This is a genomic window from Burkholderia sp. MSMB1835 (assembly GCF_001526365.1).
Classification (GTDB): domain Bacteria; phylum Pseudomonadota; class Gammaproteobacteria; order Burkholderiales; family Burkholderiaceae; genus Burkholderia.
Genome location: NZ_LOYP01000034.1, coordinates 113,230 through 169,025, shown reverse-complemented (window position 1 = coordinate 169,025; position 55,796 = coordinate 113,230). Strand labels below are relative to the sequence as shown.

The window sequence follows — 55,796 nt, the reverse complement described above, 5'->3', positions numbered from 1 at the left end:
CGTGACGGCGTGTCCCGAACGGGCGATCACGCTTGCCAGAAGGGCATAGCGTCGTCCGGGCTCGCCGATGACGGCGCGGTATCGCTCGCAGTCCGACGGATGGCAGCCGCTGGATCCGCCGTTCACCTGATCAATCTCGTCAAGGAATGCACTTGGCTTCAACCATCGACGTTCTTTTGCAACGGCTTCATGAAGAAAGTCGGAGCGAAATCATCACCCGGGCCCGCGCGCAGTTCCAGGGGCCGAATGAGGCGTTTCCGACGCTCGTCGACGAATACGAAACGCTCGCGCCCCGGCTGCGAGGGCGCTTTCTCGAAACGTTCGGCCTGTTCAGCGACGATTTCGAATCGTCGGAAAGCGGTGCGCTGTCGTTGGCCGTGTCGGCGGAGACGGGGCGATTCCTGCGCAACCTCGTGCTGTCGCAACGATCGGCGAGAATTCTCGAGTTCGGGAGTTCCTGCGGCGTGTCGACCCTGTATTTTGCCGACGCGCTGCGTACGTTGAGCCGTGGCGTGGTCATCGCGACCGAACGTGATGCGCTCAAATGCGCGCGCCTGCGGGCTCACGTCGAAACAGCGGGGCTGGATGCCTATGTCGACGTGCGGGAGGGCGATGTATTCGAGACGGTTGCCGAACTGGCCGGGACTGTCGACATGGTGTTTATCGACGTATGGGCTGACGCCTATCTGAAGCTGTTCAGGCAGATCGAGCGCCTGCTGCGGCCGGGGGCGATCGTGCTTGCCGACAATATGTACACGGCCGAGGACGCCGTTCGACCGTACAAGACTTACCTCGACGAGGATCCGCGTTTTTCGACCACGACGCTGGATTTCGAGTCGGGGGTCGAGTTTACGGTGGTCGTCGCTTGAGCGGGAGGCTGTGGATCTTGGGGGAGTTAGAGCTTGGCTGGTCCCCCGACAGAATTCATATTGGCTTACACATGCGAGGTTACAGGCGGTCTATTCGAATAGATACCAACAAAAGTACCAACATACGATGTCGGCTTGCCGGATTGCAAGAGGAAGGCGGCTGATAGCCGCCTCGAAGTGCGAGCAGATCTATTCGCCCGTAGCCGAGAAGCAACCCTTGAGTAAGTCTGCAATGGGCGTCAGCTGATCAGGCGCGTTGGCCAGCAGCCAATCGGTTAAGGCGACGGAGTGCGTCGTTTTTCGGTATTCCTCTGGTTGTTCGGGGATAGAAGCGAATATATCTCGCAGGAGTTTTGGGGCGTTCACGCGTTGAAGCCAATCGAGTGATTGCCAAGGGTGCTCTTGTTTGCCGATGGACGCCGCTGGGTCGATGTATTTTTGCGTGTTTCCATTTTCGATTATCCATTTTTTTACATTGTCGGTATCAATGGGGATGCCGATGCTGGATGACAAGGTGCTGGATATTGCGTCGGGGTGTAATAGGTAATTCTCATAGCAGCGGCGATCAAGGAAGATAACTGATCCGCCAGATTCCTTAATTAAATCGTCAATGTCTCTTTGGTTGCGTTCTTCTTTGTCGAAAATAAACCCAATTGCCGGAGGGATTAGTGATCCGGCATTCGACAAATTTTTATAGGTATCAAAGACCATCCGAGGTCGCACGCGCCGACCGCCATCAAAATCGCCGGTAGCGTTAACTTTCAAAACCGCAACGCCAACCATTTCTAAGTTTGCTACGTGAAGTGCGATCTTTGGAAATGTTAGTTCCTCAGTTTCTCCCTCTACCCAGAGTATCTCGTCTGCACCATATACGTCAGACAGTCGGGCGCCGATGCTTGCTAGTCCTTCTTTAATATGCTCAATATTGGATGGATCAAGTTTTTGCACCAATGAAGTTCCGCCGTTGTTAAGCACGACAGCAATGGATTCTGGGGCGGACGAGCGAATTACTTCCGGTGAGTGTGTGGTGATAATGTATTGATGACGTATTGTCAGTGTATTAAGTATTTGCAGTAGTGATCGCACTGCTTTCGGATGCAAGAAACTATTCGGCTCGTCGATGCCAATGACTATCGGTTCCAGTGAAATCATAGCCACGTACAGGATCGCCAAAACCTGACTGACGCCTGTACCTGCTTGCGACAAGGGTATAGAGAGATCGAATCGGCGGCTGGTTGCTGGAGTTAGCCACGTTCTAATCTCAAGCATCTGATTGTTTGGAACTGCGACCGACTGTATACGGTGGACGGTTGGGAAAATCTTATTGACGTACCGGACGTACTCCTCAAAAAGATCCGGCTGTTGAGATTGCATGGAGTTAAGACATTCGGCGAGGTTGCTCGCATCTGGATTAAGAATTGTCGATGCTCCAAATGGGCATCTGTAAACATTTAACCGTTCTGCGCGAAACTTATAAAGCTTTGTTTTGAATGAATTCCATTGGGTGTCAATTAATGTTGATATCGCTGAAGTGCCGTAGTTTGATATCGCTCCCCCTTGGAGGTTTTCCCCGGGTGGGCAGCGGTAAGCCATGATCATTTGATTGGCAGCACGGCCGGCACTAAATTTTTGTCCCTGTATTGCGAGAAAAAAATCGATCTGAACGTTGGATTCTTTGCGAAGTAATTCAAATCCAATGTCCAGGGAGTCTGTTTCTCTCAGGAAGTTAGGGAAGTCGAGTGACGGAATCATGTCGGATGATGGAATCGGGAGGAGTGCCTGCTCGCCGAGATATTTCCAAACTTCCGATTTCTCGATTGAGATTTCGATTCCGATTCGCTGCTCTGTTCTTATTGCGCTTGAAGGTGATGGTTTTGTTTTTAGGGAAAGGTGGGGTTCGTATGCTATTGAGTCAAATGATAGCGCCTGTAATACCGTGCTTTTTCCGGAATTATTTTCGCCAAGTAGAAGATTCATTCCGGGTTGCAAGGGAATTTCGGTGGCATCAGCGAAGCTTCTATAGTTTGATATGTCTATTTTCGTTATGTACATGGCGAAATATCCGTGTCGGTAGTCCAGTCGGAGCCAAGTTCGCAATCGCCATCCCAAAAGCCGGTGCTTTCGTCGATCCTGAACCCCGGAGTTGGCCGAAGCCCGGAGACAGGTCCGGGTATCCGCATCCGAAGTGCATAGTTCCGGAGCGACAGAAAGCGAACATCGTTGGAGATTTGGAGACAATCACATGTTTCGGTCTGTCTGCCTTGTCTGGCAAGGCTTCAGTTATCTCCAAGTGTATCTCCAGAACTCCAATTTTTTGAAGACAAAGTTGGAGCTACATCTCGGAAGCATCGCGTGCGCTCACCATTCGTGTGTCGCACCTCGATCTGGGACGCCGCGCGCAAAGAATCTCCCGTGCCGCCGCTCTTCCGGCGTGCGTGCACTCGACGACGTTATAAGTCAGCCGAGGAAAACGCACTCGTCATCGGCCCAAATCATGCTCTATGCTTTGCGCTTCTTCGATTGGAACATGCATATGGATCTTGATGAGCGGACAAAGCAGCATCTGAGGATGAAGCGGCAGGAGTTGCGGTCGGGAGAACCGATTCGGATGCCCGGACCGATGGGGACGGAGACCTTTCAGCCGGCTAGGCCACATCCACATTTCGAGCTTGACGATGCAACGTTGCTCGCGATCTACCCACTACCGCGATAACGTGATCACGGGTTTAGATGGCAGGCCGTGAGGCCTGTCACAAGTTACTTTGGCCGACAGGGCTTTACGCTACATCGCGTATCCGCATAATCGTCTGCCGACTTGTGTCATACCGCTTCGCGAGACTTGCGACGCTCGCGCCGTTGGCAAGTTGTTGACGCACTTCGATTTGCTGGCGTTTGCTCAGTGCAGGCGGACGGCCCATCGCTTTCCCTTCGGCCTTTGCGCGTGTTATGCCGGCTTGCGTCCGCTCGATCAGCAGGTCGCGCTCGAACTCGGCCACTGCGTTCAATACTTGCATTGTCATACGTCCGGCCGCGCTCGTCAGATCAACACCGCCGAGTGCTAGGCAATGAATTCGGATGCCGCGTTTGGCCAAAGCCTCGACGGTCGCGCGTACGTCCATTGCGTTTCGACCAAGGCGGTCGAGTTTCGTCACGATCAACACGTCGCCTTCCTCCATTCTCAGGAGCAACTCTGCAAATCCCGGCCGCTGAGCTGCGCTGATGCTACCCGAAATGCTTTCTGCGACTATTCGGCGGTTGTCGACGGAGAACCCGGCCATCTCAATTTCTCGGAGTTGGTTGGCTGCTGTCTGATCGGTCGTGCTAACGCGGGCGTACGCGAAGGTTCGTGACATGTTGCGCACTCGTTGCGTACGAAAAGGATGTCCGAATAATATCCTATGTCCGAAACGTCGTGAGCCATATTTTCGGACATATGTGATCGCCTATGTCCGAAAGGGTTCGGTTTCGGACATGCAGGCTATGTTGGAGTTTGGGAGCTTTGCGCCTGACTGCTTAGGTACCTTGCGCGATGGGGGGCCAATGAATGCGCCTGATACCATGTCGGCAAAGGTCCCGGAGATAGAGCCAATGCCAAACCTTTGCTATTGGTCGGTGTGTTTTGCTCACCTTCAAAGAGACGATCCGAAATTCTTCGGATTCTCTGAGTATCTTGCCGCCGTTGCTCTCATGGCCTTGGCTTGGACTATTGCCGACGCACGATACAAGTTCCGCATTGCCACGGCACCCATACCGCTTGAGACGGTCACGTTTTCAGTGGTCGGCGGTGTCGGCCTGCTAACGCTGCTTACCGACTGGTGGCGTGCTGAACAATGGGTCGTTCCGGTCGGAAGAGTAATCAGCCCAGCCGGCTGGCAGGCGTTACTCGGGCTTGTTTTTCTTGCGAATTTTGTTGTCTGGGTGTACTTCGCATTCATCAAGCCGCCAATCTATGGTCGACTGAACGCTTTCCGTTTTACCCGGGAACTGTACCGCGTCGTCCTTCAAGGTTCGCAGGAGCAACTGCCAGTAATCGCAGACGAACTCGCGCGCTCTGCAGGCGCGCTAGTCCGGCATTCCTGGCAAATGGAGGAACTCGGCCTCGCAAAGGCGATGTCTCCGGTCGAGGGTAAGAAGCCAAATCGCCGCTTTCTAGTCCGCCAGTGTGCATACGAGGCGCTCCTGCTAATCGCGGATAAGAAATTTTGCCGTCAGGCTGTCATGGCGTCTCCTGTCATTGTCCTTGCATTGTTCTCGGAACTTCGCGATCAGAAGCGCTATCGGGTGCCTCTCGGCACGTTTGCAAGAAATTTTACGGCCGCTGCCATCGCAAACAAGGACTCGTTCGCATATCACGAAGTTGAGGGGTATGAGACTGGTATCGTTGGCTATGCAAAGCCCATCACAACTGCGTTGTATGGGGAGTATGTCGCAATTCAGTCGTTGGGCGAGGTATTCGATGTCCACTATGAGGAGCAATGGCAATGGGACGCAACGCAATGGAAAGCGTATTGCCGCCTGCTGCTGGTTACCGCACGTGATTACTTTGCGAGCGGCAACCTGTGGGAGTACCCGCCGGTTTTTGGTCGCGCGTTCGACGACATCGAGAATTCCGTGATGAATCTCCGTAAGCTCAATGGCGCTGCAACGGACGCATGGAAGCACGACGAAGTCAGAAAGCTTAATGTTGCGGTCAAGTTTGTACTCGAATTCATCAAGCTCATGGACGGGCACGTTGACGCGCGCCATGTGACCCTGAGGCGTCGTGAGGAGGATTATGGGAAGGATGTATGTGACTTAGTCGCGGATCTGATGTTCGAATTGATAGTCCACGCGTCGCTTATCCAGAAGCCGCGCGATCTATGCTGGTCCGTGCAGCACAACGACGTGTGGAGCAACTTTTTCGAAGGCCGATATCCGAAAGGTACCGCGGCAGAAATCGTCAGCTTCAAACTGAAGCGCCAACTGCTCAATGAAGTGACGCGAATGGATAAATTCGTGAACTACAAGAGCACCCGCGTGCTCGGAATGCTGCTCAACGTTATGGGTTTGAAGCAGCATCGCACCGAACGTAATACGGGCATGCAAGGTTTGCATCGAGCTGTCCTCAGTTGGACGGTCAGAAATTACGCTCGTCTTGCGGAGGAATCACCGCACGTAATGGAAACGGTGTTGTTCGCTGGATTGACCTATGACCCGGATGGGCCAAGTCTTATCTATACCCGCGAACGGATTTTGGACCGTGAAGTTGTGCCGGTCGTTCTTAAGTTGAAGCGGGTAGTGGAAGATGCCGAACCGGCGAAGTAAGTCGTGAGAAAATGTGGCTCGTCGAGCCTAGGGCGGCCACCTGAAAACCGGATACCTTCACCGGCTGGCTCGGCGTTCTTCGTGAAGGCCGCACAGAAGGGTGCGCTATTGCTACGTATAAAGACACCTAGTCCAGTTCTCAAACACAAGCCACGCGCCGGTTTTCGTTCACGACGCTCGCGGCAATGTGTCAGAAGAAGCATTCTCTCTTTCGCCGCCATAGACGCAAAACACCGAGCGTCTCAGCCTTTTGCTGCGGAGGACGGTGAAAGTCCATTCGGGCGGATGCAAGACATCATTCCACGCGATGTGCCGGTTGGGGAGGCGATGGCCTTGCTGGCCGGCCTGCTCGTCAAGTGCATTGACGAGGGTGATCTGCGCACGGCGCAAGAGCTGATGAAGCATGAGTTGTTTAATAGCCGTACGTTGGAAGGCGTGGTGCTGTACGCGCGCCGTGAAACCGAATCTGCACTGCTCGAACGAATTAATGCTTTGCACGATCAGCTTGCCGAGCATGCTGAAGAGCGCGACATGTCGCAGGCGCATTTGGCGCAGCTCCAAGCTGAACAACGAGAGCGGCAAGATCAGGCCATGCGGGAAAGGCAAAAGGCCATCAAACCGGCTCAGGCTGCACGGCTTGCTGGTGCAAAGAATACAAAGATCGTCGAAGAATTTAACAGGCGTCGGCGTAGTGGTGAGGACTTTCAGGGGCGCAACGTTTGCTCAGATATTGCGGCTCGCTTCGGCGTCACGGCTGATCACGTGCGCAAGCTGAAACGGGCTTGGCTTGCCACGTGAATTGGTAAAACGCGATTCACGCAACGATAGTCTTGTTTTGAATGGTGCTAAACGCGATTGTCGATACGTCGGTCGCGTTTGGTGCTTCAAGCTCCCGTTTGTGCCGATGGTGGCACAGCTACGCTCAGGGAGCACAAATGTCCGCAAAGAACGCATTCGCAACGCAAGCCCCGGTGACTCTGCCGCTCGATGGCTTTTCCAAATGGGCCGATCTGCGTCCCTTCGTCCGCCTGTCTCGCGAGACCGTCCGCAAGCTTGAGCGGGAGGGGCGCTTCCCGCCCGCAATCCGTCTGACTCTGCGTTGCACTGTTTTTGACAACAGAGAGACCCATCGTTATCTCGCTGATCCGCTGAACTATCGTGCCGCTGATGTCGCGGGCAATGTGACGGAGGGCGCGTGATGACGAACGCAACGAATGCACGTGCAGTGGCGCGTGAAACCAAAAAGCAAGCCGACGCGGAGTTCTACGATTGTGAACTCTCTCGCCTGCACGAACTGTTTAGCGACGTGCTCCAGTGTACGGAGCAGGGTGTGCGGCGCGATGCCGCATGCATGATCGTTACCGCTGCTGGCGTCTTCGAGCGCGACGCGGTTCGGATGCCGACGCGCGCCAAGCATGCCGTCCGGCTGCTGAAGGAAGCCATTTTCATGCTCGATCCGAAGGTGGCGGCATGATCGTCCGCCAAAGTCACTTTGATGGCTCGGGACGATGGTTGCGTGACGGCCGCTCCGGCTCGCGCCCACCTCGATTTGCGCATCCGGGCCGTGCGCAGTATCCTGTGGGCGTCGCTGAGACAACGGCGACCGGGTTTGGCGACCCGAGAATCAAACGGCGGACGACCGCCTCTGTGCGGTTTTTTTACGTCCGTATGCCTTCGCGCGCCTCTACGATCAATGGGCGGGCCTTGGTAGGGCGACCTTCGGGTCGGCCGGTTTCCGTTTGTACCGGTTCGCCAACCCTGCCTTGCGCCCGCTCACCCCATTTGGCGATGGGGAGCGGGGTTCAACCCGCAACAAACGGAGGTCGCACCCAATGCGCCAGTCCACGCACGCCCATACCGGGCCGCAATCCCATCTCATTCAATCCATCGTCCGCGCAGCGCTGCGCGACGCGGCAACCGCCAACACGTATCAAGACGCACTCGACGCAACCGGTGCGGCACTGGCCGCAATCGCAGCGCTCGTCCGTGCGGAGGTGCGTCATGGCTGAGCTGCGCTGCAAGATTGGCGACCTGGCGATCGTCACGAAGTGCGATGCGCGCTCGCGTATCGGCATGCTGGTTGAGGTGGCATCGGCTCGGCCGACGCCCGACCACGATTGGCGTGTGCGGATTTTGGGCGGCCCCGTCTCGGGGCGTAGCGTCTGCGGTCGCCGGTCTGGCGATTTCGCGCACGCGGCCGTCTTTGACTGGAACCTCACGCCGATTCGCGGCGAAGCGGAGCTGGATTGCGCGATCGACGTCCGGCACCTCCTCGCGTCGATTCTGGAGGTGCGCCATGTCTAAATACCGCCTGCCGAACGAAGTCACGATGATCGCCATGTGTGCGGCCCATCAATTCGCCCAGCTCGAAGCCCTGTTCGATGCTGTCCGTTCGCATCTTGCGGAGGGCACCTACGAGCGAGCGCTCGTCGACATGGGGCAAAGCGTTGCGAGCCGCTATTCGGCCGAAATGCGCCGTACTGCGCAGCCGGAGGTGTGCCATGACTGACCAGCGCATCCGAACCGCGGTTGTCGACGGATTCGACAATGCACCGCCGCTGGATACCGGCGCACCGATCGAGCTGCAATTCGCCGTCGACCTTGGCGCGATCTGCGCCGACGCATGGCTCGACCTGAAAGGCGAAGTGCGGCTGCACGACTACGCGGCCCATCAAGCCGCCGCCTTTGCGCGCGGCATGGAAGCCGCCATGCAGGACGCAGGCGACGTCGACGCGCACCGCGTGACGATCAGCCGCCAAGCGTTCGCGGCCGGCCTGATGGGGCGGGTGCAGCAACACCTGTTTGCGGCGCTCGGCCTTGTCACGCGCGAACCGCGCACGACGCACTGAGGGGCCGCCATGGCAAAGACGAACAAGAATGCCGTGCAACCGCTCGCGTCGCACTTCGTGGCCGAGGTGAACCGGCCGGACGGCAACCGCATCGGCACGCGCATCAGCGATGCAATGGAGCTGCTGGACAGCCTGCATTGGGCGGCCGACAAGGCCATGTCCGATGACGACTACTGGCTTGTCCTGAGCCTGTTCCGCGCGTCCCTTCCGTCGATCGGCGCGGCGCTGGAGGCGGCCAATGACGCCCTTGGCGAATCGCGGCTCGGCCGCTACGTCTACAGCAACGACGTCACGGCCGGCGGGGCCGTTCTGTCGGTGCCTCGCGCGGCCGGCTGACGCTGCGGCGCTAGGCATCATCGAATCATTCAATTCTTCGCGCGTCGGGTAGCTGCTTGCCCGATATGGACTACTAATCGGAAGCCAACCGATGCGCGTCCAGTGGGAACCTATGAGTAACGCACCCATGTCCGAATTCGAGCGGGCGAGAGTCGCGCTCGGCTATGTCCCGCCCGACGATCGCGATACGTGGCGTCAGGTGGGGATGGCGCTCAAGGCCGAGTTTGACGAGGAGGGCTTCGCCCTCTGGAACGAATGGAGCCAAGGCGCGCAGAACTACAACGGCAAGGACGCGCGTGATGTGTGGAAGTCGTTCAAGGGCGGCAAGATCACCATCAACACGCTGTTTCACCTCGCCAAGGCCGGCGGCTTCGATCCGCGCGCGCATCGGGCCAAGCCCGTCGATCCAGCGGAGCGCGAGCGGCAGAAGGCCGAGCGCGCGGCCCGCGAAGCGGCCGAGCTGGCCGAGCTGACCGAGAAACAGCAAGCCGCGTCGGAGCTTGCCGAATCGATCTGGTCGGCGGCTGAGCCCGCGCCGGCCGATCATCCGTATCTCGTTCGCAAGCGCATCCCGGTCGACGCGCTGCGCGTCTATCGCGGCGGCTTGTGCATCGGCACGGCTGCGTGCGACGGCGCACTCGTCATCCCGGCGCGTGACGCGGACGGTAAGCTGTGGACGCTGGAGTTTGTCCTGACGGACGGCCAAAAGCGCTATCTGCCGAACGGCCGCAAGGCGGGCTGCTTCTCGCTGATCGGCGGTCCGCTATCTTCCGCGCCGTCCACGCTGCTGATTGGCGAGGGTTACGCCACGTGCGCGACGCTCGCGGCCGCGACCGGATATCCGGCCGCTGTCGCTTTCGACGCCGGCAACCTGCACGCCGTGACGACGGCGCTGCGCGGCCAGTATCCGGCCGCTCGTATCGTCGTATGCGCCGATGACGACCACACGACGAAGGGCAATCCGGGCGTGACGAAGGCTCGCGCGGCGGCCGAGGCTGTCGCCGGCATCGTCGCGGTGCCCGACTTCGGTCCGAATCGCCCGGCAGCCGGCACCGACTTCAACGACCTGGCTGCGCACCTCGGCCCGGATGCGGTAGCCGCCGCCGTGCGCGCTGCGCTCGCGCCGACCGGCTCGGCGGATGCCGGCAAGGGCAAGCCCGCTCCAGCCGCCGCGAAGCCCACCAAGCGCCCCAAAACGGCCCGCGCTCAGGACGGCAAGTCTCGGTTCGTTGTCGACGACAAGGGCGTGTGGTTTCACGGCTTCAACAATCAGGGCGATCCGCTGCCGCCGCATTGGGTCAGCACGCGGATCGACGTGATTGCGGAGACGCGCAACGAGATGAACAGCGAGTGGGGCTACCTGCTCGAATTTACCGATCGCGACGGCATCCTGAAACGATGGGCGGTTCCGGCCGGCCTCTTTGCCGGCGACGGTACGGAACTGCGCCGCATGCTGCTCGACATGGGCGTGAAGCTCGGCGTCACGCAGATCGCCCGCACGCAGATCGCGAACTATGTGCAGATGGCGCAGCCGGACGAGCGTGTGCGCTGCGTGCCGCGCGTCGGCTGGCATCACGGCGCGTTCGTGCTGCCTGACCGCGTCATCGGCACCGGCAAAGAGGCGTTGATCTATCAGGCCGATACGCCGATCCAGAGCCAGTTCAAGGAGCGCGGCACGCTGGACGACTGGCAACGCGAGGTCGCAGCCTACTGCGTCGGCAATAGCCGCCTGCTGTTCTGCGTCGCAACCGCCTTCGCTGGTCCGTTGCTGCACTTCTCTGGGCTTCAGTCGGGCGGCTTCCACCTGCTCGGCACAACGTCGAAAGGCAAGTCGACGGGCGGCGTCATCGCCGCGTCCGTGTTCGGCTCGCCGGACTATGTGCGGAGCTGGAAGGCAACCGACAACGCCCTCGAAGCCGTCGCCACGCAGCATAGCGACGCGCTGCTGATTCTCGATGAAATCGGGCAAGTCGAGCCGCGCTTGGTTGGCGATGTGATCTACATGCTTGCGAACGAGTCGGGCAAGGCCCGCGCGTCGCGTAGCGGCTCGGCAAAGCCGGTCCTCACGTGGCGGCTGCTGTTCCTGTCGAACGGCGAAAAGAGCGTGTCCGCGCTGATGGCCGAGGGCAACAAGCCGATGAAAGGCGGTATCGAGGTGCGCTTGCCCGCGATCCCGGCCGAGGTCGGCGAAATGGGCGTCGTGGAGAAGCTGCACGGCTTCCCGACGCCGGCCGCGCTGATCGAGCATCTAGAACGGCACGCCGGCATGCACTACGGCACGGCCGGCCCCGCGTTCATCGAATGGGCGTCGTCGCAGGCCGGCGAGCTGGCCGAGCATCTGCGCATGCGCGTCGACGAGCTGGTCGGGCAATGGGTGCCGGACGGTTCGCATTCGCAGGTCGCGCGTGTCGCAAAGCGGTTCTGCCTTGTTGCGGTGGCCGGCGAGCTGGCGACGGCGCACGGCCTGACCGGCTGGCCGCAGGGCGAAGCGGTCGAGGCCGCGCGTCGCTGCTTCGAAGGCTGGCTCGAACTGCGCGGCGGCACCGGCAACTCGGACGAGGCGGAAGCCGTGCGGCAGGTACAGCATTTCCTCGCCGCACACGGCGACAACCGTTTCGTGTGGATGAACCGGGCGCAGGACGACCATCGTCCGAACGTGCCGCATCGAGCGGGCTTCAAGCAGCACGTGAAGCGCGACGAGCGGCGCACGCCCATCGCCTCCGATCGCGAGTATTACGCCGAGTTCGGCGGCAAGATGAGCGCCGACGATGCCGAAAGCGTCGAGACGGAATACCTGATCGAAGCGGCCGTGTTCCGCAAGGACGTGTGCGCCGGCTTCGATCACAAGATCGTCGCCAAGGCACTGATGAAGCGAGGCGTGCTGATGCCGCGTAGCGACGGCTATCCGTACCGGCAGGAGTACATCCCCGGTCACGGGAAATTCATGGTCTACCGCGTGTTGCCGTCCATCTTCACGCTTGAGCTATGAAATGCACCGCCGCCGTCCGGGAGGGCGGTGGCGGGCATTCCTTTGCGCGGCATTTTTGGGCGGTGCGTCAAAGTTACTTTGAGCGATACGCTCCAGACGGAACCGGGCGGGCGGCTGCCGCGAATCTTGCCTCAACCGTAACAATCCAGCCCGGTTTATCTCCAGTATCTCCAGCGTTCTCCAAATCGTTTGGAGACACACGAAGCCTTACCCCACAAGGCTTTGCGGCCGATTCAGGCGTTTATCTCCAAATCTCCAACTCGTTTTGTACTGAGCGGACAGGCGTCGATCGCCTGTATCGATCGCGAAGCCAGACGGGGCGCGGCTCTCCGGGATTTGAGGTGCTTCGCCAACGCGTTTTTGAGGGGGGTGTCCGCGATGCGCCCCGATCGGGCATTGTTGCGCCGGCCGCAAGTGTCGGGGCGGGCGGAAAGCGGGGGACCCTGCGTCTAGGGCAAAGACGCGGGGGCTCACACCCGCGTGTTTTTCCTACTCCCGGTCCGCCTAAGGGGGGTCATATTCATACCGAAATGCAGGGAGCCGGCAGTGCAGTGCCAACTCTGAAAAGTCGGTGGGAGGTGCGCGACAAGGGGGGCATATCGTCGCGGAGGGTGTCGGGCTAGCAGGGGATGACGCCTGCTATGATCATCGGAAATCAACGGCGGCAAGAGAGACCAAATGGTGACGAGAAAAGCCCAGCCCGCACAACCTCGGCAGGCCAACCTTACGCCCGATCAGATGCGGGCCGCGATTCCGAAACTTGAGCGCAGAATCGCCGAATTGAGGGACTTCGATCCGACGACGGTCAACGCACGGAATGATCCACGAATCGGTGTCATGGATAAAAAACTGGAGCAGACAATAGCCGACGTTTTCGGCGTCGATACCGTCGAGTTCTCCCGGTATCGACCGCGCAGTATCGACAGAGGCAACATCTACTTCGGGTCCGAGCTTCCGCTGCATGAGGTGCGACAAGGCCTCAACTTGGGTAAAGCCGAGCAGACGGCTAACCTGCAAAGCATCATCGACCTATTCAAAGAAAACCTAGAAGACGGGGCGGAAACGCCCGCGAGTAAGGCACGCCGTAGTTTCGGTGATCTTGATCTACATGCGGACATAGCGCGCGAGTGTTCGAAGCTTTTCGAGGACGGCCATTATGCACAGGCGGTCGAAACCGCGTGCAAGGTGCTGGATATGCTGGTGCAGTTCCGAAGTATGCGTCCGGATGTGACCGGTACGGCGCTAATGCGCTTGGTCTTCAGCCCGAAAGCGCCAATCCTCAAATTCAATGATCAACAAAACGACAGCGAAAAGAGCGAGCAGGAGGGGATGATGCACCTGTACGAAGGGGCGATGATGGCGCTTCGCAATCCACGTGCACATGGCATTACCCAAGATCACCCGGAGCGCGCAGTCGAGTACCTAAGCTTCGTTAGCATGTTGGCAAAGGCGCTGGATAGAACGCAACGGGCGTAACGCAGCAATCGCGACGTTGAGCAACAGGCGTCTCGGAGTTCGGTGAGTCATTAAAGAGTGCGCACTTCCATCGATGGGGTTGAAGGAAAGGCGTGCGCGAAGTGATGTGGGCGGCCCCGTTCCGCTATCGGGCTGATGCGATGTGCAGGACCTCCGCCCCCGTCGTGAGGCGGTCGAGGTGATCGCTCCATGCCTGCATCATTCGCCGACGTTCCGGCAGGTATTCAGCGTGGACATACGCGGCTGTCACCTGATTGCGCTCGGCGTGTGCCATTTGGCGCTCTACAACGTCCCGGCCGAAGCCAAGTTCACGCAGAGCCGTAGCCGCCAGCCCTCGAAAGCCGTGCCCGGTCATCCGCGACTTGTAGCCCATGCGATAGAGCGCATAGAGCATCGTGTTGTTCGAAATGTGGCTCCGGCCTTGCACGCTGTAGAACACGAATCGATGCTGGCCATTGAGCGCGCGAAGCTGGGCGAGCACGTCGAGCGCCTGCCGCGATAGGGGCACGATGTGCGGGTCGCGCATCTTCATGCGTTCAGGCGGAATGCGCCATTCCGCTGCGGGCTCGTCAAACTCTGACCACTCTGCACGGATCATTTCCGTTGTCCGCACGAAGGTCAGAGCCATCAAGCGGAGCGCGAGCCGGGTAACAAGGTCGCCTTGGTAGGCGTCAATGTCGCGCATGAGTTGCGGAATCTCTGTCGCCTTGACGCGGGCCATGTGCTGCACGCCGGGACCTTTCTTCAAGACCGTCTGCGCATCGATGTCGGCCGCCGGGTTCCTGGAACATCGTCCCGTCATGATCCCATACTGGAAGACCGCGCGAGAGCGCTGGAGAATCCGCTTCGCTGTCTCGCGCACTCCGCGCGCCTCGACCTCGCGAACGATGCTGAGCATCTGCGGCGAGTCGATCTCAGTGATCGGGCGAGGGCCGATCTTCGGGAACACGTCGACCTCAAGCGAATTCAGCACCTTCTCTGCGTAGCCGTCGCTCCAGCCCGGGCGCTGGGAGTCGAACCACTCGCGGGCTACCGCTTCGAATGAGTTGGCCGCCGCGATCTCGGCGGCCCGCCTTGCGTCCTTCTTCGCCTCGCCCGGATCGATGCCGGCCGCGATCTGCTCGCGGGCCTCATCGCGCTTCTTCCGTGCAGTCGCGAGCGTGACGGCCGGATAGACGCCGAGGGCGAGCGTCTTCTGCTTGCCAAGGAAGCGATAGGACAAGCGCCAATACTTCGCGCCGTTCGGTTGGACGAGCAAGAACATCCCGTTGCCGTCCGTGAGTTTGTACGGGGCCGCGCTGGCCTTCGCGTTGCGCACCTGTATGTCAGTGAGAGGCATTGTTGGTATCTGTGTTGTTGGTATCTGCTGATACCAACAAAAATACCAACACTTTCTCTGGCTGTCACTGAGCAACGTTGGGTAACGATGGGCGCGAGAAGGCCGCCAGACGGGCTTAAACGGGCGATTTCTTGTGAATCTTGGGGATGGTTGGGAGCATGACTGGTCCCCCCGACAGGAATCGAACCTGTATCTAGCGCTTAGGAGGCGCTTGTTCTATCCATTGAACTACGGGGAGAGCCAAGTCCGGGCATTCGCGCAAGAGATGGCGAACCGGACGGCGGTGTGGACAGCGCGCAGAGTATAGCAAACGCGCGGCGCGTCGGCGGCTTGGAATGCACACCGACGCGCGCATCGCGTAGTCGACCGCGATCGGAACGGAAAATCAGAAATCGACGACGACGAAATCTTCCTTGCCCACGTCGCACAGCGGGCAGCGCCAGTCGGCGGGAATGTCGGCGAAACGGGTGCCGGCGGCGATGCCTTCGTCGGGCAGGCCTTCCGCTTCGTTGTAGACCCACCCGCAAATCAGGCAGACCCAGCTCTGGTATTCGGTTACTTCGCTCATGTTGCGCTCGGGACAATGAAAATTCGGCGATGCCGTCCGCAGCCTCGCCGGCGGACGAAAGGCGCAATGGTACCGGAATTTCGCCGAACACCTGCGCAACGTCGTTTTAAACGTACGCATCGCGAACAACCGACGCCGGCGCGTCGACCGGGCACGCGGTGTATGCTTCGTGGGCCTGTCAATCAGAAGGAGGTAACGATGCTCAACAGAAAGTGGATCGCGGGTGCAGTCTGTGTCGCGGCGCTGGCCGTGTCGACGCTCGCGCGCGCCGAAGCGCGTGTGTTCTTCGTCGAGCCGCAGGACGGCGCGACGGTGTCGAGCCCCGTGCACGTGAAATTCGGTCTCGAAGGCATGGCGCTCAAGCCGGCCGGCGACATGACCCCGGATACCGGTCACCATCATCTGCTGATCGACGGCAAGCCGGTGCCGAAGGGCGACGTGATCCCGGCGACCGAGCATTCGCTGCATTTCGGCAAGGCCCAGACCGAAACCGACGTGAAGCTGCCGCCCGGCCAGCACACGCTGACGCTGCAGCTCGGCGACGGCGCGCACCGTTCGTACGGCCCCGAAATGAGCTCGACGATCACGGTCAACGTGAAATAACGAAATAACCGTGCATCCCGCGCAGGCGCCCGATGCGCCGCGCGCGGGATCTGCCGATCGGTCGGCCGCGGGCATCCGGCCGGTATTCGGTCGTTTTCGCGGGCACGCAAACCGCGGCCGGCATCCGCACCGGAAACCGGCCGCAATCCGCTCACGGCGCCGCGCCGACGCGCGTCGACCGCCGCCCGCGGCCTTCGTCCGTCCGGCCGAGCCGATACCGGCCGCCGCGACCGGTACAATGGGCGCTTCCGATTTCTCTCATCGCCGTCTTCCCATGTCGCTCTATTCCATTACCGGCGCGCAGCTCGCGTTCGGTCACGTCGCGTTGCTCGATCACGCGGATTTCTCGCTGGAGGCCGGCGAGCGCGTCGGCCTGATCGGCCGCAACGGCGCGGGCAAGTCGTCGCTGCTGAAGATCGTCGCCGGCCTCGCGAAGGCCGACGACGGGCTGGTCACGCGCCAGCAGGAGCTCGTGACCGTCTACGTGCCGCAAGAGCCCGAATTCGAGGCGGGTGCGACGGTGTTCGACGCGGTCGCGTCGGGGCTGGCGCACACGCGCGAACTGCTCGAAGAATACGATTCGATCGCGCACCGCCTCGCGGAGATACCGGAGGGCGCTGAGCACGATGCGCTGCTCGCGCGGATGAACGCACTGCAGTCGTCGCTGGACGCGCACGACGCATGGAACTGGCGCACGCGCGTATCGATGACGCTCGCGCAGATCGGCCTGCAGGACGGCGACGCCCGCGTCGACGCGCTGTCGGGCGGGATGCAGAAGCGCGTCGCGCTGGCGCGCGCGCTGGTGCTGCAGCCCGACGTGCTGCTGCTCGACGAACCGACCAACCACCTCGACTTCGACGGCATCCGCTGGCTCGAAGAGCTGCTCGTCGCGCAGCGCGCGGGCCTGCTGTTCATCACCCACGATCGCGCGTTCCTCGACCGCGTCGCGACGCGCATCGTTGAGCTCGATCGCGGCCGGCTGCTGTCGTATCCGGGCAATTTCTCCGCGTACCAGACGCGCAAGGCGCAACAGCTCGAAGTCGAGCGCGTGGAGAACGAGAAATTCGACAAGCTGCTCGCGCAGGAAGAAGTGTGGATCCGCAAGGGCGTCGAAGCGCGCCGTACGCGCAGCGTCGGCCGCATCGCGCGGCTCGTGCAGATGCGCAACGAGCGCGCCGAGCGCCGCAATGCGCAGGGCAACGTGAAGCTCGACGTCGCGCAGGGCGAGAAGTCCGGCAAGATCGTCGCGGAGCTGACCGACGTGACGAAGCGTTACGGCGGCCGCACGGTGGTCGACCGTTTCTCGACGACGGTCATGCGCGGCGACAAGATCGGCTTCGTCGGCCCGAACGGCGCCGGCAAGACGACGTTGCTGAAGCTGATCCTCGGCGACCTGAAGCCCGACGAAGGCACGGTGCGCACCGGCACGAACCTGCAGGTCGCGTATTTCGACCAGATGCGTGCGCAGCTCGACCAGGAGAAGAGCCTCGCGGATACGATCAGCCCCGGCAGCGAATGGGTCGAGATCGGCGGCGTGCGCAAGCACGTGATGAGCTATCTCGGCGATTTCCTGTTCGCGCCGGAACGCGCGCGCTCGCCGGTGAAGTCGCTGTCGGGCGGCGAGCGCAACCGGCTGCTGCTCGCACGTCTGTTCGCGCGTCCGGCCAACGTGCTGGTGCTCGACGAACCGACCAACGACCTCGACATCCCGACGCTCGAACTGCTCGAAGAGTTGCTCGCCGACTACGACGGCACGGTGTTGCTCGTCAGCCACGATCGCGCGTTTCTCGACAACGTCGTGACGTCGGTGATCGCGGCCGAGGGCGACGGCAAGTGGCGCGAATACGTCGGCGGCTTCACCGACTGGCAGATCCAGAGCGCCCGCTCGGAGCAGCTCGCGCAGCAGGAGGCGGCGAAGCGCGCGGTCAAGGAAGCAGCGCCCGCGAAGGACGAGCCGGCGAAGAGCGCGGCGGGCCGCAACGCGCAGCGCACGGTGAAGCTGTCGTTCAACGAGCAGCGCGAACTCGATTCGCTGCCGGAGAAGATCGCCGCGCTCGAAGCGGAGCAGAAGACGATCAACGCGCAGCTCGAGGACGGCTCGATTTTCGCGAAGGATCCGCAGGAGGGCACGCGCCTGACCGAGCGGTTCGCGGCGATCGACGACGAACTGCTCGCCGCGCTCGAACGGTGGGAAACGCTCGAGGCGAAGCGCAAGCCGGCGTGACGCATGCGGCGCGCGCCGATCCCGCGATTGGCGCGCCACGCGGAACCAGTAAAATACCGCGCGTTCAGGGGCGCGCCGCGCACGCCGCGCGCCCGCTTTCGGAGCAGTCCAAGCACACCGTTGTTTCGATTCGCTTTTTTACGGAACTCAACGTTTTGTCCACGACGTTATCCACACGAGGTGTGGACAACGTCCCGATGAATGACGAAATTCAGCGCCTATGTCAACGAAGAAACCCAGCGCGGCCTATAGCGAAGCATCGATCAAGGTGCTCAAGGGTCTCGAGCCGGTCAAGCAGCGGCCCGGCATGTACACCCGTACCGAAAATCCGCTGCACATCATCCAGGAAGTCATCGACAACGCGTCCGACGAGGCGCTCGGCGGCTACGGCAAGCAGATCACGGTCACGCTGCACGCCGATCAGTCGGTGTCGGTCGAAGACGACGGCCGCGGCATCCCGTTCGGCATGCACCCCGAAGAAGGCGTGCCGGTCGTCGAGATCGTGTTCACGCGCCTGCATGCGGGCGGCAAGTTCGACAAGGCCGCCGGCGGCGCGTATACGTTCTCGGGCGGCCTGCACGGCGTCGGCGTGTCGGTGACGAACGCACTCGCGACGCGTCTCGACGTGACGGTCTGGCGCGACGGCAAGATCGCCGAGCTCGGCTTCGCCGACGGCGACGTCGTGAAGCCGCTCGCGACGCAAGCCGCGGGCCGCAGCGAGAAGAAATCCGGCACGCGCGTGCAGGTGTGGCCGAATCCGAAGTACTTCGATTCGCCGAACCTGCCGCTCGGCGAGCTGCAGCGCCTGCTGCGCTCGAAGGCCGTGCTGCTGCCGGGCGTCGAGGTCGTGCTCGTCAACGAAAAGACCGGCGAGCGTCAGACGTGGAAGTACGAAGACGGTCTGCGCGGCTACCTGCTCGACGAAATGAACGGCAGCGAGCTCTTGATCCCGCTGTTCGAAGGCGAGCGTTTCGCCGATTCGCGTTCGACCGACGAAACCTTCGCCGAGGGCGAGGGCGCGTCGTGGGTCGTCGCATGGAGCGAGGAAGGCTCGCTCGTGCGCGAGTCGTACGTGAACCTGATCCCGACGCCGGCCGGCGGCACGCACGAGTCGGGCCTGCGCGACGGTCTCTATCAGGCGGTGAAGAGCTTCGTCGAGCTGCACAATCTGCAGCCGAAGGGCGTGAAGCTGCTCGCGGAAGACGTGTTCGCGCGCGTGTCGTTCGTGCTGTCCGCGAAGGTGCTCGATCCGCAGTTCCAGGGGCAGATCAAGGAGCGGCTGAACAGCCGCGACGCGGTGAAGCTCGTGTCGTCGTTCTCGCGTCCGGCGCTCGAACTGTGGCTGAACCAGCACGTCGAGCACGGCAAGAAGCTCGCGGAGCTCGTGATCAAGCAGGCGCAGGCGCGCACGCGCGCGGGCCAGAAGGTCGAGAAGCGCAAGAGCTCGGGCGTCGCGGTGCTGCCGGGCAAGCTGACCGATTGCGAGACGGAAGATATCGCGCGCAACGAATTGTTCCTCGTCGAGGGCGACTCGGCGGGCGGCTCCGCGAAGATGGGCCGCGACAAGGAATACCAGGCGATCCTGCCGCTGCGCGGCAAGGTGCTGAACACGTGGGAAACCGAGCGCGACCGCCTGTTCGCGAACAACGAGGTGCACGACATCTCGGTCGCGATCGGCGTCGATCCGCACAGCCCGGACGACTCCGTCGACCTGTCGAACCTGCGCTACGGCAAGATCTGCATCCTGTCGGACGCGGACGTCGACGGCTCGCACATCCAGGTGCTGCTGCTCACGCTGTTCTTCAAGCATTTCCCGCAATTGATCGAGCGCGGCCATGTCTATGTGGCGCGCCCGCCGCTGTTCCGCGTCGACGCGCCCGCGCGCGGCAAGAAGCCCGCGCAGAAGCTCTATGCGCTCGACGACGGCGAGCTCGAAGCGATCCTCGACAAGCTGCGCAAGGACGGCGTGCGCGACACGCAGTGGAGCATCAGCCGCTTCAAGGGCCTCGGCGAAATGAGCGCCGAGCAGCTGTGGGACACGACGATGAACCCGGATACGCGCCGCCTGATGCCGGCGAAGCTCGGCGAGCTCGACTACGAGGCGACCGTCGCGCGGATGACGATGCTGATGGGCAAGGGCGAGGCAGCCGCGCGGCGCGGCTGGCTCGAGGAAAAGGGCAACGACGTCGAAGCGGACATTTAAGCGGACCTGCCGCGCGGCCGGGCATGACGCCCGGCCCGGCCTCACGCCACTTACGAATACGGAATTCAGATGGACGACAATACTTCCGATCTCTTTGCCAGCCCCGACGCGCCGGAGAGCGACGCGCTGACGCTCGGCAACTACGCGGAGCAGGCGTATCTCAGCTACGCGGTCAGCGTCGTGAAGAGCCGCGCGCTGCCCGACGTGTGCGACGGCCAGAAGCCGGTGCAGCGCCGGATTCTCTACGCCATGAACGAAATGGGCCTTGGCCCCGACGCGAAGCCGGTGAAGTCGGCGCGCGTGGTCGGCGACGTGCTCGGTAAATACCATCCGCACGGCGATCAGTCGGCGTACGACGCGCTCGTGCGTCTCGCGCAGGATTTCTCGTTGCGCTATCCGCTGATCGACGGGCAGGGCAACTTCGGCTCGCGCGACGGCGACGGCGCGGCGGCGATGCGTTACACGGAAGCGCGCCTCACGCCGATCGCGAAGCTGCTGCTCGACGAGATCGACCAGGGCACGGTCGACTTCATGCCGAACTACGACGGCTCGTTCGAGGAGCCGAAGACGCTGCCGAGCCGCATGCCGTTCGTGCTGCTGAACGGCGCGTCGGGCATCGCGGTCGGCCTCGCCACCGAAATCCCGTCGCACAACCTGCGCGAAGTGGCGGCCGCGGCGGTCGCGCTGATCCGCAATCCGAAGCTCACGCACGCGGAGCTGATGAACCTGATTCCCGGTCCGGATTTCCCCGGCGGCGGCCAGATCATCTCGAGCGACACCGAAATCTCGGCGGCGTACGAAACGGGCCGCGGCAGCCTGAAGGTGCGGGCGAAGTGGAAGATCGAGGATCTCGCGCGCGGCCAGTGGCAGCTCGTCGTGACCGAGCTGCCGCCGAACACGTCGGGCCAGAAGGTGCTCGAGGAAATCGAGGAGCTGACCAACCCGAAGCTCAAGCTCGGCAAGAAGACGCTGACGCCCGAGCAGCTCAACACGAAGAAGGCGATGCTCGACCTGCTCGACGCGGTGCGCGACGAGTCGGGCAAGGAAGCGGCGGTGCGGCTCGTGTTCGAGCCGAAGTCGCGCACGATCGACCAGACGGAATTCGTGAACACGCTGCTCGCGTACACGAGCCTCGAATCGAACGCGACGCTGAACCTCGTGATGATCGGCGCCGACGGCCGGCCGGGCCAGAAGGGCCTGCTGACGATCCTCGACGAATGGGTGAAGTTCCGCCAGCTGACGATGACGCGTCGTTGCCGCCATCGTCTCGCGAAGGTCGACGACCGCATCCACATCCTCGAAGGGCGGATGATCGTCTTCCTGAACATCGACGAGGTGATCCGCATCATCCGCGAGTCCGACGAGCCGAAGGCCGCGCTGATGAGCGCGTTCGGGCTCAGCGAGCGGCAGGCCGAGGACATCCTCGAAATCCGCCTGCGCCAGCTCGCGCGGCTCGAGAAGATCAAGATCGAGAAGGAGCTCGAAGCGCTGCGCGACGAGAAGGCGAAGCTCGAGGAACTGCTCGCGAACGAAAGCGCGATGAAGCGGCTGATGATCAAGGAGATCGAGGCCGACGCGAAGCAGTACGGCGACGATCGCCGCACGCTGATCCAGCAGGAAAAGCGCGCGACGTTCGAGGCGAAGGTGGTCGACGAGCCGGTCACGGTCGTCGTGTCGCAGAAGGGCTGGGTGCGTGCGCTGAAGGGCCACGGGCTCGACCCGGCCGGCTTCACGTTCAAGGCGGGCGATCACCTGTACGCTGCCTTCCAGTGCCGCACGCCGGATCGGCTGATCGCGTGGGGCAGCAGCGGCCGCGTGTATTCGGTCGACGTGTCGGTGCTGCCGGGCGGGCGCGGCGACGGCGTGCCGGTCACGTCGCTGATCGAGCTCGAGTCGGGCTCGCACCTGATGCACTACTATGCGGCGCCGGCCGACCAGCAACTGCTGCTCGCGTCGAGCAACGGCTTCGGCTTCCTCGCGAAGGTCGGCGACATGGTGAGCCGCGTGAAGGCCGGCAAGTCGTTCATGACCATCGACGCGGGCGCGGTGCCGCTCGCGCCGATGCCGGTGCTGCCGAACGCGACGCAGGTCGCGTGCCTGTCGAGCGGCGGTCGCTTGCTCGTGTTCGGGATGGACGAGATGAAGACGTTGTCCGGCGGCGGGCGCGGCGTGATCCTGATGGCGCTCGACGACAAGGAAACGCTCGTGCAGGCGCTGGCGATCGATCCGGCGGGCGTCGTGCTGATCGGCACCGGCCGCGGTGGCAAGGCGCAGGACGACACGCTGTCGTACGCCGGGCTCGCGCCGCACATCGGCAAGCGCGCACGCAAGGGCCGCGCGCCGGAGACGAAGCTCAAGGTCGTCAACGAGTTGCGTCCGCTGCTCGGCTGACGCCGCGCGCGGTCGCCCGGTTCAGCCGCGCTCGAAGGCCGCACGTCCGCTTCGGCGGGCGTGCGGCTTTTTCTTTTCGGCGCGGGGATGCGGGTAAGCAAGCGTGGCGTTGTCACGCGGAACTTGCAAAATAATGTGAAATCGCGCCGAGGGCCTGAACCGCGACGCAGCCGGCGGGTCGAACGTCGCTTGATGCCGCGTGCGACGCGGCCGTTCGTTGCACCCCACTCATCACAGGATCGTCCCCATGTCCCACGCCGTTGCCGTCGCGCTGTTTCTTCACCTGCTGGCCGTCGCCGTGTGGGTGGGCGGGATGGTCTTCGCCAACTTCTGCCTGCGCCCGGCGCTGTCCGACCTGTCGCCGCAGCTCCGGTTGCCGCTGATCGAAGGCGTGTTCGGCCGCTTCTTCAACTGGGTGTCGGGGGCCGTGATCGTGATCCTGCTGTCCGGCGGGTTCCTGTTGACGAGCTTCGGCGGGGCGCACGCGACGTGGTCGTTGCATGCGATGGCCGGGCTCGGCGTCGTGATGATGCTGATCTTCGGGCACATCCGCTTCGCGCTGTTCCCGCGCATTCGGCGTGCGGTGCAGGCGCAGAACTGGCCCGACGGCGCGCGCGCGGTGAACGCGGTGCGCCTGCTCGTCGTCGTGAACCTCGTGCTCGGCGTCGTCACGATCGGCGCGGCCGTGCTGTCGCGCGGTTTCTGAGCGGCCGGCGCCCGCCGCGGCCGCAGGCCGCCGGCCTGGCCGCATGCGCCGCTACGCGGCCAGCATCGCGTCGAGCAGCCACGAACCGGCCGGCCCGAGCGGCCGATTGCGCGACCAGACCGCGTCCACCCGCACGCGGCGCGGCCAGCCGCGCGAGCGCAGCTCGCACAGGCGGTCGCGCGCGAAGTGCTCGACCATCCAGCGCGGCAGTTCCGCCCAGCCGAACCCCAGTACGGCCATCTCCAGCAGCATCAGGTAGCTCGGCGCCAGCCAGTGCTGCGTGCCGACGACGATCCGGTCGTCGGTGCCGCGGCCTTCCGCCTTCACGTACGTATTGAGGCGCAGTTCGCGCACGTCGCGCAGCGCCGCGTGCGGCACCTCGGCGTCGCCGTATTCGGCGAGCGCGTGCGTGCGGCCCACGAACAGCCCGATCTCCGATTCCTCCGCCACCGTCGCCGCGCCGATATCGGCCGGGTAAGCCGCGCGCGCGGCCATCAGCCCGAGTTGCGCGCGGCCCTGCTGGATCAGGTCGAGCACGTCGTCGTGCTCGGCGATCTGGCATTCGAGCTCGAGCGCCGGAAAGCGCCGTTCGAGCGCCATCAGCGTCTCTTCGTAGCGCTTCGACTGGTACGTATCGGACACGACGAGCGTGAGCCGCGCTTCCTCGCCGTGCGCGAGCCGCGCGGCCGTGCGGTCGATCGCCGCGCTGGCGTCGAGCGCGCGCTGCACCTGCGGCAGCAGCGCGCGCCCGGCGTCGGTGAGCGTCGGCGTGCGCGTCGAGCGATCGAACAACTGCACGCCGAGATCGATTTCGAGGTTCGCGATCGCCTCCGATACGGTCGACTGACGCTTGCCGAGCTTGCGTGCGGCGGCCGTAAACGAGCCGAGCAGCGCCGCTTCGGCGAAGGCGAGCAGGGCTTCCGGGGCGTGGTGCATGCAGTGCTCCTGGCATCGATATATCGGTGAAACCGATGATATCAAACTGGATTCGCCCGGTATCGCCGATCAAAATGGCCGCCATGGATCAGGTCATGCCTTGGAGGACATCATGAAACAGACGAATAAAACGGTGACGGAACGCCTGCTGCACGCGCTGACGTTCGAACTGGTGGCGATCGCCTTGTGCGCGCCGATCGGCGCGTGGCTGCTCGACATGCCGGTGTCGCACGTCGGTGTGCTGACGGTGATGGTGTCGCTGATCGCGATGGCGTGGAACATGACCTTCAACGCGCTGTTCGACCGCTTCGAGCGGCGGGCCGGGTTGTCGCGCACGCTCGGCATGCGGATCGCGCACGCGGTGACGTTCGAGCTCGGCCTCGTCGCGATGGTGGTGCCGGTTGCCGCGTGGTGGCTGAACGTGAGCCTCGTCGAGGCGCTGCTGCTCGACCTCGGCATCGTGCTGTTCTTCCTGCCTTACACGTTCTGCTTCAACCTCGCCTACGACGCGCTGCGCGCGCGCTGGATGGCACGCCGGGTCGCGGTGCAGGCCGGTTGACGGCGCCGGGCACGCCGGGCGTCGGCGGGTTGGAGGCCGCTGCCCGTCAGTGCGCGGCGGCCCACAGCCACACGCTGCACGCGACGGCGACCGTGCCGTACACGGCATAGACGGGCACCTTGAAGCGCGTGAAGCACAGCGTCGCGAAGGCGCCCGTCAGCCAGTAGACCGGGTCGGCGGGCTCGCGATGCAGGATCTTCACGACGGCGACCACGAGAAAGCCCGTCGTCGCCGCGCGCAGCAGGCGCATCCCGTGCTCGAAGCGCGAATGGCGCTTGAGCCGGAACAGGTGGTTGTGCGCGAACACGACGAGGCATCCCGACGGGATGAACAGCGCGGCAGTGGCGAGCAGCGCGCCGACCCAGCCGTCGGTCAGATAGCCGAGAAACGGCACCACGTTCAGCAACGGCCCCGGCGCGACCGGCGACAGCGCGAACGCCAGCGTGAAGTCGTGATCGGAGATGCCCGTTGCCGGCGAGACGAACAGCGTCTTGAGCACCGGCAGCGCGGAGAAGCCGCCGCCGAACAGCGTCATGCCGGCGCCCGCGAGGCGCGGCCACAGCAGCTCCGCCTGGTAATCGCCGGGCAGCGGCACCGCGAACAGCAGGACGAGCACGCCGAGCAGCACGAGCAGGCCGCGGTCGCGCTTGGACAGCGTGAAATCGACCGCGTCGCGTTGCGACGGCCCCGTCAGCCAGCCCGCTGCAAACGCGGCGAACAGAATCCCGACGAAAGCGGCCGGACTATGCGCGAAAGCGAGCAGAATCGTCGACAGCGCGGCGATCGACTGTTCGAGCCGCGTGCGCGCGAGCGAGCGCAACTGCTTGACCCACGTCACGCCGATCAACGCCGCGAGCACCATCCCGAAGTGATTGATCAGCATCGGCGCCGCGAGCGAGCGCACGAGCGGCGTCTGATAGAAGATCGCGAACAGCGTCATCAGGATCGAGAACGGCAGCACGCTCGCAATACCGGCGACCCAAGCGCCGGCGCGGCCGTGCAGCGTTTGGCCGACCTGCACGGCGACGTTGCAGCCGACGGGGCCCGGGACGAGCCACGCGAGCGCGACGAGATCGCCGAAGACGTGCGGCTCGATCCGCTGCAGCCGCTCGACGTAATGGCGTTCGAGCTGCGCCATCATCGAAAGCCCGCCCCACGAGACGGCCGAAATGCCGGCGACGACCTTGAACAAGGCCCAGAGGGATGCCGGTGCCTCTTCGACACGAGCGGGCGCTTCGACTTCGACGGTTGTCATGATTGTGTAGTTGGCGCAGGGCCGGATCTCTCGCGTATGGCCATGCCGGCGGCCAGCCGACACGTAGGCCCTCCCAATTGTCCGCCGCGCATCATGACACTGCCATGCGCGAAAACGCTAGTTAATGAACGCGACGATCGGATTGGAAAACGCAACAATTGCGAGGGCGCGCCACGGCGGCGGCGCGATGCTCAGGCGCCCGTGCTGCCGGTCGCGCGATGCGCGACGACGTTCGGATGATCGCCGCGCACGCCGAAGCGTGCGATCAGCGCGGGAATCGCATCGGCCGGCACCGGGCGCGAGAACAGGAAGCCCTGCGCCTCGATTTCGCCGAGCGTGGCCAGCCACGTGATCTGCTCCTCGGTCTCCGTGCCCTCGACGACGACGGTCAGCCCGAGCGAGCGCGCGAGATGCACGATCGACGACACCATCACGCATACGCTGCGATCGGTCGGAATCGCCTGCACGAACGAGCGGTCGACCTTCAGCGTGTCGACGGAGAAGCGATGCAGGTACGACAGCGACGAATAGCCGGTGCCGAAATCGTCGAGCGCGATCCGGATGCCGAGCTTTTTCAGCGCGACGATCTTCTCGGATACGAGTTCCGGATATTCCATCATCGCGGTTTCGGTGATCTCGATCTCGAGCCGGTTCGCGTCGATGCCGGTGTCCTGCAGCGCCTGCGAGATCGTCTCGATCAGGTCGCCGCGCCAGAACTGCACCGGCGAGATGTTGACCGCGAGCGTCAGCGTGTCGTGGCCCTCGTCGCGCCAGCGCGCGATCTGCTCGCACGCGGTGCGGATCACGAAGTCGCCGATCGGCACGATCAGGCCGGTCGATTCGGCGATCGAGATGAACTCGTTCGCGGAGATGACGCCGTGTTCCGGATGATCCCAGCGCGCGAGCGCCTCGAAGCCGGTGATATAGCGGTGCGTGAGATCGATCTTCGGCTGGTACGCGAGGAACAGTTGCCCTTCGGCGAGCGCGACGCGTAATTGCTGTTCCCAGCGCATCAGGTGGTCGGCGCGGTGCGACAGGTGCGGCGCATAAAACTGGTAGCAGTTCTTGCCGGCGTCCTTCGCGCTGTACATCGCGAGGTCGGCCTTTTTCAGCAGGTCGATCTCGCTTTCGTTCGCGACGGTGTGCAGCGCGATGCCGATGCTCGCATGCAGCACGAACGAACTGCCGCGGACGTCGAACGGCTCGCTGAACATCCGGATGATCGCTTCCGCGAGCCGCACCGCACGCCGCTCGACGTCGTCGCCCTTCATCACGACGACGAATTCGTCGCCGCCGATGCGGGCGAGCGAGCCTTCGTCGTCGACCGCATCGGCCAGGCGCGACGCGGTCATCTGCAGCACGATGTCGCCGGCGTTGTGGCCGAGCGTGTCGTTGACGGTCTTGAAGTTGTCGAGATCGATGAACAGCAGGCCGAGCCGCGACAGGCTCGCGGGCATCGACACGTCGTTGCGCAGTCCGCGCAGCGTCGCATAGCGGTTCGCGAGGCCGGTGAGCAGGTCGTATTCGGCGAGCTGCGTCATTTCGCGCTCGCGGCCGAGCAGCTTGCCGATCAGGCCCGTCGCGACGCCGAAGAACGCGAGCATCGCGAGCGTGATGAAGCTCGTCATCAGCAGGTAGACGTTGCGGGTGTGGTAGTAGTCCGCGAACTCTTCCGTCTGCGACAGCCCGACCATCACCGCGAGTGGGTAGCCGTCGAGGTGGCGGTACGACACGATGCGCGTCACGCCGTCGATCGGATCGATGATCGTGCCCGTCACGCGCTCCGCGATCGGGTAGACGCCCGACGCCGAAAACGCGCCCGGCGCGTTGCTCACCGAACCCGTGCGCCGCGCGAGCACCGCGCCCGTGTCGGACACGACCGCGATCACGCCTTCCTTGCCGATGGCCGCGTTGTTGTAGAAATCGTTCGTGAAGTAGCTCGGGTCTTCCGACACCACGACGATGCCCGCGAAGCTGCCGTCCGGGTTGTTCAGGCGCCGCGTCATCTGCAGCGTCCAGTGGCTCGACACGCGGCCGAGCACGGGCTTGCTGATGAAGAGGCGGTCGTCGTTGTGCGCGAGATGGACCTTGAAGTGCTCGCGATCGGACAGGTTGATCGGCTGCGGATGGAGTTCGGCGGTGTTCGCGAACAGGATGCCCTTCGCGTTGACGAGCGATACCTGGATCAGCGTGTCGCTCGGCACGACGCCTTTTTCGACGGCGCTCGCGAGATTGAAGCGCGCCGGCGATTTCTCGAATTCGAACTTGACGAAGCGGGTGATCTGGTCGACCTGGTGGATCGCCTTGACCGTATGCTGCTCGAGCGCGGACGACAGGATCGCAGCGGAGGCCGCCGCTTCCTTGTAGGCACTGTCCTTTTCGACGGACAGGCGCGCGATGATCACGGCCCACAGCAGCGCGAGCGCCAGCATCCCGAGCAGCGGGATGGCGAACAGCGCACGCCGGCGCGATTTGCGCGGTGCGCGCAGCGGCCGGTTCGGCGGCGTGTGGTTGGACCGGGCGGAGCTCATCGAAGAGGGCGGCGTCCTGCTCGCGTGCGCCATCCGTCTGGATGGCCGGCTATGGTTCGGATTGTCCCGACGTCTGTTCGTTCGCGGGACGCGCAACCATGGACAGACCTCCGAAACAACGGATTAGGCCCGATATTACTGGCTGGAACGTTTTTGCGATAGTTGGGCAAAGCGTAGGGCGCCGGACGAGCCGGCGCCATCGCACATCGCGAAATGTCAGGCGGGCGACCGGAACGTGCCGTCGACGACCGTGACGACGTGGCCGCCGATCCAGGTCGTGCCGTCTTCGTCGTAGCTGACGAAGATGCGGCCGTCGCGACCGATCGCCGTGCCCTGGCGGGCCGTGTACGACGGGCCGGGACGGCGTTCCTGCCGCGTCAGCAGCCCGGCCAGCGCGGCGTTCGCGCTGCCGGTGACGGGATCCTCGCCGGGGGTGCCGAACTGGCCGCCCGTCATCAGACAGCGGATCTCGAACGTCGCGGGGCCGCCTTCGGCGTGCGGCGCGTACGCCGCCACGCCATGTACGCCGTAGCGGTGGGTAAGCGCCGCGAGCGCGGCCGGATCGGGCGACAGGCCGATGCACGCGTCGGCCGACTTCAGCCGCACGACCAGCCACGGCGCGCCGTTGTCCACCGCGCACGGCTCGGCGTCCAGGTCGAGCGCGTCGCTGTGCAGCGCGGCGGCCAGTGCCGCGTAGTCCGAACGGTCGAGCGGCGTGACGCGCGCCGGCGGCGCGGCGAACGCCCAGCCGCCGGCCTGCTCGCGCAGTGCGACCCGGCCGACTCCGCATTGCTGGATCAGCCGGCCCGGCGTGCGCGGCCGCGCACCGCTTTCCAGGAACGCGTGCGCGGTGCCGAGCGTCGGGTGGCCGGCGAACGGCAGTTCGCCGCCCGTCGTGAAGATCCGCACGCGATAGTCGGCTTGCGGATCGGTCGGCGTGCAGAGGAACGTCGTTTCCGACAGGTTCGTCCAGCGGGCGATCTCGAGCATGGCGTCGTCGCCGAGCGCATCGGCGTCGAACACCACGGCAAGGGGATTGCCCTTGAACGGCACCGACGTGAACACGTCGACCTGCTTGAAGCGAACGAGATGGCCGGGCATCGCGATGCGCCCGTTACGCGACTTCGGCGATCAGTTCGATCTCGACGCACGCGCCGAGCGGGATCTGCGCGACGCCGAACGCCGAGCGCGCATGCTTGCCCGCATCGCCGAACACTTCGGCGATCAGCTCCGACGCGCCATTCGTCACGATGTGCTGTTCGGTGAAGTCGAGCGTCGAGTTGACGAGGCTCATCAGCTTGACGATGCGCGTGACCTTGTTCAGGTCGCCGGTGTGCGCGTGCAGCGTCGCGAGCAGGTCGATCGCGATCGATCGGGCGGCCGCCTTGCCGTCTTCCGTTTGCAGATCCGCACCGAGCTTGCCGGCCCAGACCTTGCCGTCCTTCTTCGCGATATGGCCCGACAGGTAGACCGTGTTGCCGCTTTGCGCGCTCATCACGTAGGCGGCGGCCGGTGCGCCGGCGGTCGGGAGCTCGATGCCGAGCGACTTCAGTTTGTCGTAGACGTTAGCCATGCGTTCGATTCCTCGTAGAGAGTCGTGACAGGGGAAAAGGGGATCAGAGGCGCTCGCGCAGCAGCTTGCCGAGGCGCGCGACGCCTTCCTCGATCTTCTCGGGCGGCACCGTCACGAACGACAGGCGCAGCGTGTTCTGCTGCGCGTTCTCCGCGAAGAACGGCGCGCCCGGCACGAAGGCGACGTGGTTGTCGACGGCCGCGGCGAGCAGCTTCATGCTGTCGATCTGCGCGGGCAGGTTCACCCAGATGAACATCCCGCCTTCCGGACGGTTCCACGTGACGCCTTCCGGCATGTGGCGCGCGAGCGCGCCGAGCATCGCGTCGCACTGCGCGCTGTACAGCGCGCGGATCGTCGGGATGTGCTCGTCGAGGAAGCCGTCCTTGATCACTTCGTGCGCGATGCGCTGCGTGAGCGTCGGCGTGTGCAGGTCGGTGGCCTGCTTGGCCTGCACGAGCTTGAAGTGGAGCTCCTCGGGCGCAATGATGTAGCCGATCCGCAGGCCCGGCGCGAGCACCTTCGAGAACGTGCCGAGATGCACGACGTGATCGGGCGCCATCGACAGCATCGTCGGCAGCGGCTCGCCCCGGTAGTTCAGCGCGCCGTACGGATCGTCCTCCAGCACCGGGAACGGGCTCGACTGCGCGAACGCGGCGAGCGCGCGGCGGCGCTCGACGGGCAGGCGGCGGCCGGTCGGGTTCTGGAAGTTCGGCTGCGCGTACAGGAGGCGCGCGCCCTGCGTGAGTTCGGGCGTGAGACCTTCCGGCAGCAGGCCCTGCTCGTCGGTGGGCACCTGCACGTAGCGCGGCTCGTACAGCGAGAACGACTGCAGCGCGCCGAGGTAGGTCGGCGTTTCGACGAGGATCGGGCTGCCCGGGTCGACCAGCGCCTTGCCGAGCAGGTCGAGCGCCTGCTGCGAGCCGGTCGTGATCAGCACCTGCGACACGCGCACGCTGTAGCGTTCGGCGATCCACTCGCGCAGCGGCAGGTAGCCTTCGGTCGCGCTGTACTGCAGCGCGGCGGCCGGCGCGTCGCGCAGCACGCGGTCGGCGGCGGCGCGCATGCGTTCCGCCGGAAACGTCGCGGGGGCGGGCAGGCCGCCGGCGAACGAGATGACCTCGGGGCGCTCCGTGACCTTCAGGATTTCGCGGATCGCAGAGCTCGTCAGCTTGCGGGCGCGTTCGGAAAGCTGCCAGTGCGGCGGGTGCAGGTCGCTCGGATTCATAGTCTCCTCGTTCGGGTATCGTGGTCAGTCAAGAAAGGTCGCTCGGGCGGATCGTTTCGACGCTGCCGGGTGGGCGAACGCGAGCGCGATCGAGCCTTCGCGGCTGGGTGGGCACGGCCAGTCTGGCAAACCGATCAGGCAAAGCAGCCATTATGGCGTACCTGTTCAGCCGGCGCGAGCGGGATGCGGCGCCGTGGCGACCGCCGAGCGGCGCCCGAGCACCACGGTCGCGATCACGGCGGCGGCGAACAGCCACGTCGACGACGTGACCGTTTCGCCGAACAGCAGTGCGGAAAACGCGATCGTGAAGAAAATCTGCAGCAGTTGCACCTGGCCGACGCGCGCGGTGCCGCCCATCGCGAGCCCCGCGTACCACGCGAAAAAGCCGATGAACTGCGAAAAAAGGGTCACGTAGCCGAACGCGAGCCATGTGCGCAGCGCGAGCGGGCCCGGATGCGCGGCATGCTGCATCCACGCGAGCCAGCCGACCGGCAGCACGAGGAACGGCGCCGACACGACGAGCGCCCAGCAGATCACCTGCCAGCCGCCGATCTGGCGCGCGAGGCGCGCGCCTTCCGCATAGCCGAGCGCGCCGATGCCGACCGCGACGAGCATCAGCGCGTCGCCGGCCTGCACGGAGCCGCCGCCGTCGCGCAGCGCGAACGCGATCACGAGCGCGCTGCCGGCCACCGCGCTGGCCCAGAACGCCCTGGACGGCCGTTCGTGCGACAGCCATGCCGCGTACAGCGCGACGAACAACGGCTGCAACCCGTTGACCACCGCGCCGTGCGACGCCGGCACCGATTTCATCGCCCACGCCGAGAACACCGGATACGCGATGATCACGCCGGCCGACGTGATCGCGAGGCTCTTCAGTTGCGCGCGCGTCGGCAGCGGCTCGCGGCGCCACCACAGCAGCAGGCCGGCCGGCACGGCGGCGGCGAGCGCGCGGCCGAGCCCATTGAGCAGCGGATTGAGTTCGGATACGACGATCCGCGTCATCGGCAGCGTCAGGCTGAAAATCATCACGCCGATGAGGCCGAGCAGCATGCCCCGGGTTTCGCGCGAATTCATGTCGTGGGTGTCTCCGTCTTGCAGGGTGGTTACGATCGGGCGGGCGTTCAGCGCAGCGTGCGCGGGCCCTGCGGCGTGTCGAATTCGGCGACGAGCGCCGGCGGGCCGTCGGTGGATTCGATGTCGATCAGGTGAGCGGCGCCGAGCCAGTCGAGCTGTTCGCGGATCGCATCCGCGCGCGGGTGGGCGCCCTTGAGCGCCTTCAGCGCGATGCCGTCGCCGGGCAGCGAATCGGCCGGATGGCGCGGGCTGTCCCACTGGATCAGCGACGGCACGAGGCCGTCGCCTGCGCCTTGCCAGGCGGGGAAGCTGCCGTCGTCGGGCACCGTGAGGCCCCAGCTCAGGTCGCCGCGCCGCATCGCGACGACGGGCGCGATACGGGCCGGATACTGGCGCTGCCACAGCGCAAGCTGGCGCGGGCGGTCGACGCGCGCGACCCAGTGCGCGAGAAACGGGCCCTGCGCGAGCCGCGCGTGGCGCGCCGGATCGTCGAGGCCGAACAGCCGCGCGCGCGGCGGCTTCGCGTCGTCGTCCGGCGCGGGCGCGTCGGGGTCGATCGCGATCACTTCCAGGTAGAGCCCGCCCCATGCGCCGAACAGCGCATTGTGGGTCCGCATCAGCGGGTGGCGGCCGCCGCCGGCCGGTTCGATGCCGAGCGCGTCGGCGACATGGCGCACGCCTTCGTCGAGGGTGCGCGCGGCAATCACGAGGTGGTCGAGTGTCAGGGAGCGAGCGGGCATGAGCGTCGGGCGGGAAGCAAAAGTGTCATGGTAAGCGGGCGAGGCGCGGGGCGGGGGCCGGACCGGCCGGCGCCCCGGCCGCGATGCGGGCCGGCAGGCGCGACGCCACGTGCGGCGGGGCCGAACCGGCGGCCGCACGATCGCCATTCCGGTCAACTGTAATCGTCGCTACCGGCACAGTAACGGTACAATCGGCGCGATAGCCTTCGGTACAGTTGGAGTCGCCGCCCATGTCCACCGTCCCACTCGCCCAGATTCCCGCGCCGCACGACACGGCCACGCTCACGCTCGTCGACCAGCTGGTCCAGTGGGCGCGGCGGCGCATCGACGAACGCGTGTTCCGTCCCGGCATGCGCATGCCGTCGATCCGCAAGCTCGCGCTCGACAAGAGCGTGTCGCGCTTCACCGTCGTCGAGGCCTACGAGCGCCTCGTCGCGCAAGGCTACCTCGACTCGCGGCGCGGCTCCGGCTTCTACGTGCGCGAGCGCACGGGCGCCGGCCCGCAGCCGGCCGACGGCGCCGCGCGCGTGGCCGAGGCCGCGCCCGTGCACAACACGATCGACGTCGTCTGGCTGCTGCGCAACATGCTGCATACCGTCAGCCCGGAGAAGGGCCCGGGCCTCGGCTACCTGCCGGGCCGCTGGCTCGACGGCGAGCTGATCACCGGCGCGCTGCGCGCGCTCGGGCGCCAGTCGGGCGCGCAGATGCTCGGCTTCGGCACCGCGCAGGGCTTCCTGCCGCTGCGCCAGCAACTGCAGACGCGCCTCGCCGAAGTCGAGATCGGCGCGAAGCCCGAACAGATCGTGCTGGTTTCCGGCATCACGCAGGCAATCGACCTGATTTCGCGGATCTACGTGCGGCCGGGCGATGCGGTGATCGTCGGCGACCCCGCGTGGTTCCAGATGTTCGGCCGTTTCGCGGCGCAGGGCGCGCAACTCGTCGGGATGCCGTATACGCCCGACGGCCCCGACCTCGACGCGCTCGAAACCCTGGTGCAGATGTGGCGGCCGAAGATGCTCGTGATCAACTCGGTGCTGCAGAACCCGACTGGCACGTCGCTGTCGGCCGCGCAGGCGTTCCGGATTCTGAAGCTCGCGGAGGCCTACGACTTCCTCGTCGTCGAGGACGACGTGTACGGCGACCTGTGCCCGCCGAGCTATCCGGCCACGCGCCTCGCGAGCCTCGACCAGTTGAAGCGGGTGATCTACCTCGGCAGCTACTCGAAGACGCTCGCGGCGAACTTGCGGGTCGGGTACGTGGCCTGCGCGCCGGAGATCGCGAAGGCGGTCACCGACCAGAAGATGCTGGTCGGGATGACGACGCCCGAGCTCAACGAGCGCGTGCTGTACAAGATCCTGACCGAAGGGCATTACCGGCGCCATGTCGAGCGGCTGCGCGCGCGGCTCGACGGCGTGCGCGACAAGACCGCCCGGATGCTCGAGCGCACGGGGCTCGGGCTCTTCACGATGCCGGCGGCCGGGATGTTCCTGTGGGCCGACACGGGCGTCGATTCGGACGCGCTCGCGGCGGTCGCGCACGAGGCCGGCTTCCTGCTGACGCCGGGCAGCCTGTTCTCGCCGCAGCAGTCGCCGTCCACGTGGATGCGCTTCAACGTCGCGAACTGCGGCGATCCGGCGCTGCCGGGGCTGCTGGCGCGCTATATCGATTCGGCGGTGCGGCGCGCGTCGTGACGCGGCGCGGCGGGCCGGCTCTTGAAATGCCGCGCACCGTCCCCAGATACGCGCGCAAACCGCCGGCGCCCGGCGGTCGTCCTTCGTGGGGTCGCCGGCATCGCGCGCCGGGCGCCGGCGTCACCCCTTTTCAGTTCAAGTAAGAGGAAACAGTATCCATGGCACACGAAACGATGAGCTTTCAGGCAGAGGTCAAGCAACTCCTCCACCTGATGATCCATTCGCTCTACAGCAACAAGGAAATCTTCCTGCGCGAACTGGTGTCGAATGCGTCCGACGCAGCCGACAAGCTGCGTTTCGAAGGGCTCGCGGACAACGCGCTGTACGAGAACGATCCGAACCTGCGCATCCGCATCGGCTACGACAAGGCCGCGCGCACGATCACGATCGACGACAACGGCATCGGGATGAGCCGCGACGAGGCGATCGCGAACCTCGGCACGATCGCGCGTTCGGGCACCAAGGAATTCTTCACGAAGCTGTCCGGCGACCAGCAGAAGGACGCGGCGCTGATCGGCCAGTTCGGCGTGGGCTTCTATTCGGGCTTCATCGTCGCGGACAAGATCACCGTCGAAACGCGCCGCGCGGGCCTGCCGGCGAATGAAGCCGTGCGCTGGGAAAGCGCCGGCGAGGGCGATTTCACGATCGACGCGATCGAGCGCGCGCAGCGCGGCACGACGATCACGCTGCACCTGCGCGAAGGCGAGGACGACCTGCTGTCGTCGCACCGCCTGAAATCGATCATCCAGAAATACTCCGACCACATCGCGCTGCCGATCCTGATGAAGAAGGAAGAGTGGGATCAGGAGAAGGGCGAGATGGTCCTGAAGGACGAGGACGAGACCGTCAACCAGGCGAGCGCGCTGTGGACGCGTTCGAAGAGCGACGTCACCGACGAGCAGTACACGCAGTTCTACCAGCACATCGCGCACGATCACCAGGATCCGCTCACGTGGACGCACAACCGCGTCGAGGGCCGCAGCGAATACACGCAGCTGCTGTTCGTGCCGGCGCGCGCGCCGTTCGACCTGTGGAACCGCGACTATCGCGGGGGCCTGAAGCTGTACGTGAAGCGCGTGTTCATCATGGACGACGCCGAGCAACTGCTGCCGCAATACCTGCGTTTCGTGAAGGGCGTCGTCGATTCGGCCGACCTGCCGCTGAATGTGTCGCGCGAGATCCTGCAGGAAAGCCGCGACGTGAAGGCGATCCGCGAAGGCGTGACGAAGCGCGCGCTGTCGATGCTCGAAGAGCTCGCGAACGCGGAAGACGACGCCGGCAAGGAGAAGTACAAGACGTTCTGGACCGCGTTCGGCCAGGTGCTGAAGGAAGGCGTCGGCGAGGATCACGCGAACCGCGAGCGCATCGCGAAGCTGCTGCGCTTCGCGTCGACGCACGGCGACACCGACGCGCAGGACGTGTCGCTCGCCGACTACGTGTCGCGCATGAAGCCCGAGCAGAGCAAGATCTACTATGTGACCGCCGATACGTGGCAGGCCGCGAAGAACAGCCCGCATCTGGAAGTGTTCCGCAAGAAGGGCGTCGAGGTGCTGTTGCTGACCGACCGCGTCGACGAATGGATGCTGTCGTTCCTGCACGAATTCGACGGCAAGCCGCTCGCGAGCGTGGCCCGCGGCGATCTCGATCTCGGCGAGCTGAACGACGAGGAAAAGAAGGCGCAGGAGCAGGCGGGCGAGGCGATCAAGCCGATCGTCGAGAAGATGAAGGAAGCGCTCGGCGACAAGGTGAAGGAAGTGCGCGTCACGTTCCGCCTGACCGATTCGCCGTCGTGCCTCGTCGCGGACGACAACGACATGAGCGGCTACCTGCAGCGGATGCTGAAGGCGGCCGGCCAGAATGCGCCGGCGATGCAGCCGATCCTCGAGATCAATCCCGAGCACGCGCTCGTGAAGCAGCTGAAGGCCGACAGCGCCGATTTCGGCGACTGGTGCCATCTGCTGTTCGATCAGGCGCTCTTGGCCGAAGGCGGCATGCTCGACGATCCGGCGAGCTTCGTGAAGCGGACCAACGCGCTGCTGCTGTCGCGCGCCGCGTGAACGCGCGCATGCGATTCGACGGCGCTCGGGCCGGCTGGCGCGAGACGCCGCGGCCTGGCTGCACGCTCGACCAGCGCGACTGGCTGACGCGCGGCGGATCGCTGACCGCTCATCTCGCGCGGCTCGGCCGCGTGAACGTGCGCGTGACGCGCGAGGCCGTCGACTCGCCGTGGTTCGACGAGCCGGCCGCGCTCGCCAGTTCGCCGCGCGCGCCGATGTGGGTGCGCGAGGTGATCCTGTCGGTCGACGGCACGCCGTACGTCGCCGCGCACAGCATTGCGCCGCTCGCAGCCAGCAAGGGCGTGTGGCAGGCGATGCGGCGACTGCGCACGCGGCCGCTCGCCGAGTTGCTGTACAGCGATCCGCAGGTCGAGCGCTCGGCGCTCGTGAGCCGGCGCGTGATCGCCGGTCATCCGCTGTATGCGCTCGCGAGCCATGCGTTGCAGGGCGTGCGAGCGCCGCATGCATTTGCCGCGCGGCGTTCGGTGTTCCAGCGTCACGGCAAGCCGCTGATGGTCACCGAGTGCATGCTGCCGGCGCTGTGGCGCCATCTCGCCGAGCACGGCGACGGGCCGCGATCGGTCGGGCCGCACGGAGACGCGTGATGTTGCAAGGCTTTCCGCCGGTCGTCGCGCCGAATACGCACACGATGATTCTCGGCAGCTTTCCGGGCGAGGCGTCGCTCGACGCCGCGCAGTACTACGCGCATCCGCGCAACCAGTTCTGGCGGCTGCTCGGCGCGGTGCTCGGCGAGCCGCTGCTGCACGAATTGCCGTACGACGCGCGGCTCGAGCGCGTGCTGTCGCACGGCATCGGCATCTGGGATGTACTCGATGCGTGCCATCGCCAGGGCAGTCTCGATTCGGCGATCCGGAATGCAAAGCCGAACGACTTCGATTCGCTGCGCGCGCATGCGCCGTTGCTCAAGCGCGTGTGCTTCAACGGCAAGACGGCGGGGCGATTCGCCGACGTGATCGGCCAGGCCGGGTACGAGACGCTCGTGCTGCCTTCGTCGAGCCCCGCGAATGCGATGCTGTCGTTCGAGCAGAAGCTCGAGCACTGGCGTCGAATCGTGCTTTGATCGACCCGGCGCTGCCGGCGGCATGTGCGGCCAGCGCATCGGTGCGATCGAAACGACGCTGCCGTCAGGCGGCGAAAACGACTTCGATGTGTCCTGCGGCTTCCGACCAGCGGTCCGGTCCGACGACGATCTGCACGTCGCGTCCGAGCTTGGCGAGACATTCGAGCATCTTCGTCTCGCTCACGCCGCGAAACTGACCGCGCAACATGTTCGACAGCTTCGGCTGAGGGATGCCGAGCAATCGTGCCGCGTGCTGCTGCGTCCATTTGCGCGCCTTGATGATTTCCGCGATCTTCGCGGCGAGCTGGGCCTTCACCCGCATTTCGTCGGCATCGCCATGCCCAGGTCAGCGTAGACGTTCCCGCTGCCCGGTTCGATTTCGATCATCGCCTTTCTCCTGTTGCGTGTGCTTCGGCCGCTTTCAGACGTTCGCGTACGAGGTCGCTGTCGGGCCTGGGTGTCGCGACGCCGCTCGGCGATTTCTTCTGGAAACAGTGCAGCACGTAGACGCTGCCGCCCAGCTTCACCGTGTAGACCGCGCGGTACGTGCCGTTGTCTTCCGATTCCACGATCTCCAGCACGCCTGCCGATCCGAACCCCCTCAAGGGCTTGGCCCGATCGTGCCTGCGTCCCGTCTGCGCCAGATACGGCGCATAACCGAACGTGTCCTGCACGGCTTCGGGCACGCTTTCAAGTCCTTGCGCGCCGAGCCGAGCCAGTACAGCGGTTTGATGTATGGATCCATCGATTAATTTATCCCTATTTGGGTATAATTTCAAGGGCCACGGATGCATTCGGCGCGGCCGTTCGACAGCGGTGTCAGGAGCGGGGCAGGCGGGCGATGGTGACCGACGGGCGGTGCCGGTTCGCGCTCAGGTGCCGCCAGCGGGAAACGCGATGTGAACTTCCGGCCGGGAGGCCGCTGCTTCACAGTGTTGCGTCGCGTGGAGAGTCGAGACAATTCAGCCGTTCGACAGAGTGCTGTCGCGGCGTATCGATGACGAAAGGAGGGCGTTGCTGACGAACCTCGGTCGTACGGGCTGGCGTGTCGCGTCGAAGCTCAATCGTCGTTGCCCCATCGCCAGCGGGGCTTCTCGCCCTTGATCCAGCACACGGCCGTCAGCAGCGCGACCAGCACCACGATGCACGCGCCGTACGCCACCGGCGATCGTTGCGGCGGCACCAGCCACGCGCTCGCGACGATCCCGATCGCGAACAGCAGCAGCACGACCCAGCCCTGCCACGCTACCGGTAACCCCCATCCCCAGCCGTAGCGCTTCGCCGGGAACCAGATCTTCTTGTCGTTCGAGGTCATACGCGCTCCTGTGGATCCACGCACGCAGCGTAGCGCCGACGGGGTCCGGCGTCACGCGTGATGGGGTGCGCGTCGCAGCCTCCGTCTTCCGCCAATGCTATCCTCTCGTCCGCTCATCCAGCGTCACCCAGCGAGATTCAACCATCATGACCCGACTGATCAAGCGCGCGTCCGCCGAGGCACGCGCGTTCAAGCAACGCAAGCCGTCCGCCTACAACGGCTCCGAAAAGCTCCAGCCGCCGCGCGTGAAGCGCCGCCCGGACATCGACGAACACGACGACGTGCCGGTGCTCGACGCGCCGCGCAAGCCGCGCTTCGCGCCCGTTACGTTCTCCGAAGAAGGCGGCGTGCGCTTCCTGCACTTCGGTACCGAGTGGGTGCAGGGCGCGATGCGGATTTCGAAGCCGCTGCATATCGAGCTCGAATACGCGCAGCAGATGATGGCGTGGCTGCTGTTCCTCGAAACGCCCGAGCGGATCGTCCAGCTCGGGCTCGGCACCGGCGCGCTGACCAAGTTCGCGCATCGTTTCCTGCCGCACGCGAAGGTCGAGGCCGTCGAGCTGAACCCGGCCGTGATCGTCGCCGCGCGCACGATGTTCGCGCTGCCGCCCGACGACGCGCGTCTCGTCGTGCACGAAGCAGACGCGTGGGACTTCGTCAACGACCCGGCCAACCGCGGCACGACCGGCGCGATTCAGATCGACCTGTACGACGCGACCGCGCGCGGCCCCGTGCTCGACAGCGTCGCGTTCTACCGCGCGGTGCGCGGCTGCCTCGCCGACGCCGGCATCGCGACGATCAACCTGTTCGGCGATCATCCGAGCTTCGTGCGCAACATGAAGCACCTGAACGCGGCGTTCGATCACCGCGTGATCGCGCTGCCCGAGGTGCACGACGGCAACCGGATCGCGATCGCGTTCTCGGGCCCCGCGCTCGACGTGCCGTTCGCGCAGCTCGACGCCCGCGCGAAGCTGATCGAGGACACGCTGAAGCTGCCCGCGCGCAAGTGGGTGAAAGCTTTGAAAGAAACGACGGGCGCACGCGACGCCGCGTTCGCGATCTGACGCCGGATGCATCGGCGGCCGGCCGGTGCAGCTGCGCGACAAGGGGCGGATCACCTCGGGTTCGCCCCTGCTTGACCGCGTGCTCGCGGCTCCTATACTGGCGCGAAGCCAGGGGCGCCGCAGCCTACCCGTTTTGCTGCTCCTCTCGGTGCCGTACCCGCTCAACAAGATCGATAACCGGGATAGAAGAGGAGACGTCATGGCTCACGATGCCGACGCCAACCGGGCCGCCAAGCGCTGGCTCTGGCTGCTGGTACTGCCGCTGATCGCGATGGTCTGGGTGCCGTCGTACAGCAAGATCGAACCGCAATGGCTCGGTTTTCCGTTTTTCTACTGGTACCAGTTGCTGTGGGTCTTCATCAGCGCGGTGATTACCGCGTTCGTGTATTTCAAGACCAAGAACGCATGGAAGGCGAGCGGCACGCAAGGAGGTGCGCAATGAATCTCGGCGCGACCTTCGTCTTCGTCCTGCTGTTCATCGGCGTCACGATCATCGGCTTCCTGGCCGCGAACTGGCGGCGCGGCGATCTCGCCCATCTCGACGAATGGGGCCTCGGCGGCCGCCGCTTCGGCACGATCGTCACGTGGTTCCTGCTCGGCGGCGATCTCTACACGGCCTACACGTTCGTCGCGGTGCCCGCGCTCGTGTTCGGCGCCGGCGCGATGGGCTTCTTCGCGCTGCCGTACACGATCCTGATCTATCCGTTCGCGTTCGTCGTGTTCCCGAAGCTGTGGAGCATCGCGAAGCGGCACGGCTACGTGACGGCCGCCGATTTCGTCAACGCGCGCTACGGCAGCCGGATGCTCGCGCTGGCGATCGCGGTGACGGGCATCGTCGCGACGATGCCGTACATCGCGCTGCAACTCGTCGGCATCGAGGTGGTGATCGGCGCGCTCGGCTTCGATACGACCGGCTTCGTCGGCGACTTGCCGCTGATCATCGCGTTCGCGATCCTCGCCGCGTATACGTACACGTCGGGGCTGCGCGCGCCGGCGATGATCGCGATCGTGAAGGACGTGCTGATCTACGTCACGATCGCCGCCGCGGTCATCGTGATCCCCGCGAAGCTCGGCGGCTTCGGGCACATCTTTTCCGCGGTGCCGCCCGCGAAGCTGCTGCTGAAGGCGCCCGACGCGACGAGCCTGAACGGCTACAGCGCGTATGCGACGCTCGCGATCGGCTCGGCGCTCGCGCTGTTCCTGTATCCGCACTCGGTCACGGCGATCCTGTCGTCGTCGTCGGGCAACTCGATCCGCCGCAACATGGCGATGCTGCCCGCGTACTCGTTCGTGCTCGGCCTGCTGGCGCTGCTCGGCTACATGGCGCTCGCCTCCGGCGTGAAGGACATGCCGCAGTACGCGCCGTACTTCAAGGCATTCGGCCCGAACTTCGCGGTGCCCGCGCTGTTCCTCGAGTATTTTCCGTCGTGGTTCGTCGGCGTCGCGTTCGCGGCGATCGGCATCGGCGCGCTGGTGCCGGCGGCGATCATGTCGATCGCGGCCGCGAACCTGTACACGCGCAACATCCACCGCGAGTTCGTGAACCGCAACATGTCGCACGACCAGGAGACGCACGTCGCGAAGCTCGTCTCGCTGATCGTGAAGGTCGGTGCGGTGGCGTTCATCCTCGGGTTGCCGCTGACCTACGCGATCCAGTTGCAGTTGCTCGGCGGGATCTGGATCATCCAGACGCTGCCGGCGATCGTGCTCGGCCTGTACACGCGCGTGCTCGACCATCGCGGCTTGCTGGCCGGCTGGGCGGCCGGCATCGTCTGCGGCACGTGGATGGCGATCTCGCTGAAGCTGGCCAGCTCGATCTTCACGATCCACCTGTTCGGCCTCGCGATCCCCGGCTATGCGGCCGTGTGGTCGCTGGTCGTGAATCTGGTGGTATCGGTGGCGGTGAGCGTGCTGGTGCGCGCGATGGGCATGGCGCATGCGGAAGATCGCACGCGGCCGGAGGATTATCTCGACGTCGTCGAGGGTTGAGACGGCGCCGTGCGCGGCCGTGTGCCGCGCACGGCGCTTTGCTCAAGAGCGAAAACGCCCGCCACCGCAAGGTGGCGGGCGTTTCCTTTGCGTCAGCCCTGCGCGCGTTTCGCGAGCTCCTCGCGCTGCGACGGATCCTCGACGTTGACCATCCAGTGCACGCCGAAACGATCCTTCGCCATCCCGAAGCCGAGCGCCCAGAACGTCTTGCCGAACGGCATCGTCACTTCGCCGCCGTCGGCGAGCGCATTGAACAGCTTCTGGCCTTCGTCGACGGTCGCCGGGTTCAGCGACAGCGAATAGCCGGCATGCGCGGCGCCGGCCGGCTGGCTGCAATCGCCGTCCGAGCACATGATCATCGAGTCGCCGATCGTGAAGCTCGCGTGCATCACCTTGTCGCTCATTTCCGGCGACATCGGGTAATCGGGATTCGGCGGTGCGTCCTTGAAGTGCATCTTGAACATCGTCTTCGCGCCGAGTGCCTTTTCGTAGAACTGCAGGGCTTCGTCGGCACGGCCGTAGAACGTCAGGTACGGTTGAACTTGCATCGTTGTCTCCTGGGATGAGCCGTACCGGCGCCTCGGCGCTGGCTTGGCGTCGTGCAAGATTGACTGGGAAAGGGCGCATCGGGAGGCGGCCGTCGCACCCGTGACGTGGATTGTAGTGCGCGCGCTTGACGATGGAATGAAAAATAAAAACGGCCGCGAACATCGCGTTCGCGGCCGTGTGCAGCGCGCGTGCTGACGGCTGTTGCCAGTCTTGCCGACAGCCGCTGACGCGCAGCGTGGCTCAGCGCAGCGCGTCGATCAGCTTCTCGAGCTTCACCGCGTCGGCGGCGAACACGCGGATGCCTTCGGCGAGCTTTTCGGTCGCCATCGCTTCGTCGTTCAGCTGGAAGCGGAACGATGCCTCGTCGATCGCGACGCGCTCGGCCGGCTTGTCCTGCAGCGTGTCCGGGGACAGCTTGCGTGCGACCGGCTCGTTGCTTTCGTGCAGCTTCTGCAGCAAGTCGGGACTGATCGTCAGCAGGTCGCAGCCGGCGAGCTCGACGATCTGGCTCGTCGTGCGGAAGCTCGCGCCCATCACTTCGGTCTTGTAGCCGAACGTCTTGTAGTACGTGTAGATGCGGCGCACCGATTGCACGCCCGGATCGTTCGCGCCGCCGTCGCGCGCTTCGTTCCATTCCGCGCCGGCCTGCTTCTTGTACCAGTCGTAGATGCGGCCGACGAACGGCGAGATCAGTTGCGCGCCGGCTTCCGCGCACGCGGCGGCCTGCACGAGCGAGAAAAGCAGGGTCATGTTGCACTTGATCCCTTCCTTCTGCAGCACCTCGGCCGCGCGGATGCCTTCCCACGTCGACGCGAGCTTGATCAGGATGCGCTCGCGGCCGACGCCGGCGGCTTCGTACAGCTTGACGAGCTCGCGGCCCTTGTCGATCGAGCGCTGCGTGTCGAACGACAGGCGCGCGTCGACCTCGGTCGACACGCGGCCCGGGATCAGCTTCAGGATTTCGGTGCCGAATGCGATCAGCAGGCGGTCGATGATGAAATCGGTGCTTTCGTTGCGATGATCGCGGACGGTTTTCTCGAGGATCGGCTTGTACGCATCCTTCTGGACGGCCTTCAGGATCAGCGACGGGTTCGTGGTCGCGTCCTGCGGCTTGTATTGCGCAAGCTGCTGGAAGTCGCCCGTGTCGGCGACGACGGTCGTGTACTGCTTCAGCTGGTCGAGTGCGGTAGTCATGGCGATTCGGAAGAAGAGCGCGGGGCGCCGGGTTCTCACGGGCCGCGCGAGCGCGGCGGCGAAGCGAAGCGGCGCCGGGCGCCGCTTCCGATCCATCATTTTAGGCCCGATTCGTGTCCGGCACGTTCTGGCGTGCCCGGCGCGCGCCGCGGCGGGCGGCGAGCCGCGTCACGCGGGGCGCCGCGCGTTCAGGATCACCTGCGTGACGACGCCCGCGACGAGCCCCCAGAACGCCGAGCCGATCGACAGCAGCGTGAGGCCCGACGCGGTCACCATGAACGTGACGAGCGCCGCTTCGCGCTGCTTCACGTCCTGCATCGCGTTCGCGAGCCCGCTCATGATCGAGCCGAACAGCGCGAGCGCCGCGACCGACACGACGAGCGCCTTCGGCAGCGCCGCGAACAGCGCGGCGATCGTCGCGCCGAAGATGCCGGCGATCAGGTAGAACGTGCCGCACCACACGGCGGCCGTGTAGCGCTTCGCATGATCCTCGTGCGCTTCGGGGCCGGTGCAGATCGCGGCCGTGATCGCCGCGAGATTCACGCCGTGCGAGCCGAACGGCGCGAGCAGCAGCGACGCGAGGCCGGTCGTCGCGATCAGCGGCGACGACGGCGTCCGATAGCCGTCCGCGCGCAACACCGCGATGCCCGGCACGTTCTGCGATGCCATCGCGACGACGAACAGCGGAATGCCGATGCTGACGATCGACGCGATCGAGAACGCGGGCATCGTGAACACGGGCTGCGCGAGCGCGATGTGGAAGCGACTGAAATCGAGCAGCCCGAGACCGCCGGCCACCGCGGTGCCGACGATCAGCGTCGTGACGATCGCATAGCGTGGCGCGAGCCGCTTCACGATCAGGTAGGTGAAGAACATCGCGAGCACGAGCGCGGTCTGGAACTGCGCGGCGCGGAAGATCTCGATGCCGATCTCGAACAGGATACCCGCGAGCAGCGCGGCCGCGATGCCGGCCGGAATGCGCTTCATCAGCGTGTCGAACAGCCCGCTGACCCCGACGGCCGTCAGCAGCAGCGCGCAGACGACGAACGCGCCGATCGCCTCGGGGTAGGGCACGCCGGGCAGCGACGCGATCAGCAGCGCGGCGCCGGGCGTCGACCATGCGACGACGACGGGCGCGCGAAAGCGCAGCGACAGGCCGATCGTCGTCAGCGCCATGCCGATCGACAGCGCCCAGATCCACGACGAGATCTGCGCATCGGTGAGGTGGGCGGCGCGGCCGGCCTGGAACATCAGCACGAGCGAGCTCGTGTAGCCGGTCATCATCGCGACGAAGCCGGCGACGAGCGCGGACACGGACGTATCGGCGAAAAAGCGGCGGCCGCCGGCGCGGCCGGCGCTCGCGGTGGACGAAGGGTTCATGCGCTCTCCGGGGCGGCCGCTCGGACGCGGCCTGGGTATCTGCGGGTGGGTATCGTTACTTGCTGAGTGCGCGCATCGCGGTTTCGAGGCCGGCGAGCGTGAGCGGATACATGCGCTGGCCGAGCACGTCGCGAATGATCGCGATCGACTGCCGGTACTCCCATAGCCGTTCGGGCTCGGGATTCAGCCATGCATGATGGGGGAACTGGTCGGCGAGGCGGCGCAGCCACACGGCGCCGGCTTCCGGGTTGTTGTATTCGACCGAGCCGCCGGGCTGCAGCACTTCGTACGGGCTCATCGTCGCGTCGCCGACGAAGATCAGCTTGTAGTCGGGCGTGAACTTGTGCAGCACGTCCCACGTCGCGGTGCGCTCCGCGTGGCGGCGGCGGTTGTTCTTCCACAGGTGGTCGTACACGCAGTTGTGGAAGTAGAAGAATTCGAGGTGCTTGAATTCGGCCTTCGCGGCCGAGAACAGCTCTTCGGTGCGCTTGATGTGGTCGTCCATCGAGCCGCCGACGTCGAGCAGCATCAGCACCTTCACGTTGTTGTGGCGCTCGGGCACCATCCGCAGGTCGAGCCAGCCGGCGTTCGCGGCCGTGCTGCGGATCGTGCCGGGCAGGTCGAGCTCCTCGGCCGCGCCTTCGCGCGCGAAGCGGCGCAGCCGCCGCAGCGCGACCTTGATGTTGCGCGTGCCGATCTCGACCGAATCGTCGTAGTCGCGATAGGCGCGCGCTTCCCACACCTTCACCGCGGTGCGGTTGCCGTTCGACGGGCCGCCGATGCGCACGCCTTCGGGGTTGTAGCCGCCGTGCCCGAACGGCGACGTGCCGCCGGTGCCGATCCATTTGTTGCCGCCTTCGTGGCGTTCCTTTTGCTCGTCGAGCAGCGCCTTCAGGCGCTCCATCAGCTTGTCGAGCCCGCCCATCGCTTCGATCTGGGCTTTTTCCTCCGGCGACAGCTCGCGCTCGAGGCGCTTCTCGAGCCAGTCGAGCGGGATGTCGAACGCCTCGGACGGCAGCGCGGACACGCCGTGGAAATACGCGCCGAACGCCTGGTCGAACTTGTCGAAGTACTGCTCGTCCTTGACGAGCGTCATCCGCGCGAGGAAGTAGAACGCGTCGATCGACGGCGAGATCAGCCCGGCCTTCAGCGACTCGAGCAGCGTCAGGTATTCCTTCACCGAGACGGGCAGCTTGGCTGCGCGCAGCGCGTAGAAGAAATTGAGCAGCATGGCCGGGCCTTCGCGGGTGAGGGAGATTACCGGTTGTGCCGGTTCATGTAGACGAGCCGTTCGAGCAGGCTCAAATCCTGCTCGTTCTTCAGCAGCGCACCCGCGAGCGGCGGCACGATCTGTTTCGCGTCCGCGCCGCGCAGCGCGTCGGCGGGGATGTTCTCGGCGAGCAGCAGCTTCAGCCAGTCGAGCAGTTCGGACGTCGACGGCTTCTTCTTCAGGCCCGACACGCCGCGCAATTCGAAGAAACTCTCGAGCGCCGCGCGCAGCAGCTCCTCGCGGATGTCGGGGAAGTGCACCGCGACGATCTTCTGCATCGTCGCCGGGTCCGGAAACTGGATGTAGTGGAAGAAGCAGCGGCGCAGGAACGCGTCGGGCAGCTCCTTCTCGTTGTTCGACGTGATGATGACGAGCGGGCGGTGCTTCGCGCGGACCGTCTCGCGCGTCTCGTACACGTGGAACTCCATCCGGTCGAGCTCGCGCAGCAGGTCGTTCGGGAATTCGATGTCGGCCTTGTCGATCTCGTCGATCAGCAGCACGCTCGGGCGCTCGGCGTCGAACGCCTGCCACAGCACGCCCTTGACGATGTAGTTCGCGATGTCCTTCACGCGCTCGTCGCCGAGCTGCGAGTCGCGCAGCCGCGACACGGCGTCGTATTCGTACAGGCCCTGCTGCGCCTTGGTGGTCGACTTGATGTGCCACTGCAGCAGCGGCATGTCGAGCGCGGCGGCGACTTCCTCGGCGAGCATGGTCTTGCCGGTGCCGGGCTCGCCCTTGATCAGCAGCGGGCGTTGCAGCGTCAGCGCGGCATTGACCGCGAGCTTCAGATCGTCGGTGGCGACGTAGTGCGAGGACCCTTCGAAACGCATGGCGGCGCTCTTCTTTCTCGGGAAAAAAACCCAGTATAAGTCAGAAGGGCTGTGCGGTTGAGCCGCGCCCGCGTATCGTAGCGGGGCTGTGGCGGGGCGGACCGGGGCGCCTTATGGACGCGTTCCCCGCCGACGCGGTACAATCTGGCCGTTTTTTTTGGCCTGCGTGGCGACCGACAAGCAAAACGGCGCGGGCCGTTGCCGCTTAGGCGCCAGTTTCCCCTCAAGCTAGGTTACAAGAGCTATGAACAAATTCGTCGGCAAACACGTCGTTGTCGCAGCGCTCGTGGCGCTCGCGGGCAGCGCGCAGGCGGCCGGTGTGGTCGGCAACCCGAAGGACGGGGCGAGCAAGGCCGCCATGTGCATCGGTTGCCACGGCATCCAGGACTACCGCGCGGCGTACCCGGAGGTCTACCGGGTGCCTGTCCTCGGCGGCCAGAACCAGCAATACCTCGAGAACGCGCTGAAGGCCTACCGCAAGAAGGATCGTCACTTCCCGTCGATGAATGCGATCGCCGGTTCGCTGACCGACCAGGACATCGCGGATCTGTCGGCGTACTACGCCGCCCAGAAGGCCGACACGAAGGACAACCCCTACAAGTAAAGCGCGCGCCGCCGATCTCCCCGGCGGGACAGGAGCATTCATGAACAACGCATTCAAGACGGCGGCGGTGGCACTGGCGGCCGGCCTCGCGATCGGTACCGCGCACGCCGCGGACATCTCGAAGGGCAAGGAACTGGTCGAATCGCACAACTGCGCGGCCTGCCACGGCGCGCAACTGAACAAGCCGATCAACGCCGAGTATCCGCGCCTCGCCGGCCAGCACGCCGACTACCTCGTGTGGGCGATGCGCCAGTACCAGATGGGGCTGACGAACCCGCTGCTCGGCCGCAACAACGCGATCATGCAGGCGCAGGTACAGAACCTGTCGGTCAGCGACATGAAGGACATCGCGTCCTACATCGAGTCGCTGAAGGAAACCGACCTCGTGTTCAAGAAGTAAGCGCGACGGGCCTCAGGGGCTCGCGCAGCAGGAATGCCCCGCCTCGGCGGGGTATTTTTTTGTCCGCGGCCCGGCGCAGGTCGACGTGCCGGCCCGCGCTCAGTCGCGCGACGCGCGGCGCAGGATGCGCTGCAGGTACGCGTCGGTATCGGGCGGCGTGTTCGTGCGCTGCGCTTCCCAGATCGTCTCGCCGAGGCATTCCATGATCGCGTGCTGCGCGTCGTGGGTCGAGTCGAGCTTCGCGGCCAGCTTGTCGTGCGCGGCGCGGATGCCGGGCGGCTGGTCGATCGACAACTGCTCGCTGATCGCGAGGTGCATCGACAGGTGCAGGAACGGGTTCGTGCGGCCTTCCTCGGGCGTGTAGTCGCGCGCGGCCGCGCCGTCGGCGTCGGCCAGTTCGTCGTGGTATTCCGGATGCTCGACGATCCAGTCGGCTGCGATCGCTTCCAGCGGCGTCAGGATTTCGCCCGCGCGCTGCTTGCGCCAGGTCTCGGTGAAAAAGCGACGCACGTCGTCGCGGCTTGGATTGAACATGGTGGGGAAACGTCGTGATTCGGGCGGCGTCATGCCGCGTCGCGCATTGTACGCCGGAGCGGCGCACGGCGCTGGCGGCGGCTCCGGGCGGCTGGAGTCAGGCGTCGCAGGGCGTTGCGGCCGCGCGCTGCGCAATGGGTAAGCGCGGGCTAGGCTCGCCGCTGCCGCACCGCTACACTCCGACGATTCCGTCCCGACGCTGGTTCGCCCGTTTCATCATGACCGACACCGTTCGCCCTTCGCCCGCCGCCCTGCAGGGCGCGCTCTACGTCGCGTTGTCCGCCGCCGCGTTCGGCGCGATGGCGATTTTCGGCCGCTACGCGTATGCGGCCGGCGTCGACGTGCTCGGGTTGCTGATCGTGCGCTTCGCGATCGGCGGCGCGGTGCTCGCCGCGATCGCGCGGCACCGCCGCGTCGCATGGCCGCGCGGGCGAGCGCTCGCGCCGCTGGTGGCGATGGGCGCGCTCGGCTACGTCGGGCAGTCGTTCTGCTATTTCAGCGCGCTGCAGCACGCGCAGGCGAGCCTCGTCGCGTTGTTGCTGTACCTGTATCCGGCGTTCGTCACGCTGCTGGCCGCGTGGTGGCTCGGCGAGCGCCTGACGCGGGCGAAGGCCGTCGCGCTGGTGTTGTGCGTCGCGGGTTCGGCGCTGATGGTCGGCGGCGGGCACGGCGAGCCGCTCGGGATCGCGCTCGCGCTGGCCGCCGCGGTGATCTATTCGCTGTACATCGTCGGCGGCACCAGGGCGACGCGCGGCGTCGACCCGCTCGCGACCACCGCGATCATCTGCCTGTCTGCCACCGCGATGCTCGTCGCGATTGCCATCGTGCGCACGGCGGCGATCGGCGCGCCGCCGCGCTGGCCCGCGACGGCCGGCGGCTGGGCGTCGATGCTCGCGATCGCGCTCGTGTCGACGGTCGCGGCCATGCTCGCGTTCTTCGCCGGGCTCGAGCGGCTCGGGGCCGCACGCACGTCGATGCTGTCGACGCTCGAACCGGTCGTGACGGTCGCGCTCGCGGCGCTGCTGTTCGGGGAGGCGTTGTCGCCGCTGCAGTGGGCGGGCGGCGTCGCGATTCTGGCGGCCGTGCTGGCGCTCGTGCGCGCGGGCGGCGCGGCCGCCGACGACGCGACGGCGACGTCCAACGCGTAGCCGGGAAGGGGGGCGGAGCGGGCGTCGCGACGGCGCGTGCGGCGCTCGCCCATGCGGCGTGACGCTTATTCGTTGGGCGGCGGCGTCTTCGGCCGGAACTCGCACAGCGGCTCGATCGCGCAGTGCCAGCATTCGGGCCGCCGTGCCTTGCACACGTAGCGCCCGTGCAGGATCAGCCAGTGATGCGCGTCCTGCAGGAATTCCTTCGGCGTGAACTTTTCGAGCGCGGCCTCGACGGCCCGCACGTCCTTGCCCGGCGCGAGGCCGGTGCGATTCGCGACGCGGAAGATATGCGTGTCGACCGCGATCGTCGGCTGGCCGAACGCGGTGTTCAGCACGACGTTCGCGGTCTTGCGGCCGACGCCCGGCAGGCCTTCGAGCGCTTCGCGATCGGCCGGCACCTCGCCGTCGTAGCGCTCGAGCAGGATCCGGCATGTCGCGACCACGTTCTTCGCCTTGGTGCGATAGAGGCCGATCGTCTTGATGTACTCGGTGACGCCTTCCTCGCCAAGCGCGACGATTTGTCGCGGGGTGTTCGCGACCGGAAACATTTTCCGCATCGCCTTGTTGACCGACACGTCGGTGGCCTGCGCGGACAGCATCACGGCGATCAGCAGTTCGAACGGCGTCGAGTATTCGAGTTCGGTGGTCGGATGCGGATTGAGGCTCTGCAGCGTTTCGTAGATCGCGCGTCGTTTGCTGGCGTTCATGGAGCGGTCTGGTCGGGCGGCGCGGACGGGCCGTCCGGATCGTCGCTGTCTGTGTCGTTGTCGTGGTCGCGGCCGCTCGATGCCGCTTCGGCATCGCGCTGCGCCTGCTGCTCGGCGAGTCGCTTGCGGCGGGCCTCGGCCGCGTCGATCTGCGCCTGGACGGCCGCGCTCACGCCTTCGGTGTTCTTCGGCCCGGCGCCTTGCCCGGACAGTTCTTCCTTCTTCTTGCGCGCGCGTTCGAGCGCGGCGGCGATGATCGCGCGTTTCTTCGCTTCGGCGTCGTCGGCGGCCGGCGCATCCGGCTGCGCTGCGGCGGGGCCCGCGGCCGGCTTTGCCGCACTGGCCGCGCGGCGGGCGGCGGCGCGCGCTTCGGCGGCCTCGCGCTCGCGGCGCTGGCGCGCGAGCCGCAGGTCGTGGCGTTCGCGCGCGGCGTCTGCCTGTTCCTGCGACCACGCATCCCAGCCCGTGCGATCGCCGGTCACCGGCAGCATCGCGATGCAGTCGACCGGGCACGGCGGCACGCACAGGTCGCAGCCCGTGCACAGCGACGCGACGATCGTGTGCATCTGCTTCGGTGCGCCGACGATCGCATCGACCGGACACGCCTGCATGCACAGCGTGCAGCCGATGCACAGGTTTTCGTCGATGAACGCGACCGCGCGCGGATGCTCGCTGCCGTTGACGGGGTTCAGCGGAATCACCGGCTTGCCGAGCAGGTTCGCGAGACGCGCGATGCCTTCGGCGCCGCCGGGCGGGCACTGGTTGTAGTTCGCGTCGCCGGCGGCGATCGCCTCGGCGTACGGACGGCAGCCGTTATAGCCGCACTTCGTGCATTGCGTCTGGGGAAGCAGATCTTCGATGCGATCCGCGAGTGTTTTGGAGTCGGTCACGGTGACAACGGGCGCAATGGCGCCGAATGGCTCTCGGCCGCGTCGGGCGCGGCCGGAAAGGTTTGCCAAACCTTGATTATCGCCGATTTCCCGCATTGCGCTGGACGCCGTCTATGCGCATAATCGAACCGCTTTTTTGCAGGGGCTCAGCAGGAGGGCGGCCGCCCGCGGGGCGCCCGTTCCAGGGCGGCCGGCGCCGAGGCGGTGGGGGTGCCGGTCCGGATCAAGCGGCTCACGTAGCAAAACGCCACCATGAATCAGCCAAAAATCAAAAGAGATCCTGAAGGTACGCGCCGTCGCATCCTGATGGCGGCAGCCGAAGAGTTCGCGAATGGAGGGCTGTTCGGCGCGCGCGTCGATCAGATCGCGCGCCGGGCCGAAACGAACGAGCGCATGCTCTATTACTACTTCGGCAGCAAGGAACAGCTCTTCACGGCGGTGCTCGAACACGCGTTCTCCGCGCTGACCGAGGCGGAGCGCGTGCTGGATCTCGACGGCGTCGCGCCGGTCGAGGCCGTCACGCGGCTCGCGCATTTCGTTTGGGACTACTACCGCGACCATCCGGAGCTGCTCAGGCTCATCAACAACGAGAACCTGCACGAAGCGCGCTATCTGCACAAGTCGACGCGGATCCGCGAGATGATGTCGCCGATCGTCGCGAAGCTCGGCAACGTGCTGATGCGCGGCCAGAAGGCCGGGCTGTTCCGCGGCGACGTCGATCCGCTGCGCTTCTACGTGACGCTGTCGGGGCTCGGCTATTACATCGTCTCGAACCGCTTCACGCTCGCGGCGACGCTCGGCCGCGACTTCACCGACACCGACGAGCGCGCGGAGATGGTCCGGATGAGCACCGAGGTGCTGCTCGCGTATCTGCTGCGGCGCTGACGCGACGAACGGACGAACTGACGAGCCGCCCGCTCGCGGCCGCCGCATAAAAAACGCCGCCGTGCGCAAGCAACGGCGGCGTTTTTGCGTCGGAACGCGATGCGTCAGGCGGCCTTGCGGGCCCGCACGGGTTTTGCGCGCGGGCTGCTCGCCGCGCGTTTGGCGGCGGGCGCGGCCTTCGCGGCGGGCGCCTTGGCGGGCGCGACCGTCACGGCCGGCGTCTTCGCGCGCGCGCGTTTCGCGGCGGTGACGCGCGCTGTCGTTTCCGGCTGCGGCTTGGCGGCCGGCACGACGCCGATCGTGGTCGCATCCTGCGCATCGGCGGGCAGCTTCGTCGCGCCGTGCTTCGGTTCCGGCGCATGCTCGCGGATGAAGTCGCGCAGTTGCGGATAGATGATCGTGCGCCAGCGGCGGCCCGAGAAGATCCCGTAGTGGCCGCACTTCTCGGCGGTCAGGCTGCGGCGATCGTCTTGCGGGATGCCCGTGCACAGCTCGTGCGCGACGTGCGTCTGGCCGCTGCCCGAGATGTCGTCGAGTTCGCCCTCGATCGTCATCAGCGCGGTGTGCTTGATGTCCTGCGGCCGCACGCGCTCGCCTTCGACGTCCCACGTGCCTTCCGCGAGCCGGAATTCCTGGAACACGACGCGGATCGTCTCGAGGTAATACTCGGCGGCCATGTCGAGCACCGCGTTGTACTCGTCGTAGAAGCGGCGGTGCGCTTCGGCGTCGTCCTCGTCGCCGCGCAGCAGGCTCTGGTAGAAATCCCAGTGCGATTGCGCGTGCCGCTCCGGGTTCATCGCGACGAAGCCCGTGTGCTGCAGGAAGCCCGGATATACCTGGCGGCCTTCGCCCGGATAGTTCGCCGGCACCGTGTGGATCACGTTGTTCTCGAACCACGCGGTCGAGTGCTGCGTCGCGAGCGAATTCACGGAAGTCGGGCTGCGGCGCGCGTCGATCGGGCCGCCCATCATCGTCATCGTGAGCGGCGTGTCCTCGCCGCGGCTCGCCATCAGCGAAATCGCCGCGAGCACCGGCACCGTCGGCTGGCATACCGAGATCACGTGCAGGTTGCGCGCGCCGATGTGACGGATGAATTCCTGGATGTACGCGATGTAGTCGTGCAGGTGGAACGGGCCGGTCTCGACCGGCACCATCCGCGCGTCGATCCAGTCGGTGATGTAGACCTTGTGATCCTGCAGCAGCGTGCGCACCGTGTCGCGCAGCAGCGTCGAGTGGTGGCCCGACAGCGGCGCGCAGACCAGCACGACCGGCTCGTCCTTCAGTTGCGTGACGGCGTCGGCGTCGTCCGAATAGCGCTTGAAGCGCAGCAGCCGGCAGAACGGCTTCTCGATGATCGTCTGCTCGACGATCGGGATGTTGTGGCCGTCCTTGACGATCTGATGGATGTTGAATTCCGGCTTTTCGTAATCCTTGCCGAGCCGATACATCAGCTCATAGGCGGCGGCCATCCGCGGCGCGCCGGGGATCAGCGAGAACGGGCTGGACGGATTCGCGAACGACTTCGAGGCGGCCTGGGCCCAGGCCGTGAGCGGGCTCAGCATCGCCCGCTGGAATTCGTGCAGTTGGTAAAGCATGCAGGCTACTCCCGCGTGGGGGGACGGTGCGCAAGGGCGGCGTGGGGCGTCGCGGCGTGCCGTGTGGGTCAGCGGCCGGCCATGTTGCATTGCAGCCGGACAATCTCGTCGATCATATCGGACAACGATCGGTTGTGCAATGCAACATTTCCCGGTTTTTTCATCAAAATTTTGCGATTTGACGATCTATGAACAAGGGCGCGCGCCGCGCCGCTCAGCGCCCGGTCGCGACGGCCGGCGCGGGCTGGCCGGCCGCGCGCGCCATCGCGTCTTCGTGGTGCATCAGGTTCATCGCGGTATGCACGAGCGCCACGTGCGAGAACGCCTGCGGGAAGTTGCCGACGAGCCGCCCGGCCACCGGGTCGTACTCCTCCGCGAGCAGCCCGAGGTCGTTCGACAGCGCGAGCAGGCGGCTGAAGAGCCGATGCGCGTCGTCGATCCGGCCGAGCAGCGCATAGCTGTCGACCAGCCAGAAGCTGCATGCGAGAAACGTGCCTTCGCCGGGCGGCAGGCCGTCGTCGTATTCGGTCGTGCGGTAGCGCATCACGAGCCCGTCGTGCAGCAATTCCCGCTCGATCGCGTCGACCGTGCCGACGATGCGCGGGTCTTCCGGCGGCAGGAAGCCGAGCTGCGGCAGCAGCAGCACGCTCGCGTCGAGCTCGTCGCTGCCGTAGCTCTGCGCGAACGCCTGCTTGCCTTCGTGCCACGCGTTGGCGCAGACGTCCGCATGGATCCGCTCGCGCAGCGCGCGCCAGCGGTCGAGCGAGCCGGGCAGCCGGAACATTTCCGCCGACTTGATCGCGCGGTCGAACGCGACCCACGCCATCACCTTCGAGAACGTGAAATGGCGGCGGCCGCCG

At 65.2% G+C, this 55,796-nt stretch carries 53 protein-coding genes, 1 tRNA gene and 2 pseudogenes (2 of these 56 only partly in view); 30 read left to right on the top strand and 26 right to left on the bottom strand.

Going from position 1 to position 55,796, the window contains the following annotated elements:
• Together WS96_RS15175 and WS96_RS15170 are read left to right on the top strand one after the other, a co-directional pair.
• On the top strand, positions 1 to 49 hold the 3' portion of the coding sequence (locus WS96_RS15175) for a 4Fe-4S dicluster domain-containing protein (protein ID WP_059833469.1). It extends 248 nt beyond the left edge of the window; 49 of the gene's 297 nt are visible here — the last part of the coding sequence; the start codon falls outside the window, past its left edge; the stop codon is at positions 47 to 49.
• A gap of 97 nt (positions 50 to 146) precedes the next feature.
• Complete coding sequence (locus tag WS96_RS15170; RefSeq protein ID WP_156443636.1) at positions 147 to 869, top strand: O-methyltransferase; 723 nt, start codon at positions 147 to 149, stop codon at positions 867 to 869.
• 189 nt (positions 870 to 1,058) lie between these two features.
• On the opposite strand, the gene WS96_RS32440 is transcribed toward WS96_RS15170, so the two are convergent.
• Positions 1,059 to 2,921, bottom strand: coding sequence for an ATP-dependent nuclease (locus WS96_RS32440; RefSeq protein ID WP_082720262.1), 1,863 nt, complete (start codon positions 2,919 to 2,921; stop codon positions 1,059 to 1,061).
• A 725-nt stretch (positions 2,922 to 3,646) separates the two neighbouring features.
• Entirely contained in the window at positions 3,647 to 4,222 is a 576-nt protein-coding gene (locus WS96_RS15160; protein WP_059833465.1) for a recombinase family protein, read from the bottom strand.
• Positions 4,223 to 4,304: 82 nt separating this feature from the next.
• Between WS96_RS15160 and WS96_RS34055 the strand changes: the two genes are divergently transcribed.
• The 11 genes from WS96_RS34055 to WS96_RS15115 all read left to right on the top strand — a co-directional run bounded on the left by WS96_RS34055 (position 4,305) and on the right by WS96_RS15115 (position 13,823).
• On the top strand, positions 4,305 to 6,173 hold the full coding sequence (locus WS96_RS34055; protein ID WP_179949942.1) for a hypothetical protein: 1,869 nt from the start codon (positions 4,305 to 4,307) through the stop codon (positions 6,171 to 6,173).
• Between the two features lie 285 nt (positions 6,174 to 6,458).
• Positions 6,459 to 6,971: a hypothetical protein gene (locus WS96_RS15150; RefSeq protein WP_059833463.1), complete on the top strand. Its 513-nt coding sequence runs from the start codon at positions 6,459 to 6,461 to the stop codon at positions 6,969 to 6,971.
• A gap of 137 nt (positions 6,972 to 7,108) precedes the next feature.
• Positions 7,109 to 7,372 carry a helix-turn-helix transcriptional regulator gene (locus WS96_RS32435; RefSeq protein ID WP_082720261.1) on the top strand — a complete coding sequence of 88 codons (264 nt, stop codon included), beginning with the start codon at positions 7,109 to 7,111 and terminating at the stop codon, positions 7,370 to 7,372.
• Positions 7,372 to 7,647, top strand: a complete 276-nt coding sequence (locus tag WS96_RS15145; RefSeq protein WP_082720260.1) for a hypothetical protein — start codon at positions 7,372 to 7,374, stop codon at positions 7,645 to 7,647. The genes WS96_RS32435 and WS96_RS15145 overlap by 1 nt, the downstream gene beginning before the upstream one ends.
• A gap of 358 nt (positions 7,648 to 8,005) precedes the next feature.
• On the top strand, positions 8,006 to 8,182 hold the full coding sequence (locus WS96_RS33670) for a hypothetical protein (RefSeq protein WP_124475393.1): 177 nt from the start codon (positions 8,006 to 8,008) through the stop codon (positions 8,180 to 8,182).
• Positions 8,175 to 8,477, top strand: coding sequence for a hypothetical protein (locus WS96_RS15140; protein ID WP_059664705.1), 303 nt, complete (start codon positions 8,175 to 8,177; stop codon positions 8,475 to 8,477). Before WS96_RS33670 ends, WS96_RS15140 begins: the two co-directional genes overlap by 8 nt.
• Positions 8,470 to 8,682, top strand: a complete 213-nt coding sequence (locus tag WS96_RS15135) for a hypothetical protein (RefSeq protein ID WP_006765346.1) — start codon at positions 8,470 to 8,472, stop codon at positions 8,680 to 8,682. Before WS96_RS15140 ends, WS96_RS15135 begins: the two co-directional genes overlap by 8 nt.
• A complete protein-coding gene (locus WS96_RS15130) occupies positions 8,675 to 9,022 on the top strand; it encodes a hypothetical protein (RefSeq protein ID WP_059833459.1) in 348 nt (115 codons plus the stop codon). Before WS96_RS15135 ends, WS96_RS15130 begins: the two co-directional genes overlap by 8 nt.
• Before the next feature lie 9 nt (positions 9,023 to 9,031).
• Entirely contained in the window at positions 9,032 to 9,358 is a 327-nt protein-coding gene (locus WS96_RS15125; protein WP_059833457.1) for a hypothetical protein, read from the top strand.
• Positions 9,359 to 9,485: 127 nt separating this feature from the next.
• Positions 9,486 to 12,347 carry a DUF927 domain-containing protein gene (locus tag WS96_RS15120; RefSeq protein ID WP_059833455.1) on the top strand — a complete coding sequence of 954 codons (2,862 nt, stop codon included), beginning with the start codon at positions 9,486 to 9,488 and terminating at the stop codon, positions 12,345 to 12,347.
• A gap of 678 nt (positions 12,348 to 13,025) precedes the next feature.
• Positions 13,026 to 13,823: a TIGR02391 family protein gene (locus WS96_RS15115; protein WP_059833452.1), complete on the top strand. Its 798-nt coding sequence runs from the start codon at positions 13,026 to 13,028 to the stop codon at positions 13,821 to 13,823.
• A 124-nt stretch (positions 13,824 to 13,947) separates the two neighbouring features.
• Here the strand turns inward: WS96_RS15115 and WS96_RS15110 are convergent, their stop codons facing one another.
• From WS96_RS15110 to WS96_RS15100, 3 genes are all read right to left on the bottom strand, one after another.
• Positions 13,948 to 15,162 (bottom strand): tyrosine-type recombinase/integrase, encoded by a 1,215-nt coding sequence (locus WS96_RS15110; protein ID WP_059833451.1) that lies wholly within the window; start codon positions 15,160 to 15,162, stop codon positions 13,948 to 13,950.
• Positions 15,163 to 15,325: 163 nt separating this feature from the next.
• Positions 15,326 to 15,400, bottom strand: a tRNA-Arg gene (locus WS96_RS15105).
• Positions 15,401 to 15,547: 147 nt separating this feature from the next.
• Positions 15,548 to 15,730, bottom strand: a complete 183-nt coding sequence (locus WS96_RS15100) for a rubredoxin (RefSeq protein ID WP_034190709.1) — start codon at positions 15,728 to 15,730, stop codon at positions 15,548 to 15,550.
• 198 nt (positions 15,731 to 15,928) lie between these two features.
• Here WS96_RS15100 and WS96_RS15095 point away from each other — a divergent pair, with 198 nt between their 5' ends.
• The 5 genes from WS96_RS15095 to WS96_RS15075 all read left to right on the top strand — a co-directional run bounded on the left by WS96_RS15095 (position 15,929) and on the right by WS96_RS15075 (position 23,857).
• On the top strand, positions 15,929 to 16,333 hold the full coding sequence (locus tag WS96_RS15095; protein ID WP_059781239.1) for a DUF4399 domain-containing protein: 405 nt from the start codon (positions 15,929 to 15,931) through the stop codon (positions 16,331 to 16,333).
• A gap of 274 nt (positions 16,334 to 16,607) precedes the next feature.
• The gene (locus WS96_RS15090) at positions 16,608 to 18,557 is read left to right on the top strand and encodes an ATP-binding cassette domain-containing protein (protein ID WP_059833449.1); all 1,950 of its coding nucleotides are present in this window, start codon (positions 16,608 to 16,610) and stop codon (positions 18,555 to 18,557) included.
• 220 nt (positions 18,558 to 18,777) lie between these two features.
• Positions 18,778 to 20,760: a DNA topoisomerase IV subunit B gene (locus WS96_RS15085; RefSeq protein WP_059833447.1), complete on the top strand. Its 1,983-nt coding sequence runs from the start codon at positions 18,778 to 18,780 to the stop codon at positions 20,758 to 20,760.
• A gap of 69 nt (positions 20,761 to 20,829) precedes the next feature.
• Positions 20,830 to 23,151, top strand: a complete 2,322-nt coding sequence (gene parC, locus WS96_RS15080; RefSeq protein WP_034208056.1) for a DNA topoisomerase IV subunit A — start codon at positions 20,830 to 20,832, stop codon at positions 23,149 to 23,151.
• A 247-nt stretch (positions 23,152 to 23,398) separates the two neighbouring features.
• A complete protein-coding gene (locus tag WS96_RS15075; RefSeq protein WP_059499163.1) occupies positions 23,399 to 23,857 on the top strand; it encodes a CopD family protein in 459 nt (152 codons plus the stop codon).
• Positions 23,858 to 23,908: 51 nt separating this feature from the next.
• Here WS96_RS15075 and WS96_RS15070 read toward each other — a convergent pair whose 3' ends face one another.
• A complete protein-coding gene (locus tag WS96_RS15070) occupies positions 23,909 to 24,793 on the bottom strand; it encodes a LysR family transcriptional regulator (protein WP_059833444.1) in 885 nt (294 codons plus the stop codon).
• A 112-nt stretch (positions 24,794 to 24,905) separates the two neighbouring features.
• On the opposite strand from WS96_RS15070, the gene WS96_RS15065 reads away from it, so the two are divergent.
• A complete protein-coding gene (locus tag WS96_RS15065; RefSeq protein WP_059781241.1) occupies positions 24,906 to 25,352 on the top strand; it encodes a multidrug/biocide efflux PACE transporter in 447 nt (148 codons plus the stop codon).
• Between the two features lie 46 nt (positions 25,353 to 25,398).
• Here WS96_RS15065 and WS96_RS15060 read toward each other — a convergent pair whose 3' ends face one another.
• The 7 genes from WS96_RS15060 to WS96_RS15030 form a co-directional block, all read right to left on the bottom strand.
• Positions 25,399 to 26,607, bottom strand: coding sequence for a chromate transporter (locus tag WS96_RS15060; RefSeq protein WP_034208053.1), 1,209 nt, complete (start codon positions 26,605 to 26,607; stop codon positions 25,399 to 25,401).
• 191 nt (positions 26,608 to 26,798) lie between these two features.
• Positions 26,799 to 29,138, bottom strand: a complete 2,340-nt coding sequence (locus WS96_RS15055; protein WP_059833492.1) for a bifunctional diguanylate cyclase/phosphodiesterase — start codon at positions 29,136 to 29,138, stop codon at positions 26,799 to 26,801.
• A 216-nt stretch (positions 29,139 to 29,354) separates the two neighbouring features.
• On the bottom strand, positions 29,355 to 30,239 hold the full coding sequence (locus WS96_RS15050; RefSeq protein WP_059833442.1) for a PhzF family phenazine biosynthesis protein: 885 nt from the start codon (positions 30,237 to 30,239) through the stop codon (positions 29,355 to 29,357).
• Positions 30,240 to 30,252: 13 nt separating this feature from the next.
• Positions 30,253 to 30,711, bottom strand: a complete 459-nt coding sequence (locus WS96_RS15045) for a RidA family protein (RefSeq protein ID WP_034208050.1) — start codon at positions 30,709 to 30,711, stop codon at positions 30,253 to 30,255.
• A 43-nt stretch (positions 30,712 to 30,754) separates the two neighbouring features.
• A complete protein-coding gene (locus WS96_RS15040; protein WP_059833440.1) occupies positions 30,755 to 31,936 on the bottom strand; it encodes an aminotransferase-like domain-containing protein in 1,182 nt (393 codons plus the stop codon).
• A gap of 165 nt (positions 31,937 to 32,101) precedes the next feature.
• Positions 32,102 to 33,010, bottom strand: a complete 909-nt coding sequence (locus WS96_RS15035; protein ID WP_059833438.1) for a DMT family transporter — start codon at positions 33,008 to 33,010, stop codon at positions 32,102 to 32,104.
• Positions 33,011 to 33,057: 47 nt separating this feature from the next.
• A complete protein-coding gene (locus tag WS96_RS15030; protein WP_059833436.1) occupies positions 33,058 to 33,750 on the bottom strand; it encodes a VOC family protein in 693 nt (230 codons plus the stop codon).
• Positions 33,751 to 33,980: 230 nt separating this feature from the next.
• Between WS96_RS15030 and WS96_RS15025 the strand changes: the two genes are divergently transcribed.
• The 4 genes from WS96_RS15025 to WS96_RS15010 all read left to right on the top strand — a co-directional run bounded on the left by WS96_RS15025 (position 33,981) and on the right by WS96_RS15010 (position 38,579).
• A complete protein-coding gene (locus tag WS96_RS15025) occupies positions 33,981 to 35,441 on the top strand; it encodes an aminotransferase-like domain-containing protein (protein WP_059833433.1) in 1,461 nt (486 codons plus the stop codon).
• A 158-nt stretch (positions 35,442 to 35,599) separates the two neighbouring features.
• Complete coding sequence (gene htpG, locus WS96_RS15020) at positions 35,600 to 37,498, top strand: molecular chaperone HtpG (RefSeq protein WP_059833432.1); 1,899 nt, start codon at positions 35,600 to 35,602, stop codon at positions 37,496 to 37,498.
• Positions 37,499 to 37,506: 8 nt separating this feature from the next.
• The gene (locus WS96_RS15015; protein ID WP_059833490.1) at positions 37,507 to 38,103 is read left to right on the top strand and encodes a chorismate--pyruvate lyase family protein; all 597 of its coding nucleotides are present in this window, start codon (positions 37,507 to 37,509) and stop codon (positions 38,101 to 38,103) included.
• Positions 38,103 to 38,579 carry a DNA-deoxyinosine glycosylase gene (locus WS96_RS15010; protein ID WP_059833430.1) on the top strand — a complete coding sequence of 159 codons (477 nt, stop codon included), beginning with the start codon at positions 38,103 to 38,105 and terminating at the stop codon, positions 38,577 to 38,579. Before WS96_RS15015 ends, WS96_RS15010 begins: the two co-directional genes overlap by 1 nt.
• 64 nt (positions 38,580 to 38,643) lie before the next feature.
• Here WS96_RS15010 and WS96_RS15005 read toward each other — a convergent pair.
• The 3 genes and pseudogenes from WS96_RS15005 to WS96_RS14995 all read right to left on the bottom strand — a co-directional run bounded on the left by WS96_RS15005 (position 38,644) and on the right by WS96_RS14995 (position 39,894).
• Positions 38,644 to 38,966 (bottom strand): annotated as a pseudogene (locus WS96_RS15005) (helix-turn-helix domain-containing protein).
• A pseudogene (locus tag WS96_RS15000) lies at positions 38,963 to 39,324 on the bottom strand (type II toxin-antitoxin system RelE/ParE family toxin). The pseudogenes WS96_RS15005 and WS96_RS15000 overlap by 4 nt, the downstream one beginning before the upstream one ends.
• Before the next feature lie 315 nt (positions 39,325 to 39,639).
• The gene (locus WS96_RS14995) at positions 39,640 to 39,894 is read right to left on the bottom strand and encodes a hypothetical protein (protein WP_034208041.1); all 255 of its coding nucleotides are present in this window, start codon (positions 39,892 to 39,894) and stop codon (positions 39,640 to 39,642) included.
• A gap of 146 nt (positions 39,895 to 40,040) precedes the next feature.
• Here WS96_RS14995 and WS96_RS14990 point away from each other — a divergent pair, with 146 nt between their 5' ends.
• From WS96_RS14990 to mctP, 3 genes are all read left to right on the top strand, one after another.
• Positions 40,041 to 40,958 (top strand): hypothetical protein, encoded by a 918-nt coding sequence (locus tag WS96_RS14990; protein ID WP_059833426.1) that lies wholly within the window; start codon positions 40,041 to 40,043, stop codon positions 40,956 to 40,958.
• A gap of 199 nt (positions 40,959 to 41,157) precedes the next feature.
• Positions 41,158 to 41,400 carry a DUF3311 domain-containing protein gene (locus WS96_RS14985; protein WP_006490660.1) on the top strand — a complete coding sequence of 81 codons (243 nt, stop codon included), beginning with the start codon at positions 41,158 to 41,160 and terminating at the stop codon, positions 41,398 to 41,400.
• Positions 41,397 to 42,947, top strand: a complete 1,551-nt coding sequence (gene mctP / locus WS96_RS14980; protein ID WP_059833424.1) for a monocarboxylate uptake permease MctP — start codon at positions 41,397 to 41,399, stop codon at positions 42,945 to 42,947. Before WS96_RS14985 ends, mctP begins: the two co-directional genes overlap by 4 nt.
• A 92-nt stretch (positions 42,948 to 43,039) precedes the next feature.
• On the opposite strand, the gene WS96_RS14975 is transcribed toward mctP, so the two are convergent.
• The 5 genes from WS96_RS14975 to WS96_RS14955 all read right to left on the bottom strand — a co-directional run bounded on the left by WS96_RS14975 (position 43,040) and on the right by WS96_RS14955 (position 48,170).
• Positions 43,040 to 43,495 carry a VOC family protein gene (locus tag WS96_RS14975; RefSeq protein WP_034208039.1) on the bottom strand — a complete coding sequence of 152 codons (456 nt, stop codon included), beginning with the start codon at positions 43,493 to 43,495 and terminating at the stop codon, positions 43,040 to 43,042.
• 241 nt (positions 43,496 to 43,736) lie between these two features.
• Positions 43,737 to 44,690 carry a transaldolase gene (tal, locus tag WS96_RS14970; RefSeq protein WP_059781370.1) on the bottom strand — a complete coding sequence of 318 codons (954 nt, stop codon included), beginning with the start codon at positions 44,688 to 44,690 and terminating at the stop codon, positions 43,737 to 43,739.
• Positions 44,691 to 44,858: 168 nt separating this feature from the next.
• Entirely contained in the window at positions 44,859 to 46,070 is a 1,212-nt protein-coding gene (locus tag WS96_RS14965; protein WP_059781262.1) for a benzoate/H(+) symporter BenE family transporter, read from the bottom strand.
• A gap of 55 nt (positions 46,071 to 46,125) precedes the next feature.
• Entirely contained in the window at positions 46,126 to 47,301 is a 1,176-nt protein-coding gene (locus WS96_RS14960; RefSeq protein ID WP_059833423.1) for a vWA domain-containing protein, read from the bottom strand.
• Between the two features lie 26 nt (positions 47,302 to 47,327).
• A complete protein-coding gene (locus tag WS96_RS14955; RefSeq protein ID WP_034208036.1) occupies positions 47,328 to 48,170 on the bottom strand; it encodes an AAA family ATPase in 843 nt (280 codons plus the stop codon).
• 244 nt (positions 48,171 to 48,414) lie between these two features.
• On the opposite strand from WS96_RS14955, the gene WS96_RS14950 reads away from it, so the two are divergent.
• A complete protein-coding gene (locus WS96_RS14950) occupies positions 48,415 to 48,774 on the top strand; it encodes a c-type cytochrome (protein WP_006478192.1) in 360 nt (119 codons plus the stop codon).
• A 40-nt stretch (positions 48,775 to 48,814) separates the two neighbouring features.
• Complete coding sequence (locus tag WS96_RS14945) at positions 48,815 to 49,174, top strand: c-type cytochrome (protein WP_006490657.1); 360 nt, start codon at positions 48,815 to 48,817, stop codon at positions 49,172 to 49,174.
• 99 nt (positions 49,175 to 49,273) lie between these two features.
• Here WS96_RS14945 and WS96_RS14940 read toward each other — a convergent pair whose 3' ends face one another.
• Positions 49,274 to 49,741, bottom strand: a complete 468-nt coding sequence (locus tag WS96_RS14940; protein WP_373557157.1) for a DUF1841 family protein — start codon at positions 49,739 to 49,741, stop codon at positions 49,274 to 49,276.
• A 185-nt stretch (positions 49,742 to 49,926) separates the two neighbouring features.
• On the opposite strand from WS96_RS14940, the gene WS96_RS14935 reads away from it, so the two are divergent.
• The gene (locus WS96_RS14935; RefSeq protein ID WP_059833421.1) at positions 49,927 to 50,856 is read left to right on the top strand and encodes a DMT family transporter; all 930 of its coding nucleotides are present in this window, start codon (positions 49,927 to 49,929) and stop codon (positions 50,854 to 50,856) included.
• A gap of 65 nt (positions 50,857 to 50,921) precedes the next feature.
• Here WS96_RS14935 and nth read toward each other — a convergent pair whose 3' ends face one another.
• Both nth and rsxB read right to left on the bottom strand, forming a co-directional pair.
• Positions 50,922 to 51,566 (bottom strand): endonuclease III, encoded by a 645-nt coding sequence (gene nth / locus WS96_RS14930; protein ID WP_006478196.1) that lies wholly within the window; start codon positions 51,564 to 51,566, stop codon positions 50,922 to 50,924.
• Positions 51,563 to 52,552: an electron transport complex subunit RsxB gene (gene rsxB, locus WS96_RS14925; protein ID WP_059833419.1), complete on the bottom strand. Its 990-nt coding sequence runs from the start codon at positions 52,550 to 52,552 to the stop codon at positions 51,563 to 51,565. Before rsxB ends, nth begins: the two co-directional genes overlap by 4 nt.
• Positions 52,553 to 52,708: 156 nt before the next feature.
• Between rsxB and WS96_RS14920 the strand changes: the two genes are divergently transcribed.
• A complete protein-coding gene (locus WS96_RS14920) occupies positions 52,709 to 53,341 on the top strand; it encodes a TetR family transcriptional regulator (protein WP_034208032.1) in 633 nt (210 codons plus the stop codon).
• Between the two features lie 104 nt (positions 53,342 to 53,445).
• Here the strand turns inward: WS96_RS14920 and WS96_RS14915 are convergent, their stop codons facing one another.
• Together WS96_RS14915 and WS96_RS14910 are read right to left on the bottom strand one after the other, a co-directional pair.
• On the bottom strand, positions 53,446 to 54,936 hold the full coding sequence (locus tag WS96_RS14915) for a polyhydroxyalkanoate depolymerase (protein WP_059825030.1): 1,491 nt from the start codon (positions 54,934 to 54,936) through the stop codon (positions 53,446 to 53,448).
• Positions 54,937 to 55,150: 214 nt separating this feature from the next.
• Positions 55,151 to 55,796: the end of a glycoside hydrolase family 15 protein gene (locus WS96_RS14910; RefSeq protein ID WP_059833416.1), read on the bottom strand. 1,184 nt of this gene lie beyond the right edge of the window; the window shows 646 of its 1,830 coding nt (coding positions 1,185–1,830); its start codon lies off the right edge, out of view; the stop codon is at positions 55,151 to 55,153.

Coding starts and splice junctions, on each gene's coding strand:
- WS96_RS15170 (WP_156443636.1), top strand. CDS start 147: ATGCACTTGGCTTCAACCATCGACGTTCTTTTGCAACGGCTTCATGAA.
- WS96_RS32440 (WP_082720262.1), bottom strand. CDS start 2,921: ATGTACATAACGAAAATAGACATATCAAACTATAGAAGCTTCGCTGAT.
- WS96_RS15160 (WP_059833465.1), bottom strand. CDS start 4,222: ATGTCACGAACCTTCGCGTACGCCCGCGTTAGCACGACCGATCAGACA.
- WS96_RS15150 (WP_059833463.1), top strand. CDS start 6,459: ATGCAAGACATCATTCCACGCGATGTGCCGGTTGGGGAGGCGATGGCC.
- WS96_RS32435 (WP_082720261.1), top strand. CDS start 7,109: ATGTCCGCAAAGAACGCATTCGCAACGCAAGCCCCGGTGACTCTGCCG.
- WS96_RS15145 (WP_082720260.1), top strand. CDS start 7,372: ATGACGAACGCAACGAATGCACGTGCAGTGGCGCGTGAAACCAAAAAG.
- WS96_RS33670 (WP_124475393.1), top strand. CDS start 8,006: ATGCGCCAGTCCACGCACGCCCATACCGGGCCGCAATCCCATCTCATT.
- WS96_RS15140 (WP_059664705.1), top strand. CDS start 8,175: ATGGCTGAGCTGCGCTGCAAGATTGGCGACCTGGCGATCGTCACGAAG.
- WS96_RS15135 (WP_006765346.1), top strand. CDS start 8,470: ATGTCTAAATACCGCCTGCCGAACGAAGTCACGATGATCGCCATGTGT.
- WS96_RS15130 (WP_059833459.1), top strand. CDS start 8,675: ATGACTGACCAGCGCATCCGAACCGCGGTTGTCGACGGATTCGACAAT.
- WS96_RS15125 (WP_059833457.1), top strand. CDS start 9,032: ATGGCAAAGACGAACAAGAATGCCGTGCAACCGCTCGCGTCGCACTTC.
- WS96_RS15120 (WP_059833455.1), top strand. CDS start 9,486: ATGTCCGAATTCGAGCGGGCGAGAGTCGCGCTCGGCTATGTCCCGCCC.
- WS96_RS15115 (WP_059833452.1), top strand. CDS start 13,026: ATGGTGACGAGAAAAGCCCAGCCCGCACAACCTCGGCAGGCCAACCTT.
- WS96_RS15110 (WP_059833451.1), bottom strand. CDS start 15,162: ATGCCTCTCACTGACATACAGGTGCGCAACGCGAAGGCCAGCGCGGCC.
- WS96_RS15100 (WP_034190709.1), bottom strand. CDS start 15,730: ATGAGCGAAGTAACCGAATACCAGAGCTGGGTCTGCCTGATTTGCGGG.
- WS96_RS15095 (WP_059781239.1), top strand. CDS start 15,929: ATGCTCAACAGAAAGTGGATCGCGGGTGCAGTCTGTGTCGCGGCGCTG.
- WS96_RS15090 (WP_059833449.1), top strand. CDS start 16,608: ATGTCGCTCTATTCCATTACCGGCGCGCAGCTCGCGTTCGGTCACGTC.
- WS96_RS15085 (WP_059833447.1), top strand. CDS start 18,778: ATGTCAACGAAGAAACCCAGCGCGGCCTATAGCGAAGCATCGATCAAG.
- parC (WP_034208056.1), top strand. CDS start 20,830: ATGGACGACAATACTTCCGATCTCTTTGCCAGCCCCGACGCGCCGGAG.
- WS96_RS15075 (WP_059499163.1), top strand. CDS start 23,399: ATGTCCCACGCCGTTGCCGTCGCGCTGTTTCTTCACCTGCTGGCCGTC.
- WS96_RS15070 (WP_059833444.1), bottom strand. CDS start 24,793: ATGCACCACGCCCCGGAAGCCCTGCTCGCCTTCGCCGAAGCGGCGCTG.
- WS96_RS15065 (WP_059781241.1), top strand. CDS start 24,906: ATGAAACAGACGAATAAAACGGTGACGGAACGCCTGCTGCACGCGCTG.
- WS96_RS15060 (WP_034208053.1), bottom strand. CDS start 26,607: ATGACAACCGTCGAAGTCGAAGCGCCCGCTCGTGTCGAAGAGGCACCG.
- WS96_RS15055 (WP_059833492.1), bottom strand. CDS start 29,138: ATGAGCTCCGCCCGGTCCAACCACACGCCGCCGAACCGGCCGCTGCGC.
- WS96_RS15050 (WP_059833442.1), bottom strand. CDS start 30,239: ATGCCCGGCCATCTCGTTCGCTTCAAGCAGGTCGACGTGTTCACGTCG.
- WS96_RS15045 (WP_034208050.1), bottom strand. CDS start 30,711: ATGGCTAACGTCTACGACAAACTGAAGTCGCTCGGCATCGAGCTCCCG.
- WS96_RS15040 (WP_059833440.1), bottom strand. CDS start 31,936: ATGAATCCGAGCGACCTGCACCCGCCGCACTGGCAGCTTTCCGAACGC.
- WS96_RS15035 (WP_059833438.1), bottom strand. CDS start 33,010: ATGAATTCGCGCGAAACCCGGGGCATGCTGCTCGGCCTCATCGGCGTG.
- WS96_RS15030 (WP_059833436.1), bottom strand. CDS start 33,750: ATGCCCGCTCGCTCCCTGACACTCGACCACCTCGTGATTGCCGCGCGC.
- WS96_RS15025 (WP_059833433.1), top strand. CDS start 33,981: ATGTCCACCGTCCCACTCGCCCAGATTCCCGCGCCGCACGACACGGCC.
- htpG (WP_059833432.1), top strand. CDS start 35,600: ATGGCACACGAAACGATGAGCTTTCAGGCAGAGGTCAAGCAACTCCTC.
- WS96_RS15015 (WP_059833490.1), top strand. CDS start 37,507: ATGCGATTCGACGGCGCTCGGGCCGGCTGGCGCGAGACGCCGCGGCCT.
- WS96_RS15010 (WP_059833430.1), top strand. CDS start 38,103: ATGTTGCAAGGCTTTCCGCCGGTCGTCGCGCCGAATACGCACACGATG.
- WS96_RS14995 (WP_034208041.1), bottom strand. CDS start 39,894: ATGACCTCGAACGACAAGAAGATCTGGTTCCCGGCGAAGCGCTACGGC.
- WS96_RS14990 (WP_059833426.1), top strand. CDS start 40,041: ATGACCCGACTGATCAAGCGCGCGTCCGCCGAGGCACGCGCGTTCAAG.
- WS96_RS14985 (WP_006490660.1), top strand. CDS start 41,158: ATGGCTCACGATGCCGACGCCAACCGGGCCGCCAAGCGCTGGCTCTGG.
- mctP (WP_059833424.1), top strand. CDS start 41,397: ATGAATCTCGGCGCGACCTTCGTCTTCGTCCTGCTGTTCATCGGCGTC.
- WS96_RS14975 (WP_034208039.1), bottom strand. CDS start 43,495: ATGCAAGTTCAACCGTACCTGACGTTCTACGGCCGTGCCGACGAAGCC.
- tal (WP_059781370.1), bottom strand. CDS start 44,690: ATGACTACCGCACTCGACCAGCTGAAGCAGTACACGACCGTCGTCGCC.
- WS96_RS14965 (WP_059781262.1), bottom strand. CDS start 46,070: ATGAACCCTTCGTCCACCGCGAGCGCCGGCCGCGCCGGCGGCCGCCGC.
- WS96_RS14960 (WP_059833423.1), bottom strand. CDS start 47,301: ATGCTGCTCAATTTCTTCTACGCGCTGCGCGCAGCCAAGCTGCCCGTC.
- WS96_RS14955 (WP_034208036.1), bottom strand. CDS start 48,170: ATGCGTTTCGAAGGGTCCTCGCACTACGTCGCCACCGACGATCTGAAG.
- WS96_RS14950 (WP_006478192.1), top strand. CDS start 48,415: ATGAACAAATTCGTCGGCAAACACGTCGTTGTCGCAGCGCTCGTGGCG.
- WS96_RS14945 (WP_006490657.1), top strand. CDS start 48,815: ATGAACAACGCATTCAAGACGGCGGCGGTGGCACTGGCGGCCGGCCTC.
- WS96_RS14940 (WP_373557157.1), bottom strand. CDS start 49,741: ATGACGCCGCCCGAATCACGACGTTTCCCCACCATGTTCAATCCAAGC.
- WS96_RS14935 (WP_059833421.1), top strand. CDS start 49,927: ATGACCGACACCGTTCGCCCTTCGCCCGCCGCCCTGCAGGGCGCGCTC.
- nth (WP_006478196.1), bottom strand. CDS start 51,566: ATGAACGCCAGCAAACGACGCGCGATCTACGAAACGCTGCAGAGCCTC.
- rsxB (WP_059833419.1), bottom strand. CDS start 52,552: ATGCGGGAAATCGGCGATAATCAAGGTTTGGCAAACCTTTCCGGCCGC.
- WS96_RS14920 (WP_034208032.1), top strand. CDS start 52,709: ATGAATCAGCCAAAAATCAAAAGAGATCCTGAAGGTACGCGCCGTCGC.
- WS96_RS14915 (WP_059825030.1), bottom strand. CDS start 54,936: ATGCTTTACCAACTGCACGAATTCCAGCGGGCGATGCTGAGCCCGCTC.